Here is a 49,166-nt window from a genome sequence, read left to right on the forward strand (position 1 = left end):
AGTCCTATCGTCCTACATACTATTTGTTGCTGGCCAGTAACGCCCGCATGCGCAACAGACCTGGGGAATCATTGTACTACTATGAAAAAATGGACAAGGAGCAGCAAAAACAGGGCGGGAACAAACCTCTTAATGCGGTCATGCAGATATGTAATGTCCACGCCGGCAACAGGGCTTACAGAAAAACACTGGAAATCTATGAAAGAGAGCGCGGGTATTTGGAAGGTTTTCCCGATGGAATCAGTAAGGGAACAATATCGAGCAAAGAGGCCATCAACGCGATATATATTTTGACTCCAGTGCTTTTTTCCTGCGTTTACCTTAAGGACACTGCCAGGACCGGGCAAGTAATCAAACTGGCTTCGGCTATTACCCATGAGTTGTTCATAAAAATCTCGCCCCAGTCAGAAGATGGGACCATCGTGCGTTTTTTTATGGCCGGCATGCATTTAAGTAAAAATCAAGTGTTGCTGCGGGATTTTGACAAGGCAAAGCATGATCTTGCACAAATACATGACGTTATCAACGGACCTTCCCGATTAACAAAAGAGTGGAGAAGTCTGTTGAATACCTATTACATCGATTGGGCCTGCGATTATTACCTAAAAACCCATAACAATGATAGCGCTTCCTACTATATTAACCAATACGCAAAGACTCCCAATATCAGTTTTGACCAAAAACTAAGGGTAGACGCATTTAGGGCATCCCTCTTCGCAAATTCTGGGAAGTACGCCCAGGTATATCCTGCCATGGAAAAAGTTGTCAGTGCCAAAGATAGCCTTTCGGGCGTACTGATGCAGGAAATGGATGAGCTGCTATATGCCCATACTCAGGCGGAAAATGACCGGAACGAGCTCGCTTTGGCAGAACAGGAAAAAAAGCAAAAAAACAACATTATTGTGGCTATTTCTGTACTATCGATTTTGGTAGTCGGGCTGCTCTTTTATTGGAGCCAGCAAAGGCAGCGGACCACGAAGCGAAGGATTGAGCAGTTGAACCGGATGGCTCAAATGCAGGTGGCCGAGCTGGAAGAAATAAAGCAAAATGAACGCAGTCAGGAGCAGCAAAGGTTGGGACGCGAACTTCATGATCAGCTTTCGTCTTCGGTCGCCTCGGTTAAATACCGGTTGGAGCGGATTTCCAATCAGCCGGCCCTGGCATCTAGGGAGGAAATTACAGCCATCAATGTTCAGATTAACGACATTTATACCGCTGTTCGCGACAAAAGCCACGAGTGGGCCAGCCAGCCATTGGGCATGGCAGAGAAGTCTTTTGAAGAGCGTATTAAAGCGCTTGCTTCGGTAACGCTTCCAGAAAGTGCCTACCGGAAAACGATCGAAATTGACGATTATGTGCTCTCCGGTTTTAGCATATCAGATAAGATCCAGATCCTGTATATCATCCAGGAGGCAGTGACCAACATTCTCAAGCATGCAAAAGCATCATTGGTAAACATAATGTTGTACAACGAAGGGGGGCAGAAAATCCTGATCATCGAAGACAATGGCAGGGGGTTTAAAGCCAATGCCCCAGATACAGGCGGAAAGCGCCTTGGATTGAAATCTATTAAAATCCGGGCTAGTCAGCTGAACGGGGTTTTCCAGATTGAATCCTCGGAGGATTTCGGCACAAGGCTAAGAATCATCATGTCATAGTTGATTATGGTTTAGGGCATTTATGACCAAAAGACGAGTCGGCTTGAAATTTTCATGATCTTTTGTGTTTGACACCTTGGCTCACATATGGAATGGAGCGGTTTGGATCGTATTTTTAGTTAAATGAAAAACCATAGAACAAGGGGGCGCAAGCTGATCTGTGAAAGTTCTTGGTTTGTACAAACAGACGCGACTTTTTGTAAATTGCTTTTGAGAGGGGCGTAGCACAGATGTTCAACCTTGGTGGGTTATTCAATGATTGCGATCCCTTTTAATTTTGCTTAAAGGGGACGCTGATGGGATATTTCTTGTCGTTCTAGTAGGATAACCCATGCGTGAATGAGAGATGACACCGATTTTCAAACAGAGATTGACAGGTTACTAACCCGTTACATCCAGGAAGTAGATATGTCTAACTTGACGGCACTATCAGCCCATACCTACCGGGTGCAGGCCGTTAATTTTGTACGGTGGATAAAAAGGGATTTTAAGCCAGGAAGCCGGAAACAGAGAGATATTAAACCAGGCACTTCATTAAGAATCATTCCCTGAATTTCAGGGAATGATTGCAAATTTTACTCAACGTTAAACCGGCAAGCCGGTCTACTTGGGGCAATTTTAATGATTAACAGGCTATTGCCTGGTTATTTAGGTTAAATAGGCCGTTTTTTCGACGAATACCCGGGTACCTGATGATGAATGACTTAGAAAAAAGCAAAAAGAGCCCTTACAGCCCTTCTTTCGACGAAAAGCTCAAGGAGGCTAGATCCAGTAAGGCCAAAGGGGAGTTGATCACAGTCAACCCGGAGAATGTATGGGAAAGTATTGAATCCGGATTGGAGCAAGATCGGTTGGAATCTGATCCAGGCTTTCGCGCGCATAGCTAATCTTTGTGGCCCGACGTATAAAACCTGTTTTTCCAAAGTATTCTCTAAACTGTAAAACAAGATCGGCGTGGAAATTGAGATAAAAGCTATTTGGTTTCAGGATGATAGCATCTTTATCCAAACGGCATCCGGAGAGGAGCCAGCCGCTAAAATGGTTCCCCAGACTCTTCAACGCTTCTCTGGCAGAGCGGCAGAAGTTCGAACTTTCTGCTTTTGGGATCCACTGGCCAAAACTGGACGAAGACTTGGGTTTTGAAGGATTCTTCACTTATCAGGGGCCTAAACTATGTCTGGGACAAAAGTAGATTTCGAAATTTATAGTATGGCTAGAAAATCGATTAAAATTAACAATCACTTTTCTATCGGGTATGTAAGTATTTCTGCGAGGAGCGTAGAACGGCTATAAAAGCTTCAACCCAAGGAAAAAGCAGCTTTCATTTCTTGCCAAATATGCTGGGGATAGTTTCATCAGTGACACACTTTGTCTAAAAGTTATAGCTGTTTTCTAACCTTCTTTAGACAGTAAGCTGTCTTTTCCTCTATTTGCTTGGAACTTGGCGACCAAAATTCTCATTTTCTTTGGCGTTTGGTGGGGCGAAGGAGAAAACTGTCAATCTATGACTAATTAGAAATTTACCAGTTGCGAAAGAAAGGTTAGCAATGTTGTCGACCGAGTCAACAAGCCATCTGGGATATGGCCGAACCTGGGAGGGGCAACTTAGCGGGGTGGTAGGGATGCGAGCGTGCCGGTCCAAAGGCCCTTATTTGACAAGCACCCTTATGTGGTACGCCTTACAAAGAGGATTTAAAAGCAGCCGGTAGGGGACAGATGGATCAGATCGGCCCTTTTCCGCACAAGGCATTTCAAGCCGGCGCATTCGTAAAAAATGTAGTTGCTGAAAAAAGGCAGGAGCCCAGAGTCGTCGGATAGGCAAGAGTTCGAACCTCTTATGGACCGGCGGTAATATGTAACTTTTGGTGGTTTTTGGGTTGCTAGGTTGGTGGTGGTCGAGCGAGAATATTGCCAGTCTGTGCCAAAACCTAAAAAAAATATATCATCCCTTGTTATTCTGATTGATTGTTGTATTTTTCAGAAAAAAGAGAAATTACGCTCATTTTTGCCATGATAGTGATATCTTTGCAAAATTTTTTTCTGGTGTGTCTATGCCGTTACCTGTTGAAGTAACTCCCAATCCACTATTTTCATCCGCAGTAGAAGTTCGATTTACCTCTAAGATTGAACGAGAACAACTATTAAGTAAGATATATCCTGCTTTTGCCGATGTACTACCTGAGATTCAGAACCACAATTCTTTTTATGGTGAGCCGGGGAATTTAAATGACTCTCAATCTCCTGATTTTACTTTGGTTAATGATGACTACTCTTTGAGTGTTGGCCCGGATTTTGTGACATTTGAAAATATTGGCGAGTATAAATTGTGGAAAAATTATTTTCCTTTTATGCAGGCTCAATTAAAGCGACTGTTTGAGATCGATCTGGTAGATCAGATAGAGCGAGTTGGGTTGCGATATATAAGCATCTTACCTGATTCTGAAAAGCCAGAAGATGTATTAAGTTGGTTGCCGAAATTGCCGTTGCCTAAATTTGAAAATTCGGCAACTCGTGCCATACATACTAACATTTCTGTCGAAGATGTCTCAATAAATCTTCTCATCGCGTCTAGGGCGAAAGCTGAAAAAAAAGATATAGAGAAGATTGGGTTAGTAATTGATATTGATTGCTTTATTCGTAAGGGCGTCGCTAATAATTTAGCTGATTTATTTAAGCAAATAGATCAGCTACATAAAGTAGAAAAGGAGTTGTTTTTTGGTTTGTTGAAAGATGATTATTTGAATAGATATTTAAATCCAATTTATCCATAATAGTTATGACACCTACCGTAAATAATGTGGATGACAATTGCGAAACTCGCTTACTCAATCCAAGGATTACAATTGTCGCGCCGGATATAACTGGCGGGAGTCAGATGCATACTTGGGAAAATATTGAAGATCGAGACTTGTTTAAAAAAGTCTATCAAAACTACTCGAATGAGACAACAACTGTAAGTACTAAGGTAAAAGCAGTAGAGCTTATAGATAAAACCAAGGCCCAGGGAACCAAAGTGTCGCTTGGGAATTTGGTAAGTGCTTTATCGTCATTACATCCAATAATTACTGCATTTAGCTCGGAAATTAAAAAGTTTGGTGCTCCAAAGGGGTTTGACAAGCAATTTGTTCTTAAGGAGTTTATGAGGACATCTTTGAAATTGGCCCAATTGAGCTTTGAGAAAGTTGCCGTTGAGAGTATTAGTGGAAAGGGGCTTCGATTCACTTTGGGGTTCTCCGATGATCGGATGTTGTTGATTGATAAGAACTTAGATTATAAAGTGTTTGGTGAAAATGAAATAGTATTTAGTTTATTTGCAAATAGAGAGCTTATAGCAAGCAATGCTGCGGATATTGATGAGTTTGTACCCTCTTTTAAAGAATATTTATTATTATAATCTGCGGAGAATTAAGAAGTTGTCATGTTACCCACTTCGGCTTCTTCCTAAAATATACTACCGTCGAGAAATAGACATCAATCGAGTTAGCGATGACTTGACATGTTCTGTCGTTAGAAGGGCTGAGGGTTCTTATGGTGACACTTTTAACGAATTCGACAACGCGCGGCAGAGTTTTATTTCTATCGAGCGTATTCCTGAGTTATCCATGAATTTACTCGGAGGGAATTTTGTAAAGGATGACATCAAGTTTAGGACGCGTCACGACGGGAATGATGATTGGGAGGGAGAGCCAGTCCTATTGTCGGAATATAACAACCTTTATGAGGTCTTAGCGGAAGATAATCCCCCTATCTATTTTGGCCTTAGCCGTATTCATAACAGAACTGTTCCTTATCAAATGGATGTTTCTGGAAATAAGGAAGCGAAAAAGTTTGCGCAGGCTTGTGGAAAGTTGATGGCAAATAATAGGTCAGATTTAATGGCGACTACGGTTGTTAAACATGCGCCCACAAAGATGAACTACTGGCATGTAATTCTCGATATAAAGACCACGAACACATCCGAAGGAGAAAGATCAGTGAGAGCTGCCAAGTCGACTTGGCAGAAAGAGGTATGTTCGTCTGTTCTGGGCCAAATACTTGTTGTAGAGGCATCCCCAATACTTAGGCTTAATTCAAATATTACGAAACAGTACTACTATAAGCTATTTGCTTAAGATAGTTCTCGGAATAAAGAGTTGCTAGTATTCGTTTTGTGTGATATTGCCAAATACAAAAGATTATGGGAACGATGTGTGGGTTTGGCAATAAGCTATCAATTACACTATTCCAAATGGATTGAAGGTGGCTTGCGGAGAAATTTCAAATTTCTCCACAGCACATGTAACAAATTTTATTTCAAGCTTCTTCCGTTAAACTGCTGATATCTTCGTAGTCCTCAGGCGATGCATCGGAGTATTCAGCATCAGTCAGGCTTTCAGCAGTCCCTGCCAGGTCTTCATCGTTCTCTTTGGCAAAACTATCATCAAAGCTTTTGTCAAATGTAATCACCGGGATTTTACCTGTGCCCCAGTTTGTACCACGCCCCTGGTTGGTACTTATTTCACCGCTTCCGCAACTTCCGTATTGATGATGTGCAGGAGCTGAACAAGTCCACAAGTTTGTGTTTGAGTCAAATCTACATTCTTTTTCTTTTGAAGGAGTATAGCAAACTCCTTTTTTGTACGCTTTCGCATAGTTGTTAGCCATGCGCATCGCTGTCAGTTTGTCAGCGTGCGAAGCATAAAATCTTTTTCCCATTAGATTGAAGATTGAGTTATAAGTGAGCCGGGAATGTATAGAAAAATTATGGGCAGAAGATTACCGCATAATAAGAACAGATAATTTTTACTTCTGAACCAAGGATGCTTCATTGGGGCAAATAACGTCATATAACCATTCCACTCCTGATGCCGCTTTATTATCCCAACAATGGTGTATATGGTTATAAATTCTCATCATCTTTTGTAGATTCTCATCATCTTTTGTATTTGACAATGAGTGTGTGCTTTGAGTAAATAGAAAAATTTTTGGTAAAAATAGCAGGAAAAAGGCGAAAGCAGGGAAACCGCATGGAAGGCTTGCGCAACCGCCTGATCATTCCTAATTTATGATTCCATTAAACTAAACCCATGAATCGCATCTTTCTAACCCTGTTATTTTTCATAGGTATCATATCGTTTACCATAGGGCAATCGAAACGAAAGCCTTTGAAAGGAAAAACCATTTGCATAGACCCCGGGCACGGGGGTACCGCGGCAACTGACAGTTATCGTGTGGGCCCGGGTGGCGAGCGCGAGGAGTGGGTAAACCTGCGGGTAGGGCTGCTTCTGCAAAAAATGCTCGAAAAGAAGGGGGCGAAAGTGGTGATGACAAGAATTGCGGATGTAGAAGTGCCGCTTGCTGACCGGGCGAAACTTGCCAAAGACCGCAAAGCCGATCTTTTCGTCTCGATCCATCACAATGCGACCGCCGATTCGTCGGTCAACTTCCCGATCATTTATTTCCATGGAAATATGTCCGAGAATGTAGCCAGTGTGGATTTTGGCAAAGAACTGGCTGAGGCGTTGTTGAAATACCTGCATAAGCCCCAGACCCCTGTTTCGCTCGTTTCCGACTACACTATATTCGCTGATGCCGGGGCTTCCGTACTCCGGAATACTTACGGAATACCTGCGCTTCTTGCGGAGGCGTCGTTTTTTACAAATCCTTCCGAAGAGCAGCGATTGAAACAACCAGAACATAACCAGAATGAGGCCATTGCCTATTCCGAGGCTATTATCGCGTTTTTTGCGAAGCCTGTCGCGCCCATTGTCGCTAAAAACTCGAAAGTGCCGGTAATACCCGCATTCAAAGTTTTTCAGGAGGCCGAACGTATGACCCCCATTGCAAAACGTTGGCGCCAGGACTTCGACGAGGGAAAAGTATTTATGACAAAACGCGATACTGCATTGCTGCGCGAATCGTACGAACTTTTCACCCGCTCCGCTCGCTCCTTTCCCGACTCCTGGCTGGCCGGACAATGCCACCAGAACCGCGCCGTACTTTTACGCAAATTAGGCAAGGGCGTCGAAGCCGCACAGGAAGATCAACGGTTTAGAGAGTATTATGTGCAGTTAAAGAGGAAATAAGCGGTCTTTTTTACGTGCCATTTACTTGAACAATATCCGCAAATCTATCTTAATGTCCGTAATGGGATCAGTAAACATGCATTCGGTAAAATTCTGCACAGCCTGGTCAGGGAGAAATAGCTGAACAGTTTGAATGGAAGGCATTACTATCCACGCAGACCGTACATGCGACGGAAAGTAAATTTTCCAGATCTTGCTCGTCAGTGCGTCGTATGCCTGTGTAGGGGAAAGGATCTCAATCGCGGTAATGGGAGCCTCGGTGTAACGGAGAACGTCCTCTTTCCAGTTGAAAGAGAGGTTTTGGAAAATCGACAGATCGGGCTTGCTGCGTCCCGCCGAAAGCTCCAGTTCCAGCTCAGGCATAATGTCAAACCTCGCATCATATTGCGAGAGCAGGATACTCAGACGGTAAATCAGGCGTGAATGGTTCAACGACATAGTTTCCTCGAGAGGAGTTTCTGTTTCGGTGATTTCAATTGCCTGGATTGCCATAACCATCGTCGTTTTACCAAAAATAACAAAAAATCCGCACCATATTCCGGCGCGGACGGGAGTAATGTGCAAGCGATTGTGATCAATTATTCAACCACGGCCGACACGCAAATGTAGGTCGGAATGATACCGGTCGCGCGGATACGTACTTCAGCGTCTTCCGCCTGCGTATTACCTGTGAGCACGAGGGCAGTGTCCAGACCGAATTTGTTTCCGCCGAGAATATCGGTATTCAAAGTGTCGCCTACCATCAGAATGTCTTTTTTACTCACATTAGGGTAGTTTTTAATGTGTTGATAGGCAAATATGAACATCTGCGGGTCGGGTTTACCGAAGCGGATAAACTCCCGCCCGATGGTGTTTTCGATCATCTTTGCCAACGCGCCGATCGCGAACGATACACGACTCTTGGATGCGGGGTAAGTCTTGTCAGTATTGGCCACGATCACCGGAATATTCCGTTTGCGCAGCAGATTGAGTGTTTTAGTCAGATCGGTATTCCAGTCGAAGCCTTCATCATCCAGAAACACCAATGCATTGATATCGCCCACATTGTTCAAATCCAGCTGGCGGATGGAGAGTGTCTTTAAATCCGAAGTTTCAATATAATGCGCCGAGTTCTCAGTCCCGAGATAAGCAACAGTCCCCTTTCTCACTTTCAAATCCAGGTACTCGCGGGCGAGCATGCCCGATGAAATAATGCGGTCGGGCGTTACATCGTTGATGCCCAGGTTTACATAGCTCTGCGCGAGCTGCTCCGGACTGCGCGAGGCATCATTGGTAACCACGTAAAAGTCCTTGCCGCGCTCACGCAGGTAGGCAAACGTGTTTTCAATGCCGGGGATCAACCCGTTGTACGTTTTGAGCACGCCAAATGCGTCAAAGAAAATAACGTCGTATTTGGAGATGACGGATTTAAAATTATCGAGTACCATGCAGTTGTGTCTTGGGAGTGAATGGGGAGTAAAAGGAGGTTGCTAGATTTTCAGGGCACGGAGGATCTTGTCGGGATCGAATCCGTCGATCGATGGGAAATACAGCTCATAGGCCTCGCGCTGCAACTTGGTGCAGTACGAGCGGTGGAAAAAGTATTTACCATATTTGATTACATAGTTCAATATAAAAAAGCGGTAGGCTTCCTTCATGAAGCGCACCTCGTTCTCGGTCAGCGGGTAAACCTTGTGATATTCCTGTAAAAACATGATAAACCGCTCTTCCATCAGCGGCCCGATGAGGTAGCTGAATACCGTACGGTCGCCGACATTGGAACACACTCTGCTGAAAAAATAGAAATCCATTACCCGCGACGACACGCGAAACCAGTCATAATCCCAGCGTGAAAATAGCTTCATATCGTCGGTCACCGAGAAATTTCCGATGTTCCAGTCCACGAAAACGGGCATGAGGTCGAACGAGCTGACATTCAGGCGCTGGATATTCTTCATGAAAACATCGCATTGCCTTTTGAGAATATGGATGTAGCCCCGGTGCTCGTACTGGCCGGTATCGGTTTCCAGGATTTCAAGCAAATGGTGAATGTCGGTACGGAGGTTTTTAGACGATTTCGGAATAGACCGGCTTGCCCGGAAACACGCCTGATGGAATTTGGCGGCTTCGGCACCCAGCTTGCGGATATGCTCCTCGTCCAGTCGCCGGGGCAACCGGTTCATGGCGCGGATGGGGTTGTAAAAAACCACCCAAGTGTCCACGAAGTCTTCCTGGTAACGATAGGTATAAACCTGGTTATTCTTCACCAGCGACTTTGCAAGCACATTCTCAAAAGGATAAAGCAGGTTATTGGAAAGGGCCTGGATAATCCGGTGGTCCTCCTTGAAATGTTCGTATTTACCAAAATAGGAAAGCTTGGCAACCACTTTATCGTCGTTGTCGAGCGTAACGCGGAACACGTGGTTGGTCGAAACTTTGGCACTAATATCTTCTACAAATTTGACCCCGATCGAACTATCGAACCCTGCCCAGGCTTTCCGGATAATTTCGGGATAATCTTTTAAACGCATTCCAATCTCGCATTAGGCTTTACAAATGGCACCAAAGGTAGCAAACTCGTGGGAGCAGAATACCCTGGCTGTTGGGATTGAATAAAAAAATAATCCCATAATTTTGCAAAAACTTACTTTTTGAACATTGTTTTACTATTTCTCGCGTTTTCTGGTCCGCCTGGCTTTGCCTATTTATCTGAGAAAGCTTTGTGTAGTCAATTTCGATAAATTACCCAAAGGGGCACCGTTGCTGCTGGCCTCCAACCATCCCGATTCTTTTTTCGACGCCGTAGTGATCGGTTCCGTGCTCGAACAGCCCATTCATACGCTCACCCGCGGCGACGTGTTTCGCAAAAAAGCGGCTGCATTCTGGCTGCGGCAGATTAACCTGATCCCTGTTTTTCGCGGATCGGAAGGTCGCCAATATGTTAAAAATCATGATATTACTGCGCAGGAAAGTCACGATGCGCTGAAAAAGGGCGACGCCGTAGTTGTATTTTCAGAGGGTATTTGTGTAAATGAATGGCGCCTTCGTCCCCTCGGCAAAGGTACCGCACGGATGGCCTATAAAATCTGGTACGGCGACGACGCGCTGCAAAGCATGAAGGTGATCCCGACCGGCCTGAACTACGAAAACTTCCGTGGGCCGGGCAAGCGTGTCTCATTGAATTTCGGCGAGGCCATTGCCGCAGACGACATTCAAACCAGTCCGCAGGAGTACGAAAAGTGGCTCCGGGAATTCAATGAAATCCTCGATCGGAAGATGAATGCTGAAATCCTAACCGTCCCCGCTGATCTGCCCAAAGCCGAGCAGCAACGACAACTCAGCGCATTCTTCGATCAATGTGCAGCACCGAAGGCTAAAAGTAATGCGCTGTTGAGTGTGATTGGCTGGATCGGTCGTACCATTCACTCGCCATTATATTCTTTCTTCGAAGGCAAAGCCGCCAAACTCACCGCGCGGTCGGTTTTTTATGATTCCGTACTTTTTGGTATGCTGCTGTATTTGTATCCGGTGATCGTTGGGCTGCTTTCGATCATTGGGGGTGCATTCGCAGGCTGGCAGGTGGGATTGGGCGTGTTTGTGGGATTGCCATTGCTGGCCTGGGTGGGGAGTAAATGGTAACATTTTAATATTGGGCGATCATATTGAGTGTTTTTAAGTGCTGAATAAGCTCATTAATATTACAATGCATCCATTTCGGACGTACGGCAATATTTCCTCCATTGGGGGTCACGACGAAATTGTGTTCAGTTTGCAGGTCATTTGCAGATTCTGTCGAACCTCTTTTTAAAGCTGGGGCAAGCGAGAGTTTTATTTCAATAGAAACCACTGGTGTAATGCCGTCGACTAATATCAAATCCATTTCCGCACCATTGGAAGTCCGGTAGAAGTACGGTCGTATGCCAGGGTCAAGCAACGGAATAATTTGTTCTATCACATATCCTTCCCACGACGCACCTGCAATCGGGTGCATGATCAGATCTTCATAATGACGAATATTGGAGAGGAAATGCAGGTTCCCGGAGTCCCTGATATAAATTTTGGGACTTTTTACGATCCGTTTGCTCATATTGACGAACCACGGTTCCAGTCTCCGGATAAGGTAGGCCTGCTCCAATATTTCGACGTAACGGCGAACGGTGTTAGTAGCCATTCCAAGCGAGTTGCTTAACGTTGAATAGTTGAGCAGCGAGCCATGAATGTGCGATATCATGCGCAGAAAGTTGTTAAGCAACGGAATCGTAGTGGAGATTCCCATGGCGGACAGGTCCTGCTCAACGTATGTTTTGATAAAATTCTGCTGCCATTGGTACCAATAGCCGTTATCAGGAGCGAGTAGAGCATCCGGAAAGCCGCCGCGGTGCCAGTGGGTAGGTTGTGGTATAAATGCAGATTCGGCCTCTGACTTTAAGATTGGTGAAAGCTCGTGATATGCAATGCGGCCAGCGAGCGACTCGGAGCTTTTTTGCAGGAAATCGGGAGATGCAGAACCGAGTAATATGAAGCGCCCGGCTTCACGTTTGCGATCGACGAGCGCACGCAACTGCGGAAACAAAGGCAATAGGCGTTGAACCTCGTCAATTACAATGGTTTTATCGATATTGTTTTCAAGGACCCAGGTTGTGTTTTGGGAGATTGTTTCGAAGTCTTCGACCAATTCGAGGTCGTAATAGACGGCGGGTTTGCTCAGTTCATGAATAAGTTTTCGGGCCAAAGTCGTTTTGCCGACCTGCCGAGGGCCTAGTATGCCAACAACCGGGAAGAAATTCAGCGACCGAAGTACGGTGGCTTCAATGGCTCTGTTGATCATTAACCATGTAAATTAGCACTTGATTTGCAAATTTACATGGTTAATTTCTAATAATTGTACTAAAAGAAGAGAAAATTAGTACTATTTGTCTTTCACTTTATTCAGCCCCATCGCCTTCAACATCCAGTTCGGCAGTGGCTTTCTCAACCCTCTTTTTTGCAAATCTAAAAACCAGCCCAGTTTTTTCAGAATAGGTACCTTGTGCGTTTCCACGAGTTCGATCAGCGTGCCGTCCGGGTCTTCCAGGTAGGCGAACCGACCCGCCGCGTTTTCCATGCCGAATGAGCTTTCGCTGTCAACGGTGAATGGGTAGCCCTGCGCTTGCAGTTTGGTTTTCAAAGCATCCATATCCAGCGTGTCGAAACACAGGTGAATGTAACCGCAATCGCCCCAGTAGCGGTTTTCGAATATCTTTTTAGGCGTGCGGTCGAGCGCTTGCACGAGCTCGACCTGCACGTCACCGAGCAGGCGGCTGAACGCGCCGTCGGGCGTGAAGCTCTTGCGGAGGAGCATTCTGCGGAAGCGCTGGCCGGGAATGGACGTCGGCAGGTCTTCGAAAATGCCCGTTTTGTCGTAAACTACATTTAGGGGTTGAAGCAGGTTTTGGTAGAAAACAGCTGCCTTATCTATGTCGGAAACACCGACCACGACACCCGCTACGCCGCCCACGTTTTTGCCTTTGGCCTGAAACCAGGTAGCGTCGCTGGTGATCTGGAACAGGTTACCATAAGGGTCGGTGCCCCAGAAACCTTCTCCTTCGGGCAGCTTTGTGAGCGGGCCTGTGGCTTCTTTCGAATGGCTTTTCACCCATTCGTGCGCCTTTTTCACGTCGGGTGCTTTGAAACGGATCGCATTGATGCCCAGGTCGCCAAGTTCTACCTTGAAATTCGCAGGTTGTGAAACGCGGCTGGTGAACGACCATATTTCCAGTCCGCCTCCGCCGGCCATATTGATCACCAGCGCCGCCTGCCGCGATTGCACTTTACCGCCGGTGTAGGGGGTCATGAGCGGGGCATCGGCTTTTTCATCGAATATGGGCACATCGAAACCGAGTACCTGCCGGTACCATTTCCAGGTTTCGGGCACGTTCTGGCAACCAATTCCTACCTGTTGAATTCCAGAGATCAGCGGAGCACTCATTTGTCGAGGTATATGAAGATAAAGGTGGATAATCTTAACGAAGCGGCAATTTTACGAAATAAAAAGCAAACGAGCCGTGGCACAGGCATTTGAACCGGGAATGCGACCTGGGAAAAAATTTCTCGGGATACAAAAACTAAATGATTATTTGATAAGCATAATAATTGCTATCTTTAAAATGGTTTTCCAAAATTTTATTTTAAAAACCTGGAAATCAACGCATCCATTTGGTTGCACTCATCGTATCTGTGATGAGCCCGTCTCAATGATAGTTTAGAATGAACCAGTCAGTAGTAATTGCACCGATAGGCGAGAGCTTACCGGATTTTTTGAGTTCCAAACAGTATTCAAAAATTGTAGTAATAGCCGATAACAACACCAAAAGGTATTGTTATCCGATTTTGAAGGTGTTTTTGCCGAAACATAGTGTTGTTACCGTTCCCAGCGGCGAGGCGCACAAGACACTGGCGACTTGCGAGAAAATCTGGGAGGCCATGACCAAGGAAGAGCTCGACCGCCACGCATTGGTGATCAATGTGGGCGGCGGGGTGATCGGCGACATGGGTGGTTTTTGTGCCGCGGTGTACAAGCGTGGAATAGATTTTATCCAGGTTCCGACGACCTTGCTTTCGCAGGTGGATGCGAGTGTCGGAGGGAAATTAGGAATTGACTTCCAGGGTTTTAAAAACCATTTGGGTGTTTTCAATATCCCGAAAAGCGTGCTCATTGATCCGGTATTTTTAAAGACCTTGCCGGAACGCGAGATACGGTCGGGATTTGCAGAGATTATCAAGCATTGCCTGATCGCCGATGGTACGAAATGGGAGGAAATCCGGGCGAAGGATTTTGAAGAGCAAAACTGGCCGGACCTGATCGCCCATTCGGTGAAGATTAAGCAGCAGGTAGTGGACCAGGACCCGACGGAGAAAGGTTTGCGGAAGATCCTGAATTTCGGGCATACGCTCGGCCACGCGGTGGAGACATGCTTTTTGAATAAAAGCCCGAAAGAGCGGCTTTTCCACGGGGAAGCGATTGCGGTGGGGATGATCATGGAAGCGTACCTGTCGTTCGAACGGAAAATGATCGATCAGCAGACGCTGACGGACATTGAGGAGTTCCTGTTCGCGACGTACGGCAAGGTGAAGATTTCGCCGGAGGATATTGAAGAAATCATCGCGCTTACGCGCCAGGATAAGAAGAATAGAGGAAAGGAAATCAGGTTTTCATTGCTGAAAGGGGCCGGGCAATGTGCCTTTGACATCGTAGTAACGGCAACAGAAATGCGCAGATCAATAGCTTATTATTTGGGATAGATTTACAGGCTCGGCATAAGCTATTGGTAACGTGAGAGGAGTATTCAAAATACATTCTTGATATATCTTAATTCACAACCTGACAAATTTAAATGCTTATGCTGAGGTCTATTTCTATTTATGCCGCTTTACTGCTCGTAGTCGTGATTGCAGGGTGTTCCAGTGGCCGGAAAGTGTTTGTGGAGCATGATTACAGCTACGAAACCAATTTTAAAGATTACTCTTCTTATACGTTTCTGGAATGTGAGAGGGATACCAATAATCTTTGCACCGAAATTTATGAGGCGATCCGTCGTCAGATGCAGGTAAGGGGCTACAAGCTCACTGCCGAAAAGCCCACGCTGCTGGTGAATTATGGTATTTTCTACGATAACCTGCGTTACCAGGGCTATATGCAGCCGGTGATTAAGAACTGGGTGGATACGGAGAACGAGGGATTCCGCTACGAACCGATCAAATACGCACTGGACAAAGGTACATTGATCGTTTCACTTATTGATGCGGAGAGCGACCAGGTGGTGTGGAGGGGTTATGCTTCGGGCATATTCAAAGGGACGGAAGGTTCCAATAACCATTACCGAAGCGTTGTAAGGCGCATTTTTGACCAATATCCGCTGTTTGCCAAAGGTTACGACCCGCGGCGTTACAGCGAGCAGGTAGGACGATAACGACATGGCATGGCCGATCAGAGATCGGCGACATAGGTGGTGCCGACCCGGAGGTTGGCACGATCATATCACTAACGAAACGGCTCAAAATTGTCCGATATGGATGATTCTGAGCCGTTTCGTTGGCGTAAAATTAATCTCCCTGCTTTGTAAGTCCGGCGTCGTCGGACGCGCCCAGTGCCAATGCACCCCAGTCGAGGTTTTCACGGCCTTTGGCAAGGCCGGAAATGAAGCGGTTTTTGATAATGTCTGCGAAAGGCATCGGTGCATTTACGTCCGAGGCCGTTTGCAGTGTCAGGTTAATGTCCTTCAAACCGAGTGGAAAGCGGAATGCGACCGGCTCATAAGTATTACTCGCGACGAGCTTGCCGTAATTCTGGAAAATAGGCGCCGCGAACAAGGTCGATGTCAGCATTTCGTAAATGGCTTGTCTTGAAATGCCATTCTTTTCGGCCATAGTGAATGCTTCGCCCATCATTTCTAGGCTGCACGCGATCATGAAGTTGCCCGCTAGTTTGATCACATTCGCCGCTCCGGGATCATCACCAAAGTCGAAAACACCTTTTACAAAGCTCTGCACAATCGGCTTAATGCGCTCCTTGGCGGCCGCATTACCCGAAAGACAGATGTTCCCCACCTTCGCACGCACGGCTTCCGGACGGGCAAATATAGGCGCGCCCACGTAATGCGCGCCGTACCACTCGTGTACCTGCGCGAGTTGGCGCGAGGTTTCTGGTGAAATAGTGCTCATCGAGATGTGTACACCGTCTTTTCCGAGCTTTTCGACGAGTTCCATGGAAAACAGTTCCTCCACAGCCGCATCGTCGGCTAATACCGAAAATACCAACCCTCCGGGTGTAATGGCGTCGATTGCTTCCTCAACTACTGTCGCGCCAAGTTTGGTCAGCGGTTCTGCTTTGGAGGCCGTTCTGTTCCAGACGACCAGTTCATAACCTGCTGCAAGCAGGCTTTCAGCGATAGGAGTACCGAGGTTCCCGAGCCCGAGAAACGCTATTTTTTCAGACATAATGATTGGTTTGGATAGTATGCAAAATTAAACCTGTATGACGCCTACATTGAATGGCCTCTCAATGGGTGCCTGGTCGGCGGCGGTAATGCCCGCCGAGATAATGCGCCGCGTCTCGACCGGATCGATAATGCCGTCGACCCAAAGGCGCGCGGCGGCGTAGTACGGGGATAGTTCCTGGTTGTAACGGTCGGTAATCTGATTTAACAATTCCTTCTCCGCCTCGGGTGTGATGGTTTCGCCTTTGGCTTTCAAGGTGGCTGTTTGTACTTGCAGCAAAGTCCGTGCCGCGGTAGCGCCGCTCATAACGGCCATTTGGGCCGTCGGCCAGGCAAATATCAGCCGAGGATCGTAGGCTTTGCCGCACATGGCATAGTTACCGGCACCATAGGAGTTCCCGATAATGAATGTAAACTTCGGTACCACCGAGTTCGCGACCGCATTCACCATTTTAGCGCCATCTTTAATAATCCCCCCTTGCTCCGCCCGGCTGCCGACCATAAAACCGGTGACATCGTGGAAGAAAACAAGCGGGATCTTTTTCTGGTTGCAATTCATGATAAAACGCGCTGCTTTGTCAGCTGCTTCGGCGTAGATCACCCCGCCCATTTGCATTTCGCCTTTGCCGGAGCGTACCATTTTGCGTTGGTTTGCGACGATACCTACCGCCCACCCGTCCACGCGCGCGTAGGCGCATATGAGGGTCTTGCCGTAATCGGGTTTATACTCATCGAGCTCCGAGTTATCCACCATGCATTCCAGAATGGGCAGCACGTCGTAAGGTTTCAGGCGGTCGGTGGGGAGCAGGTTATAAATTTCCTCAGGTTTGCGTGACGGCGCTTCCGCGTTTTTGCGGTCGAAACCGGCGGATAATGGCTTGCCTATTTTATCAATATGCCTTTTAATAGCATCCAGGCATGATTTGTCGTCGGGGAACTTGTTGTCGGTTACGCCGGAGATCTCGCAATGCATGGCTGCGCCTCCTAGCGACTCCGCATCGATATCTTCGCCGATAGATGATTTTACCAGATAGGGTCCTGCCAGAAACACCGAACCGGTACCTTCTACGATGAAAGCCTCGTCGGACATGATCGGCAAATAAGCCCCGCCTGCGACACAGGCACCCATGATGGCCGAAATCTGCACAATGCCCATGGCCGACATTTGCGCATTGTTCCTGAAAATGCGGCCGAAATGCTCCTTGTCCGCGAACACCTCCGCTTGCATGGGCAGGTACACGCCCGCGCTATCGACGAGGTAAATGACCGGCAGTCGGTTCTCCATGGCGATTTCCTGCGCACGCAGGTTCTTTTTCGCAGCGATCGGAAACCACGCACCGGCTTTTACCGTGGCGTCGTTGGCGATGACCATACATTGCCTGCCCGAAACATAGCCAATGCCCACCACCACGCCGCCCGCCGGGCAGCCACCTTCTTCCTCATACATGCCATCGCCGACGAATGCGCCTATTTCGAGGAAATCAGAGCCTTCGTCGATCAGATAGTCGATCCTTTCCCTGGCCGTTAGTTTACCTTTCTGATGCTGTGCTTCAATTTTCTTCTTACCTCCGCCGAGCTTTACCTGCTCGTATTTCTGGTTCAGGATTTCGATGAGGTGTGGTAGGCTTTCCTGGCTGGTCATGATGATGAAGAATGGTGTGAGTAATGGAAATGGGCTTATTTCAAATGTAAAAAGTCGTTCACCGGTAAGCAAACGACTTTCATATTTATTTAAAAATGAGGAACCCTATTTAATGGTCGTGGCAGTGTCCAGCGGCGATTCGGCCGGCCCTTTGTCTTTTTTACCAAACACCGAAACATTGATATACCGTTTCGGATGCTCGCGGAAGTTGGTGAGCAGCTTGTTCATGCTGATCATCGTGCGATTCAGGTTGTTATACAATGTTTCATCCTTCACGAGCTTACCAGCCGTTCCTTTGCCCGATTCAACGCTCGCGAGCAGGGTATGCAGTTCTTCAATGGTCTTACGGGCACTTGTTACGGTTTCACCCAATCGCAATGCATTCAGCGAATCGGCTAGCGTGCCGGTTTTGGCGAGCAATGGCTTCAATTCTTTTTCCGTCTCGACGAGCGATGTCGTGAGCTTGTTCAGGTTCGAGGTCATAGCCAACAGGTTTGCCCGGTTTTCGGCCAAAAGACCTTGCAGGCTGGTTCCTGTCTGGTTATAGTTTTTCAAAACCTGATTGAGGATCAAACCTGTTTCCTGGAAACCGCCTACAACGAGATCGAGGTTTTTGATGAGTGAGTCGGCGTGGGAAACGAGGGGCAATGCTTTTTCCTGTAAAACAGCGGAAATGCCCGATTCCTTTTTAGCAATAAGCGTGTCGCCGTTTTTCATCGGGGCGCCGGTACCCATAGCGAGGTGAATTACCTTGCCGCCGAGAAGGCCCCCGTCGGCCAGCACCGCACCGGTTCCCTGGGGTACAACAATGCCCTTTTGCACGTCGATCGTCACCAACAGCTGGTTCCCGCGGTTTTGGAGCAACTTGATCTCCTGCACACGACCTACATTCAAACCATTGAGCAGAACGGGATTGGATGCGGTGAGTCCATCGATATTGTCGTAAACGACGTGGTATTTATATGTTCTGGAAAAAACGTCGGAGCCTTTGAGGATGTGAAAGCCGAAATACAGCATGATAATGGCGAAGAGTGCCATAATTCCGACTTTTGCTTCTCTTGATATTTTCATGGACTATTGGTTTGTCCTGCTTACAGCAGCGGCAGGTTAAGCGGTATTAACACCAAAGTATCAAAAATTGTTTTGACAAATCAAAGCAATATGTGACCGTTGAGCTACCGGTCCATATCTTTTTTGTACGCCATAAATGCCGAATGAATGCATTTGGCAACTTCTTCCTGGCCTTCTTCTGAGCTCAGGTATTCTTCTTCATCGGGGGAGGAGAGAAAGCCGGTTTCGATCAGCACGCTGGGCATGGCACAACGCCAAAGCACGAGGAAACCCGCCTGTTTCACCCCACGGCTGTCACGCTCGGAGATCGACTGGAATTTCTTTTCGATCAAATCAGCCAGTTTCAAGCTGCTGGAAATGAATGCGCTCTGGTAATTCGCGAGCATGATGTGCGCGAGCGGCGAATCGGGGTCGAAGCCTTTATATTTTTGCTTATAATTGGTTTCCTGCAAGATTACCGAGTTCTCGCGTTTCGCTACTTCGAGGTTACCTTCGGTTTTGTGCAAACCCATGACGAACGTTTCAGTACCTCTCACAGATCTGGAACGGGGTGTGGCATTGCAATGGATGGAAATGAAAAGGTCGGCATTGTTGCGGTTGGCGAATGCGGAACGCTCGCCGAGTTCGATGAATACGTCGGTAGAGCGTGTGTAGAGCACTTTGACGTCCGGCGTTTCTTCCTTGATCTTCTTGCCGAGCTCCAATGCTACGGCCAATGCTACATCTTTTTCCTTGGTGTATTTGCCCCTGGTGCCGGGGTCTTTGCCGCCGTGCCCGGCGTCGATTACAACTGTATTAACCTTGCTTCCCGACTTCGTAGTAACCGGTTCTTGCTGAAAAACAAAGGCGACGCTCGCCAGCAGAAAACTTGCTACAATTACTAATTTAAGAAGTTTTAACATTATTTTTTAGTTGGGGCCTTACGCGAAAGGGGTTTCTCTGCTAATTTTGAAATTCGTTATGCAAAAATACGCTAATTGTTAGAACTGAAAAGAAAGGCGATTATTATATCGTCGGTAGTTGCGGCGTTTCTCCTGTTCAGCACTGTGGCATGTGTGCAGCAACGCTCCAAGGGTTCCGGGAAAAATCAGGGTAAGCTTAAAAGTTCGGCTTCTGCAAAGCAATCAGCGGATTCCCTTCTTACAGTGCAAAAGCAAGCAGGTGCGGACACGTCCCGCGCCGGTCAATCCGGTGCGTCCATCCCAAGAGGAGGTGTTGGGGTCGATAGTACCTTGACGGGCAAAGGGTTAGCAACCGATTCGACGGCCGCGGACACCCTCAAAAACCCCGACGATCTCGAAAACACCGTGGAATATACAGCCGAAGATTCCACGATCATGGACGCTGTTTTGAAGCAGGTGCATTTGTATGGAAACGCGGAAGTGAATTACGGGACCATTAATCTTAAAGCGAATTACATCCGCCTTAACTGGATTACCAACGAAGTTTACGCGATCGGGACTTATGATTCTACGGCAAAAAAAATGGCCGGCGAGCCGATCTTTCAGGATGGACCGGAGACGTATAATACCAAAGAGATACGCTACAATTTCAAATCCAAAAAGGCACTGATCCAGGGAATTGTAACCCAGGAAGGTGATGGAAACATCCGGGGCGAGAAGGTGAAAAAGGATACGGAGGGCAACTTTTACATCAGGCATTCGATCTATACTACTTGTAATCTCACCCACCCGCACTACTTCATCAATGCGCCCAAGATCAAGATGGTGAACAAGAAGCAGGTCATTTCGGGGCCATTCAACCTCGTCATCAGCGATGTACCATTGCCGATAGGCTTGCCGTTCGGCTTTTTTCCATTCCCGAAGAAGAAAGAGAACGGAACGAGTGGGGTAATCATTCCGACCTACGGGGAGGAACCGAATGGTCGCGGTTTTTACCTGCGCGACGGCGGTTACTACTTCGCGATCAGCGAATATGTCAATGCGATTGTTACAGGCCAGATTTACTCCAATACCAGCTGGGGACTCGGGCTTACATCGAGCTATATCAAGCGTTACCAGTATTCGGGTAATCTTTCGCTGCGTTACAACAGAAACAAGTCCAGTGATGAGGTCCAGAGGTCTTTTGGTCTCGGGGTCACAAACGATTTCAGTATTGTATGGTCACATGCGCCAAAACCTCGCGGGAACTCACAGTTTTCTGCGAATGTGAATGTAAGCAGTAATACGTATAACCAGCAGCAAGAGGCCAATATAAATAAGTATACATCCAACGTGGCCAGTTCCTCGGTGCAATACAACCGCACCTTTGGCCAGTATATGCGTGCGGCGGGTTCGTTACGTGTGAACCAGAACTTTGGGCAGGTCGATCCGACGAAAAACGGACGACGCACAGGCGGCAAGACCAACGTTTCTACCGATTTCAGTTTCGGGGTGAACCAGATCGCCCCATTCGCATTAAAAGGGGGGCGCGGACGCTGGTATGAAAGTTTTCGTTTAGGCCTGGACTTTAACGGAAACTATGCCTTAGCCAATGCACTGACGGCCATCGACACCTCTTACAGCAGCCTGGGTTTTGTAGTAACCGATGCGAAGATCGACACGACCCGTCTCAATAAAACAAAAATTGTCGCATTCAACCTGGACAACTTGCCGGATATGCTCAAAGATGCCCAGTTTACAGGCCGGTACAGTCTCCCGATCTCGCTGCCAAACTTCAAGGTATTGCGTTTTGTGAATATCACGCCGAGTATGTCGCTATCGGGGGAAATTTTCACTAAACAGTATAAGTACACTAAAACCGGCCGCGATTCGATCCGCATTGATACATTGAGAAAGGTCGGTACCGAGTATTCCTACAACTTTGGAGCGGGAATGAACACGCGTTTTTACGGGACGTTCTTCTTTGGCGGGAAGCGCCTGGAAGCCATTCGCCATACGGTAATTCCGTCGGTATCATTTACGTACACACCTGATTTTACCGGGGAATCGTTCGGGTTCTACGAAAGGATTCAGGTAGAAGATAGGAAAGGTAATGTACGGGACCTTTCCTTGTCCAAGTTCCGCGGCGTTGGTTCAGGTGTAGGTAACGGGCGTGCGTCCAGCGTCATTTCATTCAGTTTGAATAACTCGTTTGAGATGAAGCTTAAAACGAAGAGTGATACGGCAGCACAGCAGTTCGAGAAGGTTTCGCTGCTGGATAACCTGAGTTTGGGAGGTAGCTATAACCTGTTGGCCGACTCATTGAATTTATCGAACATTACCGTCAATGCCAACGCGCGGATCGGACGGAACCTGAACTTGAACTTCAATATGAACCTGGACCCGTACACCTATGTGGCGAACCCTAATATTGTGGGTAATCAGATCGGGACGAAGGTTAATAAGTACGCAGTTACTTCCGGTCAAGGCCTGGCGAACTTGCAAAGCCTCGGGTTTACATTGGGAACCAGTTTCTCACCTAAAAGCAGCTCTTCCAACACGAACACCAAAAACCCGCAGAACACCGCCAATCCAAACGATCCTAATGCTGCGGCCAAGGAGGAGGCAAAGGAGTTTATTGCGCAAAACCCCGATTTATATGTAGATTTCAATATCCCCTGGAATGTCTCGCTGAACTATAACTTCGGGCTTACCAAGCCAGGCTTGTCGAAGGCGACAATCATCCAGGCGATCCAGGCTACGGGCGATCTGAGCCTATCCAAAAACCTGAAAGTAACCCTTAGCACCGGTTTTGACTTCGTGGCGTTCGAGCCAACTATCACGCAGATAGGTCTTATGCGTGATCTGCATTGCTGGGATATGAGCTTCAACTGGACGCCATTTGCAGGAAGCGCAGCCCGTGCAAGCAACTATACCTTCACCCTGAAAGTGAAGTCGGCTATTCTGCAAGATCTGAAAGTGACCCGCCGCCGGTCGTTCTACGATAGAGCGGCTTATTAATCTGTCATTGGTGTGGAAATAAAAATGGCCGTCCCATCGGAACGGCCACTGCAATGCTTGCGGATAGTGCTTATTTGGACGCGGGCTTAGCTGCCTTCGGAACCACTTCGCCGTTCAGGTAAAGGGTAATGGAACCACCTTCTGTGTTGCTGAAAACGGTTACAGGCTTGTTGAAAGGACCTGCCGCAGCAGCGTTAAAAGTAGCTTTTACCGAACCGGTTTTACCTGGAAGTACAGGATCTTTCGACCATACGGGTGTAGTACATCCGCATGAAACAGTTACGTTAGAAAGGATCACGGGATCGGTACCTGTGTTGGTGAATACAAACTCATGCGTAACAGGAGTGCCTTGTGGTACTTTACCGAATTTGTGTGTCTCTTCTTTGAATTTCAAAACACCTTTCTGTGCAAAACTTACGGTGGTCAGCCCGAGGATTAAAACCAGCGCTGAAAAGAATACTTTCATAGTTGTAACTATACTTTAAGTGGTGGAAAACTTACTGTTAAACAAGATTAACGCTTAAAAAGCTAAATATAATAATCATTAACCAATATTAACAATGCCCCAAAAGTAGGCGTTCCCGTGCCGCGGTTATTATTTTCCTGCCTAATTTTGGCTTGCATTCAAAAAAACGTAATTTAACTTACGGATTAAAACCCGTGATTTTTGCTTATGCTTCAAAATGATAGTTTGACCGGTTCCAGTGTTTTGACAAAGGAAGAGATTATCGACGATTACCGCCTCGCGTGCGAGAGTCGTCAGGTAAGTTTGCTGGGGAGGAAGGATACAATGGGCGGCCGTTCTAAATTCGGGATTTTTGGAGATGGGAAGGAAGTGGCACAAATTGCACTTTCCAAAGTTTTTCAGCCGGGAGATTTTCGCTCGGGATATTATCGGGACCAGACCATCGAAGCGGCTGTCGGGAATCTTACCTGGCAGCAATTTTTTGCCCAAATGTACGCCCATGCCAATCTCGAACACGAGCCGAATACCGGCGGACGCTCCATGAACGGCCACTTCTCGACACGATGGGTGGATGAGAATGGCGACTGGCTGGATCAAACCAAATTGCACAATTCCGTTTGCGATATTTCATCCACGGCCGGGCAGATTCCACGCTCGGTAGGTCTTGGATACGCTTCCAAATTATACCGCGAGAATGCAGAGCTGCACGATATGACCACGTTTTCCCGTAATGGAAATGAGGTGATTTTCTCGACGATCGGTGATGCTTCTACTTCCCAGGGAATGTTTTGGGAGGCGATGAACGCAGCCGGTGTTTTGCAGATTCCGCTCGTTGTTTCGGTGTGGGACGATGGTTATGGAATATCGGTTCCGGTAGAATATCAGACTACTAAGGGTAGTATATCAAAGGCATTGGCTGGCTTGCAGCGGAATGAGGACGGCGAAGGTATCGAAATACTGACGGTGAATGGATGGGATTATCCTGCGTTGGTAGAGGCTTATCAGAAGGCATCGAAAATCAGCAGAGAGCAACACGTGCCGGTGCTGGTGCACGTTACCGAACTCACTCAGCCACAAGGGCATTCCACTTCCGGCTCGCATGAGCGGTATAAATCAAAACAACGGCTCGCCTGGGAGCGTGAGCACGATTGCAATGTGCGTTTCCGCGACTGGATATTGAAGAACGGCTACGCGACAGACGACGAACTGGAAGAGATTGAGCGGGAAGCTAAAGAAAAGGCCCTGCACGAGCGCAACGCGGCGTGGCAGGCGTATCGAAAAGAGTTGGATGCGGAATTTAGTGATACCATTCAGCTTTTGCAGGCGGTTGCGGCCGCAAGCTGCTTTGCGGCGGAAGTAAACAATGCCATTCTCGAATTGCAAAAGACCTACCTGCCCGTGCGCAGGGACATGATCGCGACCGTGCGTAAGGTTTTGAGGGTTATTGGAAAGGAAGAGAACCCGGAGAAATATGCATTGCAGCTGTTTTTGAAGGATAATCTCAAAGCCAATAAAGAACGTTTCAATACACATTTATACAGCGAAACGCCCTACTCGCCCATGCTCGTTGAGCCGGTGAGCCCTACATTCTCGGACAATAGCCCGACAGTCGACGGGCGAGAGGTGATACGGACCTATTTCGACGCGCTGTTCAAAAAAGACCCGCGTGTGGTGGCATTGGGCGAGGACATTGGCTTTATCGGAGACGTCAATCAGGGGTTTGCCGGTTTGCAGGAAAAGTACGGCGAAGTCCGCATTACCGACACCGGTATCCGTGAGACGACAATCATTGGCCAGGGAATAGGCATGGCCATGCGCGGCCTGAGGCCGATCGTTGAAATCCAGTATTTTGATTATATCTACTATGCATTGGCGACGCTTACGGACGACCTTGCTTCACTTCGATACAGAACAGCCGGCGGGCAGCGCGCCCCGCTGATTATCCGCACACGAGGACACCGTCTGGAAGGCATCTGGCATTCTGGTTCGCCAATGGGCACGATGCTGAGCAGCTTGCGTGGCTTGCACGTGATAGTTCCGAGGAATTTTACACAGGCAGCAGGTTTTTACAATACATTAATGAAAGGGGATGACCCTGCATTGATTGTGGAACCGCTGAATTCTTATCGTCAGAAAGAAATTTTGCCTGATAATGTGGGCGATTATTATATTCCGCTAGGCCAGCCTGAAATTTTAAGAGAAGGAAATGACCTCACTATTGTTACCTATGGCTCGATGTGTCGTATAGTAATGGAGGCCGCTTCTCAATTGCAGAGTTCAGGAATTGAAGTTGAAGTCATCGACGTGCAGACTTTGCTGCCATTCGATGTCGACAACCGGATAGTGGAGTCCATTAGAAAGACGAACCGGGTGATTTTCGCGGATGAGGATTTGCCCGGAAGTGCGTCAGGTTTTATGATGCAGCAGGTTTTGGAAAGGCAGCACGCTTATCGCTGGCTCGATTCGGCACCGGTAACCATCACAGCGAAAGACCACCGCCCGCCTTATGGCTCGGACGGCGATTATTTCTCGAAGCCTAATATGGACGACATTTTTGAAACTGTTTACGAAATCATGCGCGAAGCGGCCCCAGATAAATATCCGGAGCTGTTTAACGTATGATCTTATGTATCGTTCAAAAGGAAAGAGAGTCTTAGACATTTTACTGGCGGCAATGGGGTTGATTACCTCGTTGCCGTTTTTTGTTGTGTTGCTGCCGGTGTTGTGGGTTCATTTTAGAGGTAACCCATTCTTTGTGCAAGCCAGGCCGGGGCTGAATGCGCGGTTATTCACAATTCTGAAGTTAAGGACTATGCATGGCGATGGGAGACCGGCTACCGGGCTAGGTAAATTGCTCCGAAAAGCGTCGATCGACGAGTTACCGCAGTTCTGGAACGTGCTCTTGGGCGATATGAGCATTGTGGGGCCAAGACCTCTGTTGCAGGAGTACTTGCCGCTTTACAATGCGGAGCAGCGATTGCGGCACACAGTGAAACCTGGTATGACCGGCCTGGCGCAAATCAACGGTAAAAACAGGCTGACCTGGGACGAGAAGTTTGAATTTGACGTGCACTATGTGGACAACCTTTCACTGTCGCTCGACATCAGGATTATCTTTGAGACGGCCGCGGGATTTCTGCTAATAAAGGAAACCGCCGGTTCAGTGGGCGACGTTACACCATTCAAAGGTAATGCGGCATGTTAATCTACGGTGCAGGCGGGCAGGCGAAGGTGGTGGCAAGTATACTTTCGGCACGCGGGGAACGGGTTATTGGCGTGTTCGACGACCATTGGCAAGATGTGGAATGGTCTGGTCCGTGCGTTCCGGCAACTTACAGCCCATTGCTGATGCGGAATGAACAGCTGATTATTGCCATCGGTAACAACTTTACACGGCGGCAGATAGCCGGGAAGATCGTGCATTCTTTTGGAACAGCCATTCACCCCACAGCAACAATCGATCGCTCGGTACGCCTGGGAGAAGGACTCGTGGTAGTGCATCGAGCGGTTATACAAGTCGATTCTTGTATAGGAGATCACGTGATTGTCAATACCGCCGCTATCGTCGATCATGAATGCGTTGTTGGCAACTTTGCACACGTAGGTCCGGGAGCTATCTTGTGCGGAGGCGTGCAAGTAAGCGAATGCACGCTGATAGGTGCGGGGAGTGTGGTATTGCCGGGCGTGAAGGTGGGCAAGGAATGTGTGGTCGGTGCGGGCTCCGTGGTGCTGTGGGATGTCCCCGATTATACGAAGGTGGCGGGTAACCCCGCGAAGATTATTCATTAATATAGACATACTATGCATTACAAAATACACTTGTCGCCGCCGCATATGAGCGGGCGTGAGCTGAAATACATTCAGGAGGCATTCGAAAGTAACTGGATCGCGCCTGTCGGGCCGAATATCGATGCATTTGAAGTGGAGTTATGCCAATACACCGGCAGTAGATATGCACTGGCCCTGTCGTCGGGTACAGCAGCCATACACCTTGCATTGCTTACTTTGGGCGTTGGCAAGGGCGATATCGTTCTCTGCCAGTCATTGACATTCGTGGCCACCGCAAATCCGATCATGTACGTGGGCGCGACGCCGGTTTTCATCGACAGCGAGCCCATTACCTGGAATATGTGCCCTAATGCGCTGGAAGATGCGATTGTGCACTATTTAAGTATTGGCAAAAAACCGAAGGCGGTGATCGTCGTGCATTTGTACGGTATGCCGGCGATGCTCGATGAGATTTTGTATTTGTGCAGAAAATATGAAATCCCGCTGATTGAGGATGCGGCGGAGGCACTGGGTTCTGAATATCAGGGCCGAAAGGCGGGGACTATTGGGGATATCGGGGTTTTGTCGTTCAATGGAAACAAAATCATTACTACTTCGGGCGGCGGTGCAATGCTGTCGGATAATGCCAAATACATTGAAAAGGCCCGGTTTCTGGCAACGCAGGCACGAGAGCCGGTAACGCATTACGAGCATGCGGAAATTGGCTATAACTATCGGATGAGCAATGTATGCGCGGGGATTGGGCGTGGGCAATTGGAAGTTATAGCTGAAAGGGTTGCAAGGCGGAGGGGCAACTTTCAGTTTTACCAGACTTCCCTGAGCGGAATGTCTGGCATAAGCTTTCAGGATGGCTTTACTGATATGCTATCAAACCGTTGGTTGACAACAGTGATCATTGAAGGCCGGGGGATAGGCCCTTTTTACATTCAAAATGTGCTTGCAGAACACGCCATCGAATCGCGGTCGGTGTGGAAGCCGATGCATTGTCAGGCAATATACAAAACGCTACCCCGTTTCGGAGGTAGCGTTTCGGAAAGGTTGTTTGACCGTGGGCTTTGCTTGCCGTCCGGGTCGAATCTTAGCGATGACGACAAGAAGCTTATAGCCCGGATCACCTGCGATGGCTTCGAAACTTAGTTTTGAATCTCAACCTCAAACTGAAGCGGAGAATATGGAAGGATCGAGTTGCTTCCATTTTTGCCATATGCAAGTGAGGAAGGGAATACAATAATTGCTTTTTCGCCCTTTCTCATCTTCCTGATAGCCCGGTCAAATCCGGGGATGGTGTTGGGGCTACCGGTAATGAAGCTGCTCGTGCGTTCATCGAACTTGGTATCATCCAGAAGTCTTCCTACATACTTGACATTCACGGATTTTCCTACACCGATCGTATCGCCGGTCACGGTATTGGCTCTTACGATAACCAGGTTATCTGCACTTCTTTCCGATACTGTGTAACCCTTTTTGGCAATGAAATCATCGATTTGTTGAGGTTCTGTGCGGGTTTTGATAAATTCAACTTCCAGTCGGATAGGGGAATATGCAGGAATATTAACGCGGTCAACTGCGCCGGAAGCCAGGTAATAGGGCAAAAAGAACGTAGTTTTCTCGCCGACCCTCATTTTGAAAATGCCGATTTCAATACCGCCCCAGTATACATTTCCACCAGCTGGGAAAGAAAATTCCGTTTTGTTATCTTCAACAGAAGAAATCACCTTTGTTCCGTTCAGCAAATAGCCGGTGTATTTGATCGTTGCCGCATCGCCGGGTTGCGCTTTCAGACCAGCCGGATTAGACTTTCTGACAATATAATAAAGTCCGGTAGAGTCCCTCACCGCCTTTGAGCCCAGGCTGTCGGCCTGCAATGCTGCTTGGATAGCTGCCTCATTTTCGGCGATTTTCTCTTCGTCCCTGCTCGATACATCTTTCATACAAGATGAGACCCCGATCGCCATCGTCAGTAGTACACACCATACCAAATTGATACGCTTCATTTCTTTTCTAAGTAATTAATGGGATTGTTTTAGTTTTCAGGGAGACCCTGGTATGTAGGAATTGGTTGTAATCATGAGTGAAAAACGTCGATTTTGACATTTTTCTCAAAGTATTTGCAAAATGGCGATAGCGGGCACTGAAAGCATTGCGGGTTGCGCGCGGTACACACGTAGCGCCCGTGCAGAATCAACCAGTGATGCGCTTTGTGAATCAAATGCTTAGGGATATGGCTCACCAGTTCCTTCTCGACAGCCAGTGGCGTCTTTGCCGTAAGCGGTACCAGCCCAAGCCGGCGCGACACCCTGAAAACGTGCGTATCCACCGCCATTGCCGGCATGCTGAAAATCACCGAGGCAATCACGTTGGCCGTTTTGCGGCCCACACCGGGTAGCTTTTGCAGTTCCTCTACAGCGGAAGGGACCTCCGAGTGAAACTGCTCGACCAGCATCCTTGCCAGGCCTACCAGGTGTTTGGCTTTGTTGTTGGGGTAAGAAATGGACCTGATATAAGTGAATACTTCCTCCGAATTCGAAGCGGCGAGCGACTCCGGATCAGGGAAACGTTCGAAAAGCTTCGGTGTGACCATGTTCACACGTTTGTCGGTACATTGCGCAGACAGCACCACCGCCACTAACAGCTCATACGGATTGGAATAATGCAGTTCGGTTTCGGGCTCCGGGAAGTTCTGGGTAAAATAATCCAGGAAGTGTTTATAACGTTCTTTTTTTTGCATAATACGGTCATGGTCCTATGAAGGAAGAGACTCCAACACAGAAATCTACTGAGAACAGGAGCCGACTAACGGGGTTCCGTTCTGAATCTTAAAAATAATGACAATTTCCAGCTACCGCACCGGTAGCTGGAAACAAAAAATCTGCCGACTCGTCCTAGTACAGGAGTGCAGCAGATCTTTTAGAAGAGAATTGTCGCGAATATCTGAAAACTTCTGAAATCACGTTCTCGGAAGGAGTCCGAGTGATCCTGTTCATCTGATTCTGGATTTCCAGAGAATCAAGATAAAAGTTCATCAAGTTATCGTCAAGAGCGAGCGCCTCAACAATCTGTTCATTTTCATTCTCAGTTGTTTCGGCATATAAATACCTTACAACGTCATCGTAAGTAAAGGTTTTTGTCATACTGTGGGGCACGTTGGTTAAATTGCTTACGCAGGTTTATCAACGCGTAACGCATTCTACCCAATGCCGTATTAATACTCACACCCGTGGCGTCTGCAATTTCCTGAAAACTCATGTCCTCATAGTGGCGCATGATCAGAACTTGCTTCTGCACGTCGGGCAACCGCTGGATCATCTCCCGCAGCTGCTCATGTGTTTCCTGACGAATCTGGATCGACTCAACGGAATCTTCCGAAAAATCCAGCGTGTTGAAAACACTGCTCCCATCTTCGAACACTACATTGGGGTAGCGTTTATCGCGTCTGAAATAATCAATGGCGAGGTTGTGTGCGATTCGTATAATCCATGGTAGGAACTTACCTTCGTCGTTATATCTCCCACCTTTAATTGTGTCAACAGCTTTAATAAATGTATCCTGTAATAAATCTTCGGCTACATATTGATCCTTGACAATCAGATAAATAGTGGTGTATATTCTCGACTTATGGCGTTGAACAAGCTTCTCGAAAGCCTTCTCATTGCCCCGGATATACAATGTTACCAACTCACTGTCGCTAACTTGGACTTTCTCCATTTTACTATTCGATTTAGTTAACGTAGAGCAGTTCGTCGATATTGTTTCTCCTTTCTGGTTTGGTGAAAAATTAGATGTGACTTTTCGGCATTTCGAATTATACGAATCAAAGAAATGGATTTGGAAAATAATTTGCAAATGTTTGAGTTGCTTTTTGCAGAAAAATTATTTCCCGTTAACAGATGTTAACAAGTTGTGCATGTTTTAGATGCATCACGTTCGTTGTCACCAGGTCGTAGACATATTAGAATAAATAATAGTATTTAATAAATAATTTATGATGCTAGTGTCGAGTTAGATCGATTTTCGTATGCCGGACCCTATATTTTTCGGTCGGGCATTGTAATTTCACTTTTCTTATAAAAATTGAATTTTTACCAGATATGAAATATAAGCATATCTTCTTCGATTTGGATCACACACTTTGGGATTTTGAAAGAAATTCGTCCGAATCCCTCGAAGAAATTTTTCATCATCACCAGCTTACCCGCTATGGGATCCCGTCACTGGAAGCATTTATATGCTCTTTTCTTAAAATTAATACGGCATTGTGGGACGCATTTGACCGGGGCCAGCTGCACCATAGCTATATACGTGAGAATCGTTTCAGAATGGTTTTTGAGGAACTCGGCGCGGAATGCCCGCCCGAGCATGCAGAAATCGGGGAGCTGTACCTTAGTTCGCTGCCTACCAAAAAGCATCTGTTGGAAGGAGCGCTCGATTTGTTGAACTACGTTTCGGCGGCGGGCTACGGAATGCACATTATCACAAACGGATTCAATGAAATCCAGGCGAGAAAAATTGCCAGTTCAGAAATCGGCCATTTTTTCAATCACGTAGTCACTTTCGAAACAGCCAGCGCCAAAAAGCCCGATCGCCGTATTTTCGAATTTGCATTGGACCTCGCACAAACGACGGCGAACGAAAGCCTGATGGTAGGCGACAACTGGATCGCGGATATTCTGGGGGCAAAACAGGTTGGTATGGATACGGTGTATCTCAATCCGGCGGGTCTGGAATTCGATGAATCGCCTACCTATAATATCAAAAGGCTGGAAGAGCTTATGCTTGTCCTGTAATGATGCAGCTGTCAGGCTGGATCGGCTTCGTAATAGCGGATGTGTTTTTCTTTTAAAAACTGTTTGATCACGTCCACGTGCACGCATTGCCCGACGTTCAGGAACGGGTAATTGGATACCCGCTTGCGGTGCCCGTCAATAGTCACCTCGCGGTTGACCTGGTCGAAGCCGAGGTGCAGGTGGCGTGTGGAGCTCTGCATTCCATAAATAATGCCGTTTTGGTCAAACAACGGTCCGCCACTCTGGCCGCGCAGCCCCGGTGTGCTCATTTCTATGCCGACAACCTCACTGTTGTCGCCGATATGGCGGGTAATTATGCCGTCGATTGGAAAACTGGGAGTCTTGATTTTTCCTTCAGTTGTCCATTCGATATCTCCCGTGTGTTTATTGTATCTGTAATTGGTGAACTCGGGAAACGGATAGCCCAGCCGGCACAAATAGCGGCCCTGCTTCACCATCCTGGAATCTTTCAGGAATTGGGCATGAGACTGGTATTGCTTCGATTCGTAATTCCGGAATTGGATGATGGCCAGATCTTGTGTCGGGTGCAGATGGACGGTGAGCCCTTTGTACGCCGATACGCAATGGATAAAATTGAAAAGTATGCGGATCGGGCTGTCCGGCGCGATTTTGTATTTCGTTTCCAGCAAACTGCGCTGTGCGCCGAGGCCGGGATCTTTCTCGAATTTCCGCAGTTCGCCCTTGAATTTCAAGTAGTTTTCATAAATGCTGTTGGCATGCAGAATTTGCCGTGCTACATGCCTGCACGTGACCGCGAAACCGTCTTCATTTACAAAAAACAATGTGGCAGTACCCGGAACAATGTCGCTCCCTGCGTAATAACGGATGATAAAGTGAACCGGACGGGTAAACTGATCTATTTTTTCAATAGCATCAACAAACATAAAAAACTGGCCGGAGCCGTATCGAACTAAGGGTGGGTAAAGGGAACAAGTGCCTCCGTCTGGTCCCAGCTCAGGACCATATTGGCACCATTGGGGATTTCTTCAAAATAGATTTGGAATACCTCTTGGACCGATGGACGAATCCGGATAGGGACTTCCACGTTCATGACATTCCTGCCATCGTTGTAATCGGTTCCCCATTGTCCGGTTTCGGAGTTCAGGATGATTTTCCAGGTGCTTTGCCCGGGGACTGAAAAAAGCGAATAAATGCCGGCCTTTATCGGTTTTCCGCCCATTAAGATATCTTTTTCGAATTCAATCAATGTCGCTTCGTTGGCACCGGTACGCCATACTTTGCCATAAGGCAGCAATGCTTTATCCTGCTCCCTGCCGAAAATCAGGCGACCTTTTTTACTGGGTTGTCCGTAGGAAACTTTGATCTTTATTCCATTCAGACTGGTTTCCGCCACTGCCTCTGGGCTGAATGACTTGGTATATTTCCTGACTCCCCAAAAGCCTGCGAATGCGACGATGATCAAGGCAAAGACAATCAGTAGAACTCTTTTCATAAATCAAGGACAGAAGATTTTATAGAAGGTATAGCTAACAGAAAGGCGCACATAAAAATAGGTATCTTTTACAGAAGGATCGCCCTGCTGGAATTTGTCGGTGGAGGTAGGATCGCCACCGAGGTTATCGAGGTAATCCGTGAAAGTTTTCCGCGTGCCGTATTCCAGTCCTATATTCCACGGGCGACGGATCTGGTATTTGATTCCGACACCATAGGGCAGCACCAGGCCGGAAGTTTTGTATGAGCCGGTCTGGATATTGGGATTAAACTTGTTGAAACCGAGCCCTCCGAACACGTACGGGCTCCAGTTGACGGCGAACCGGCGATCCTGGAAATTAAGGAAGTTGTATTCTGCCACGGCGCTGCCCTCGATTATCGTGGTGCGGAAGGACATATTCCTGATCTGTTGAAACGGATCGTCGCTTTTTTTGTCATCGGCGCCAATGAGTCCTCCGGCAACTTCGGCGCGAAGCGACAGCGCCTGGTTCGGGTTGAAGCGGAAGAAAAGGCTTCCGGCAGGTTTGAAAAAGCGGAACTTAAAAGTAGGCGAGATATCTCCCCGGTAGTTGAAACCTCCTATACCTGCCCCGAGCTCGATCCGTTGTGCATGTACCTGTGCGACAGCCAGAAAAAAACAAATACCTGCCAGCATCATAGCCGGCAAGTATCTCCGCAAGGGCGGCTGCTCATTCAAATGTCTGAAAATGTATTTCAACGGGTAACGCTATTATCTCAGTGGAGGACATTTAACCTGCGAAGGCAGCATGTAATGGACAGTGATCATACCAAAAAGATATGCATCCTTTTGAGTTGGACTATTCCCACGTTCTGTACCGGGAGCTCCGAATCCTGTACTGGGTAATTTTGCAAAAGGATCTTCCCCACTACCTAAAACACCAGGATAATTGACGTCCATGAATTTTCTCATATCGTTGGTCCTGTCTGTCCCCTTGCGGGCGGCGAATTGCTCGGTAGTGCGGTTTGCGACTAATGCCGCTGTCGGATTATCTGCGAAAAGCGCCGGGTCGGCGTAGGCGCCGTGCGCATCGTCCAGATAATCTGTGAACGTTTTGCGGTAACCTAGCTCAGCCGAAATGTCGAATTTGGAATTGATTTTATAGCGGACGCCGATACCAAGAGGAATCGCAAATTGAACCAGTGAATAAGGCTTGGCGTATCCTTCATTACCCTGGCCTTCGGTTCCAAGCGGCTGCAATTTCACCCAGTCGCCGTTGAGTGAATCGAGTGCCTTCGGATTGTGCGCAGTAAGCGCGACACCCGCGAACAGGTACCACCCCAATTGCGGGCGGCGATCGTAGCTGCGGTTATCCGGCGTCAGCTTATAAATACCCTGAATTGAAAATTCTTTCAGGTCGTTGCGGAAATGCAGGTTCCGTGCATAGAAAATGCTGGTGACGTGTTTAGAATCGCGGTTCATGATGTAATCGTCACCAGCTATTCTGGCGTAAATGAAGCTAGCGCGTGCCGCAAGCCGCGGTGTAAAGTGGCGTGTGTAGTTTCCGCCGACGCTCCAGCGGATCATTTTGAAGGTAGAAGCCAGCGGGCGACGATATGGCGCAAGATCGCCATAGTAGTTCGAAGTGCCAATACCAAAACCTGCCGTAGAATAGGGAACGAAGAACCCTCTGTTCTGCGCTTTTACGTCTCTGCCAGACAGTAATAGCCCTAAGATCAGGGTTAAAGCCAACGCTCCGGATACTCTTCTCAAGTCGAAATTTCTACGCATTTTCAAATCGATTTTTTTGCAAAAATAGAATAGTTGTTGGTTTTCTTCAGGATGCAACACCATTTCAACGATTTTAGCAATGTTTTATTTGTGTGGATATGATTTTTTAGAAACGCCGCAAATCTTCCTTATCATTGTGTACTCAAAAAGCGCCACAGAAAATGATTTCGAGTAACCAGCTACGGTTTTCTTATTCCGCTCAGAAAAAATTCAGCTTCCCCGATATTCATTGCAATGACAAAGAAACACTCCTGATCCTTGGTCAGTCGGGGAAAGGAAAAACTACATTGTTGCATTTGCTGGCGCTGCTGCTGACGCCGGAATCGGGCGATGTGGTCATCGCGGGTAAATCCGTTAAAAACCTGACTCCTCAGGAAGTCACCGTCACCCGCGCTAAAAACATCGGTATTATCTATCAGCGGCCGCATTTCGTGAGCTCGCTTTCGGTGCTGGATAACATTTTGTTGTCCAATTACCTGGCGAATCAGAGAGAAGACCGGCAAAAGGCCCGGCATCTGGCCGAGCAGCTGGGTTTTGCGGATCATTTGTCCAAAAAAACGAATCAGCTCAGCCAGGGTGAGCAGCAGCGGGTGAGCATTGCGCGGTCGTTGATGAATAACCCCAATATCATCCTCGCCGACGAGCCCACATCCAACCTTGACGACGACAACTGTCACCGGGTGATCCAGCTTTTGAAAAAGCAGTCCGCGCAAATTGGGGCCAGCTTGTTGGTGGTTACACACGACCAACGCCTTAAAGACGAGTTCTCTAACCAGATTTTCCTGTAAACAATCCCAATGAACCTCTTCAAGATCAGCATCGCCAATCTCAGGGAAAAAAAGCTCAACAGCTTTTTGAGCGCATTGCTATTGACCCTTGGCATTGGCATGATCTCTCTGCTTCTACTCCTGAATAAACAGCTCGACGAGCAGTTCAAGCGCAATCTGAAAGGCATCGACATGGTGGTAGGCGCCAAAGGCAGCCCATTGCAGGTGATCCTTTCGAGCATTTACCAGATCGACGCACCTACCGGCAACATCCCGCTGGCCGAAGTGAATGCATTGCGTAAAAATCCTTTTGTGAAAACCGTTATTCCGCTTTCGATGGGCGACAATTACCAGGGTTTCCGCATTGTAGGCACGACGCCGAAATATGTTGAGCACTTTAATGCAAAACTCGCCGAAGGACATTTATATAATGCATCCATGGAAGTGACGATCGGCAGCAAGGTTGCGCGCGACTCGAAGCTGAAAATAGGTGACCAGTTTTCCGGCTCGCATGGCCTGGACTCGGAAGGAGAGAAGCATGAAGACAAAAAATATAAGGTAGTAGGTATATTCCAGCCCAGCGGAACAGTGATAGATCAGCTAATCGTCACGCGCCTTTCGAGTGTATGGGACATTCATGAGCATTCCGAAGGAGCAGAAACACCGACGGTCGCGGAAGTTGAGCACACCGGCGGGCAGGCGCATGCAGACCCCGAACCGGACGAGGAAGGGAAGGACGTAACCAGCGCATTGATCCAGTTTCGTAATCCGATGGGATTGATGACCATTCCCCGGCAGATCAATGAAAATACGTCCATGCAAGCCGCATTGCCCAGCATCGAGATTAACCGGCTGTTCTCGCTTTTGGGCGTTGGCATCGAAACACTTCGGACCCTGGCGCTGATCATTATTTCCATTGCGGGAGTAAGCGTTTTTATCTCTCTGTATAATTCACTAAAAGACAGGAAATATGAAATGGCTCTCATGCTATCCATGGGCGCGACGCGCACGAGGCTGTTTTTGATGCTGCTGATAGAAGGGCTGTCGCTGGCTGTAATCGGATTTTTTGTCGGTATCATTGCCAGCCGCATTGGTTTGTGGGTGTTTTCCAAATCGGCAGAGCAGGATTTCCACTACTCGCTAGGCAAATTTGCGTTGCTGCCGGAAGAGATTTACCTCTTTTTCGGTGCGCTAGCAATCGGTGTAGTAGCGGCTGCATTGCCGTCGCTCGGCATTTACCGGCTGAATATCTCGCGGACATTGGCGGAGGAATAATAATGTGTGTAAATTTGTAAACCGGTACTAATCATTGTAATACAAAATTGGAATACTGATGAAATCTGTCAAAATCAGCATATTGTTCTTCTGCATCGTTTCATTGTTCGCTTTCAAACCGGCGGTCGAACCGGTGAAGCTGACCTGGGAAACCCTGCGGGATGTTACTTTCAAAAAGAAATGGTATGCCGAAGAGTCGATCTACATGCTGCACCCGACATTCGGGCCGAGCGTGCAGAAGCTGAAAAACCAGCAGGTTTCAATCACTGGTTACATTCTGCCGGTGGATCTGGAAGCTAATTTGTATGTGCTTTCTGCATTCCCGTTCAGTGCGTGCTTTTTCTGCGGCGGCGCCGGCCCGGAAACAGTAATGACTTTGAATTTTAAGAAAAAGGACGGAAAGAAGTTCAAAACCGACGAGCGCCTTACCTTCACAGGCACATTGAAACTGAATGCCGATGATATTTACCAGATGAATTACATTCTGGATGGAGCGGAGATCGTCAAATGATCAGACGCCGATGAGGCGCCAAACTCCTGAAATAAAGAATAATATGAGGCCTACGGGTGTTAGCACTTTCCAGCCCAGGTACATGAGTTGGTCCACGCGCAGGCGTGGGAGCGTCCAGCGCGCCCACATCTGAATGAGGATGCCGAACAATGCTTTTGATAGCAGCCAGAAAATACCGGTAGCATAGCCAAAGAACGTCCCTGGCGCCCCGCTGGTCCAGTCGGCCAGCTTCACGGGCCCGATATTCGGCAGCGGGGTGTTCCAGCTTCCCAGGAAAAGAATAGCCCCCAGCAGCGACACCAGCAGCATCATACCATATTCGGAGAGCATAAACAATGCCCAGCGCATTCCGGAATATTCGGTGTGAAAGCCTGCTACAAGCTCCGATTCGCCTTCGGGCAAGTCGAACGGCGCGCGGTTACATTCGGCCAATGAGGCAATAAAAAAAACCACATAGGCGATCAGCAGGAACGGGTTGCGGACGATGTTCCAGGATAGAAACCCGCCTACACCGCTTACATCGATTCCGAGTTCGCGGATACCGAAAAGGTAAATCGTTTCGGGTGTGTAAATGCCTTGCTGATAGCTGATTACCTGTAAATCGAGTGTTTGGGTAAGCATGATCACGCAAAGGATAGAGAGTCCGAGCGGAATTTCGTAAGATACGATTTGAGCTACCGCACGCATGGCACCGTACAATGCAAACTTGTTGTTGGAGCCCCAGCCAGCCATCAGCAGCCCGATTACATCTACAGAAACAATCGTGAGCAGGAAAAATACCCCCACGGCCGCGCCCGATCCCGCGAGTTCCGGTGCGAGTGGTACCACAGCAAATCCAGCAAAAACAGATATAAATATGACAAATGGGGCAATGAGAAACAGTTTCCGGTCGGCGGCTTTCGGTACAATGTCCTCTTTTTGAAGCAGTTTGAGCAAGTCAGCGAAGAGCTGCAATAACCCCCATTTCCCCACTTCCATAGGTCCCAGGCGGTCCTGAATAAAGGCAGAAACCTTCCGTTCCAGATAGACGCCGATCACGACAAAGCCGGGGACGAGCAGGAGGAAAATGATGAGCGTAAAAGGCATTAAATGCTATCTGAACAATGGTTTGACGCAAAAGTAAGTAAAAAACTTACTCATCTTCGTCTGTCTGCCCCTTATATCCCGATTCCTGCAAAATTCGGCCGGCGTTGTCAATCGCCATCAAATCGGTGAGCTTCGTGTCTGGATTTTCGGCCAAAAACCGGCTCACGATCCGCCAGCCGACCCACCGGCCGATGGCACCCGGCACCTTGTTACCGATTTCGGTGGTAAACGGGCGATCGTCGATGAACTTGCGCTTTTTCAGATCGCTTTTTTCGTATAGCAGCTTGCTGGAAATAAAGTAAGCCCAAATGTCCGTCTGGCTGTTGTAGGTTTTTCTCAAATCCTCCTCAGAATAACCAATAATGAGGCTGTCGGGGGTTTGTGGCATGATCTGCTTTACAAACTCATAACCTTTACCATAACCAATCATGTCGGATAGCAACGTCTGGTCGCCGACATTCATAAAATTGAACTGATTGGATTCGAAAAAAACGATCGACGGGACAATGTACTCGCGCTGGTAACGGCGGAGCTGGTAGTCATATACGTTGGGACGGTAACGCGCGGCCGGTCCGCCGAAATAATCAAGGCCGATCACGATCAGCGAATCGGAAATATACAGGTCGTTGCCGGTGAAGCCTGTCACAATAAAATCGACCTCAGGAATCCTGAATTGAGGATAATGGTATTTAATTTGCTTGAATGCATCCGCAAGCGGGTTCAGAATGCGTGTTTTGCGATCGCCGATGATTGAATCGAGCTGTGCGCGAAATGCCCGTAAATCGGGGTTTTGCAGGATGGTAAACAAATGCGCGGCGAGTTTAGCCGGCTCTGTGGGCGCGTCTACAAAATAGCCTTTGGCAAGATGAGGATGGCTGTCGAGGAACTTTTGCACATCTTCCACCGATTTGCAGGAGAACAGCTCCTCGTCGAGATTTTTGGAAACCAGTTCGAACCGGATATTGCTGGTATCGGCCTCCCTGCGCTGGTCGGTTTTACAAGAAAATTGGAGGATAGCTACGAACAGAATGCATAATAAGGACCTGAAATAAACCATTTGGCGGAGAGAATATATGTCGGAACAAGTTTCAAAAGTAGGAAAAAAACGCATAAGCATCCTGGGCTGCGGTTGGCTGGGGTTTCCATTAGCTAAACGGTTACTGGGCAGCGGTATTACATCGCAGGTAAAAGGCAGTACCACATCGGAGCATAAACTTGACCAATTTGCCGCCGCCGGAATCGACGGTTACCTTCTCCTATTGAACCCGGAAGCGGGCTTGGACGTAAGCATTTCGGAGTCGTTTTTTGACTCGGACCTAATCGTGATCTCGATTCCACCGCGCATGTCGCAGAATGTGGCTGGTAACTACTCCGCGCAAATGCGGATGGTAGCCGAGGCAATCCGCCAGTCGCCTGCAAAAGACGTGGTTTTTGTAAGCTCAACCGGCGTTTATCGCGACCTTAGCCAAACCGCAGTAGAATCCGATGTGCAATTGCCTGAGCATTCCGCCCAGCCGGAAATGGTGGCCGCGGAGAATGCAATCGCCGCATTAAGGCATGAAAAAACGGTTACTATCTTGCGACTAAGCGGCTTGCTTGGCTACAACCGCATTCCAGGAAAGTATGTGCAGGGTCAAAAAGAAATGACTACCGGCGATATTCCCGTAAATTACATTCATCGCGACGATGCCACAGCCATTATCAAATCGATTATTGAGCAAGGCATTCAAAACGAAACGTTCAATATCACGGCCCCGTTTCATCCGACACGCAGCGAGGTGTACGTCGATTCCTGCGCACAATTCGGATGGGAAGCTCCTACATTCAAGAAGCCGGAGGTACAGCCTCCATTTAAAGTGATTTCAGGAGATAAATTTTCCAAAACTTATCAATACGAATTCAGGTACCCGGACCCGCTGCTGTTTCATTACGAGGTGAGTCTATAAGTTGAGAGTTTATGAGTGTAAAAAACGCTCTAAACTCATGAACTCTCAACTTATGAGCTTCTAAAAACGCAAAAAATCCGCAGGATCAACTCTGCGGATTTTATTATTTATAAACCAAAAAGTGTATTACTGAGCTCCAAGCAGCTCGGTCAGCTTGGTTTCAAGCGCCGCACCACGGAGGTTTTTTGCAATGATCTTTCCTTCTTTATCGAGCAGGAATGTAGCCGGGATGGCGTTCACACCATAAGTCTGCGCCACGCCGGAGTTCCATTTCTTCAGTTCAGAACCGTGCAGCCAGGTCAGCTTATCGCGTTCGATGGCCGTTTTCCAGGCTTTTTCGTTATCATCCAGCGACACACCGAAAATATCGAAGCCTTTGTCCTTGAACTTGCCGTACATGCGCACAACGTTCGGGTTTTCCATCCGGCAGGGACCGCACCATGATGCCCAGAAGTCGATCAACACATATTTGCCGCGCAACGACGACAATGCGATCTGTTTGCCCTCGGGGCTGTTGAGGGTGAAATCGGGAGCTATTTCTCCAACAGCTAGTCCAGCCATTCTTTTAACAGAACCAATAAAGCCTTTTGCCAGTGTAGGCACGGGTTCTACTTTGGAATAATCATCGGCCAGCTTTTTCAGAACATCGAGGTCGTTTTCAGGCGTGAGGAAGTTGTTGGCCGAAAAAAGCGCGATCAGCGATGTTCCCATTTCCGGGATCATCTGGCGCAGCGTGGTTACCCTTTCCTTCTCTGCTGCCTGGTAGGCCTGTTGTATTTCCTGGATTTTTTTAGTGTCTTTCTTTTCTTCCGCTGCGGCATAAGCTTCGTTCCAGCCGGTTACTTTCGCAGAGAATGCCTGCATCAGTTGATCGACTTTGGCATAGTACTCCATATTCTTGGAGCCGGTAATGGATACCTTCCCGCCATTGCCTTTATCGTCGCGTTGTGTGCCGTCGGCGATAATATTGAAGGTTTCACCGCCTTCCACGAGTAAGGGGAATTTCTGCCGGTCAGCGATATTGACGGTAAAAAAGCTGCCGCGGTCTTTGTCCACGCCTTTTAGCGTAAAGCTGCCGTCGGCACCTAACAATGCGGAATCGAGTTTAACAGAAGATCCGGCTGCGGTGGATTGCGACAGAATGACTTTCTCGCCTTTAGAACCGTTTTTGACCTTGCCATTGATGGTAAAGTCTTTTGGTTCGATCTGCGCCAGGACCTGGAAGCTCAGCAACGCGCCGCCCAAAACCAATGCACTCTGTTTGATAAATGCCTTCATAATCTTCTTTAACTGATTATCGAATGTGTGATCTATAACTTTTGCGCCAGCAGCTGGTTCACAAGTTTGGGATCGGCAGCTCCGTTCGATTTTTTCATTACTTCGCCGACGAACAATCCCATCAATCCCTTTTTACCTTTTCTATAAGCGGCAACCTTGTCAGGCATTGCGCCGATTACCTCATCTACCAACGTTTCAAGCTCGTTTGTATTGCTGTTTTGCAGCCAGTTATTTGAAGACGCGATCTCCGAGGGCTCGCGATTGGGTTCTTCCAGCATGACCGGGAAAATCTTCTGCGCGGCTACCGAGTGGCTCACAGCACCCGATTCGTTCAACTCGATCAGATCTGCGAGATTTCCGGCGCTGATCGGGAAATGCGCAATGTCGCCGTGATGATCGTTCAGGTACGATTTCACAGGGCCCATCAGCCAGTTCGATGCAGCTTTGAAATGTGTTGTTTTGGAGCAAACAGCCTCGAAGTACTCGGCTAACTCACGGGTATCGGTAAGTACCGCAGCATCGTAGGCCGGGATGCCATATTGATTTACAAATTTCTCACGTAGCTCGTGTGGCAATGCGGGCATGGTAGACTTAATGCTTTCCAGCCATTCGTCCGAAATTACCACCGGGCTCAGGTCGGGATCGGGGAAATAGCGGTAATCGTTCATTGTTTCTTTTACGCGCATTCCGTAAGTCTGCCCGGTTTCCACGTCAAACATCCGTGTTTCCTGCTGGATCACCTCGCCGTTTTCGAGCATGGCTGCCTGGCGACGTTCCTCATAGGCAATGGCCCGCATCATGTTGCGGATCGAGTTCATGTTTTTGATCTCGACTTTCGTGCCATATTCCGCTGCGCCCTTCTTGCGCAGGGACACATTCACATCCGCACGCAGCGATCCTTCTTCCATGTTGCCATCGCTGATGCCCAGGTAGCGTACCAGGCGGCGGATCTCAGTCACAAATGCGCCTGTTTCCTCGGCCGAGCGCAGATCCGGCTCCGATACCATCTCCACGAGCGGCGTTCCGGCGCGGTTGTAATCGAGCATTGTCTCGGTATGGCTACCGTCGTGCACCGATTTTCCTGCATCTTCCTCCAAATGGATATGGTGGAAGCGGATCGTTTTCTCGGTGAATTTACCGTCGTGCTTAAAGGAAATATGCACACCGCCTTGCTCGCAGATCGGTTTTTTGTCCTGCGAGATCTGGTAACCTTTCGGAAGATCGGGGTAGAAGTAATTTTTGCGGTCGAAAATGGTTCTTTTACTGATCGAGCATCCGCAGGCAATGCCGAGGCGGACGGCGTATTCGACGGCTTTTTTATTGACTTTGGGCAGCGTACCAGGCAATGCGATCGTCAGCGGACCGATATTGGTGTTGGGTTCTGTGCCAAAAATGTTGAAATCGCGGGTAAACAGCTTGGATTCCGTCAGAAGCTGGCAATGTACTTCGAGCCCGATTACGGTTTCATAAGTGGCCAAAAGTTCATCGGTAACGTCAGCGGGGTGAATTGCGGTTTGACTCATATTATATTACTAATGCTTTCGCAAAGATACAAATACGGGCCGTCCATAGCATGAACGACCCGTATTTTATGGAATATAGCCGGTTTTGCCAGGAATCAGAGTGAGTTGATCCAGTTGGCGATAACGATAATGTCAGCTTTGGGAACGTGTGCCAGCGGCGCCATCGGAGGGTAGCCAGGCCAGTGTTCCGGTTTGGGGTTGTGAACCAGCTCTACGATCTGGTCGGCAGTATATTTTTTCTTGGCCACTTCCGAATATGCAGGGCCGATTACCTTATCGTAAGCCTGGTGGCAAGCGAAGCAGGTGTGTTTGTTCAGCAATGCGGAAACTTCGGCAGGAACAGGTTTGCGTTTAGGTGCGGCATCTGCTGCCGGAGCTGCTGCCGCTGTGGAATCACCGGCTGCCGGTTTCGCCGCGGTTTCTGCCGGTTTTGCGGCTGCTTCGGCTTCTGCTTTCTCTGCTGCGGCCTTTCTGTCGCTTTGCAGTTTTACCAGGGCCGCTTCTTCGCGCGATTTGCTTCCTGAGCCATACCATTGATCATATTTTTCACGGTCTTCCTTAGACGAACAACCGATGAAGAAAGAAACTGCCAGGGCCATCAGGGCCAAAGAAGCGCTTTTTTTGAGTGTCATTGTGTTAATTTTTAAGAATTTTCGCCAGATTAAGGTTGCGATACCAAATCGACCACGAAGAAAGCAAGTTTGTCTTAGATTTCCGTCATGCTCCGGACATAAATTCGGACAATTCTTGAAAACGCCGAATTGTATTCGCTTGTCCGACAACCGCTTATCCGCAAGCGGCTTTTAGCAAATTCAGGAAAATTTCTTGTTTATTTGTCTGTAATTGTTGCGATTAATGCAAAATGTCTTTACTTTTGCACTCCTATTTGTAAAACGATGTAAAGCAATGGCTAAGAAAGGTAATAGAGTACAGGTCATTTTGGAATGCACTGAACAAAAAGAAAGCGGTGTTCCAGGCATGTCACGTTACGTGACCACAAAAAATCGGAAGAATACGCCAGGCCGTATGGAATTGAAGAAATTCAACTCTTTCCTGAGACGTTACACAGTCCACAAAGAAATTAAGTAAGTTCGTCTTGTTACCCGTTAACTGTCACGTGAAGCTGAACAATAACTGGGTAAGCGCGGAACAGTTAATCATTAACAAAATAACTTCTAACTGATATACAGACATGGCAAAGAAAGTAGTTGCTACCCTGAAAAAAGAAGGCGGTAAAGCATTCGCGAAAGTGATCAAGGCCGTAAAATCTCCTAAAACAGGAGCTTATACCTTCAAAGAAGAAATCGTTCCCCTGGACGGTGTACAGGGCGCATTGAAAAACTAGTCTTCGACCGCCCGGTTCGCTCGGACTGTCTTCGACTGCGCTCAGACTGACATCAAGCGCAATATTTTTGTCACCCTGAGCGAAGTCGAAGGGTTGAATTTGTAAAAAGTCCCTTTCCGGGACTTTTTTGTTTTATTTTTGAGCCATCAATGTAATCAGCACTATGGGTTTATTTGGCTTTTTTTCAAAGGAGAAAAAAGAAACATTAGATAAGGGCCTCGAAAAAAGCAAGGACAGCTTCTTTGGCAAGCTCTCACGGGCCATCGTGGGAAAAACGACCATCGACGAGGACGTTCTCGATGAACTGGAAGACATACTGGTAAGCTCCGATGTGGGCGTTGAAACGACCGTGAAGGTGATCAAACGCATCGAGGAACGCGTAGCCAGGGATAAATATGCCTCGACAGCCGAGCTCGATAGCATCCTGCGCGAAGAAATTGCCGCATTGCTGACCGAGAATAAATCGGTCGACATTACCGACAGCTTCGAAACCGAGCATTTGCCCAAGCCTTATGTGATTATGGTTGTAGGCGTGAACGGGGTAGGTAAAACAACGACAATCGGCAAACTGGCGCACCAGTTTCATCAACGCGGCCACAAAGTGGTACTCGGCGCCGCGGATACTTTCCGCGCCGCAGCCGTAGATCAACTGAAACTCTGGGGCCAGCGCGTAAATGTGCCGGTGATCGACCACGGGATGAACACCGACCCGTCGGCCGTGGCGTTCGACGCATTGAAAAAAGGTACCGAAACCGGAGCGGACGTGATCATCATCGACACCGCCGGCCGCCTGCATACGAAAGTGAACCTGATGAACGAGCTTTCGAAGATTAAGCGCGTAATGCAGAAGATCATCCCTGACGCACCGCACGAAGTGTTGCTCGTCCTCGACGGCAGTACCGGCCAAAATGCCGTGATCCAGGCCCGCGAGTTTACCAAAGTAACGGACATTACCGCACTAGCCATTACCAAACTCGACGGTACCGCGAAAGGCGGCGTCGTGATCGGCATTTCGGATGAATTTAAAATTCCGGTCAAATACATCGGCGTAGGTGAGAAGATGGACGATTTGCAGGTCTTCGACCGGGCAGAGTTTGTGGATTCGCTGTTCAAGAAAATAGGATAAATGGCGCTGGTCAGCGACGGTAACCGCTCGTAGATTAAACCACTCAGGTCTGATATAAGAAGGTATCTTGGAGTTTAATTCCAGGATACCTTTTTTATGGATACGCTGCTGGTCTTTTTAATTGTTTTCGCGCCATTTGTATGGTATATCTGGCGGATGCTGCGATTTACGAAAGACACGATCGGAGGGAATTCACCCCTGAAAGTGTCGCGGACATTTATTACTACACCCTGGAACTACTTTTTGCAATTCGAAGGTCTGTTCACTTATTACTTCATTCTGGTAGGTAGCTTTTTCTTCAAATTGGCGCTTTTCATGCATATTTCTTACACCGAGGACCACCCGCTATTGGTGAGGCTTTGGTTTCTGGTGGTTGGTTTGGTGGCCATGGGATTCGGCCTTTTGGTCGTGGCGCTCGATATCAATCACTGGCAATACGTTGAAGGACTTGTTATAGAGACATTTCCCGAGCATCACGAGTTGGAACTCACATTCACAGATAAAGTGCTCCGTTTGGGGAAAGGTGATATTGAAAAGGTGCGTATTTATCATAACAATAGCATCAAATTTCCACTCGCTTACATGCATTATTTTCTCAGGACGGGTGACGAGTTCATTATTTCACCCAAAACGGAAGGGTATTGGGTGATAGACCAGTATTTTCAAAACCTTCCGACAGAATACATACATCGCCGTTTTCCTTTCATCCGATAGTACTTCCTATTCATTTTTTCACGAACTTTGCACCCCATTTCGCCGTTCATTATCAGTCACTTTGATGTGAACGCAGCTTCAAAACATTTAAAGCCGATAGCTGACAGCCGATAGCCGACAGCCAATTTCAATGAAAACCAAAGGAATAGTTAAGAATAAAGTCAATATCGTGACGCTGGGTTGCTCTAAGAACCTGGTCGACTCGGAGGTACTGTACACGCAGCTCAAAGGCAACGGGTTCGCGGTGGATCATGAGTCGAAGAAAGATGATTCACAGATCGTCGTGATCAATACCTGCGGGTTTATCGACAATGCGAAGGAGGAATCGATCAACACGATTTTGCGCTATGCCGATGCCAAAGCGGCTGGTATGGTAGATAAAGTATATGTTACAGGCTGCCTGTCGCATCGGTACAAGGATGAACTGGCGGTTGAAATACCCACAGTGGACGCCTGGTTCGGTACCAACGAGTTGCCCCGCCTGCTCAAAACCCTCAAAGCCGATTACAAACACGAGCTTGTAGGAGAGCGCCTGCTCACCACGCCTGCACATTACGCGTACCTGAAAATCGCCGAAGGTTGCGACCGCCCGTGCTCGTTCTGCGCAATCCCGCTCATGCGCGGGGGACACGTTTCGAGGCCGATCGACGAACTGGTAAAAGAAGCTAAATCGCTTGCGAAACGTGGTACCAAGGAGCTCATCCTCATTGCCCAGGACCTGACTTACTATGGCCTGGATATTTATAAAAAACGCAACCTTTCCGACCTGCTCCGTAACCTCTCCGATGTGGAAGGCATCGACTGGATTCGCCTGCAATATGCCTATCCAGCGGGTTTCCCGATGGATATTCTCGACGTGATGAACGAGCGCAGCAACATCGCTAAATACCTCGATATGCCGCTGCAATCGGGCTCGACGGAAATGCTGAAACTCATGCGTCGTGGCATTACCCGCGAAAAAACGGAAACATTGATCCACTCGATCCGCGACAAAGTGCCTGATATCGCATTGCGTACGACGCTGATCGTCGGTCACCCGGGAGAAACCGAAGAACTGTTCGATGAAACTTACGAGTTCGTCGAAAAAATGCGTTTCGACCGTTTGGGCGCATTCCAGTACTCGCACGAGGATAATACGCATTCATTCACGATGGAGGACGACATCGATCCGGAAGTGAAACAGGAGCGCGCCGACGCCATTATGGAGTTGCAGCAAGGCATTTCAGCGGAGCTTAATCAGGAAAAAATCGGTAAGACGTTCAAAGTGCTGTTCGATCGGAAGGAAGGCGGCTATTTCATCGGTCGTACCGAGTACGATTCGCCTGAAGTTGATAATGAGGTGCTTGTCCCAGCGAGCCAGTATGTCCGTCTGGGTGATTTTGCACAGGTGAAAGTGACTTCCGCCGAGGAATTTGACCTTTATGGTGAAGTGATTTCCTGATGCGGTTTCCGGCAAATGGCGTCTTTACCTAAATTTGCCCATCATTTGAAAAAGAATAATTCTTAAAAAAGCATGTTACAACGTATTCAAACTATCTTCCTGGCTATGGTCGTCATCGGAATGGGCATTTTCCTAGCCTTCCCGATCTGGTCGAAAGTAGCATTAACAGGAGGACAAAGTGCCGATCTGACAGCCCTGAGGCTGCATCACCAGATCAACGAAGTGCAATCTAATGTTCAGCCGGTATACTACCTTGTTGCACTGGCCATTCTCACAGCCGGTGTGGCTGCCTACGCGATTTTCCAGTTCAAAAATCGCATTCTGCAATCGGCATTGTGCGCGGTGAACTCGATATTGATGACTGTGACGATGGGTCTGGTGATCTATTTCACTTTTTACAAAACAGCCAAGCTTTTCGATCCTGAACTGACGGGCAAATACGATATCGGTTTCTATGGACTCGTAGGCGCCATGCTCGCGAATGTGTTCGCCAACCGCTTCATCCGCAAGGACGAGCGCGAGGTGCAGCAATCCAAGCGCTTCAGATAATATAGTTTGTCACGGTGAGGGGGGGGGGGGGGGGGGGGGGGGGGGGGGGGG

At 48.0% G+C, this 49,166-nt stretch carries 49 protein-coding genes; 26 read left to right on the forward strand and 23 right to left on the reverse strand.

Going from position 1 to position 49,166, the window contains the following annotated elements; genetic code table 11:
* The first annotated feature begins 89 nt into the window (after nucleotides 1-89).
* From ACQ4MZ_RS30555 to ACQ4MZ_RS30580, 6 genes are all read left to right on the forward strand, one after another.
* Complete coding sequence (locus tag ACQ4MZ_RS30555) at nucleotides 90-1,658, forward strand: sensor histidine kinase (RefSeq protein WP_430851714.1); 1,569 nt, start codon at nucleotides 90-92, stop codon at nucleotides 1,656-1,658.
* A 695-nt stretch (nucleotides 1,659-2,353) separates the two neighbouring features.
* Nucleotides 2,354-2,545 carry a DUF2683 family protein gene (locus ACQ4MZ_RS30560; protein ID WP_430851795.1) on the forward strand — a complete coding sequence of 64 codons (192 nt, stop codon included), beginning with the start codon at nucleotides 2,354-2,356 and terminating at the stop codon, nucleotides 2,543-2,545.
* Between the two features lie 101 nt (nucleotides 2,546-2,646).
* The gene (locus tag ACQ4MZ_RS30565; RefSeq protein WP_430851716.1) at nucleotides 2,647-2,850 is read left to right on the forward strand and encodes a DUF2442 domain-containing protein; all 204 of its coding nucleotides are present in this window, start codon (nucleotides 2,647-2,649) and stop codon (nucleotides 2,848-2,850) included.
* A 769-nt stretch (nucleotides 2,851-3,619) separates the two neighbouring features.
* Nucleotides 3,620-4,429, forward strand: coding sequence for a TIGR04255 family protein (locus tag ACQ4MZ_RS30570; protein WP_430851718.1), 810 nt, complete (start codon nucleotides 3,620-3,622; stop codon nucleotides 4,427-4,429).
* Nucleotides 4,430-4,434: 5 nt separating this feature from the next.
* Nucleotides 4,435-5,052 carry a hypothetical protein gene (locus tag ACQ4MZ_RS30575; RefSeq protein ID WP_430851720.1) on the forward strand — a complete coding sequence of 206 codons (618 nt, stop codon included), beginning with the start codon at nucleotides 4,435-4,437 and terminating at the stop codon, nucleotides 5,050-5,052.
* 208 nt (nucleotides 5,053-5,260) lie between these two features.
* Entirely contained in the window at nucleotides 5,261-5,770 is a 510-nt protein-coding gene (locus ACQ4MZ_RS30580; protein ID WP_430851722.1) for a hypothetical protein, read from the forward strand.
* A 181-nt stretch (nucleotides 5,771-5,951) separates the two neighbouring features.
* Here the strand turns inward: ACQ4MZ_RS30580 and ACQ4MZ_RS30585 are convergent, their stop codons facing one another.
* Nucleotides 5,952-6,353 carry a hypothetical protein gene (locus ACQ4MZ_RS30585; protein ID WP_430851724.1) on the reverse strand — a complete coding sequence of 134 codons (402 nt, stop codon included), beginning with the start codon at nucleotides 6,351-6,353 and terminating at the stop codon, nucleotides 5,952-5,954.
* Nucleotides 6,354-6,724: 371 nt separating this feature from the next.
* Here ACQ4MZ_RS30585 and ACQ4MZ_RS30590 point away from each other — a divergent pair, with 371 nt between their 5' ends.
* The gene (locus tag ACQ4MZ_RS30590) at nucleotides 6,725-7,723 is read left to right on the forward strand and encodes an N-acetylmuramoyl-L-alanine amidase family protein (RefSeq protein WP_430851726.1); all 999 of its coding nucleotides are present in this window, start codon (nucleotides 6,725-6,727) and stop codon (nucleotides 7,721-7,723) included.
* A 21-nt stretch (nucleotides 7,724-7,744) separates the two neighbouring features.
* On the opposite strand, the gene ACQ4MZ_RS30595 is transcribed toward ACQ4MZ_RS30590, so the two are convergent.
* The 3 genes from ACQ4MZ_RS30595 to ACQ4MZ_RS30605 form a co-directional block, all read right to left on the reverse strand.
* On the reverse strand, nucleotides 7,745-8,215 hold the full coding sequence (locus ACQ4MZ_RS30595) for a Uma2 family endonuclease (RefSeq protein ID WP_430851728.1): 471 nt from the start codon (nucleotides 8,213-8,215) through the stop codon (nucleotides 7,745-7,747).
* Nucleotides 8,216-8,301: 86 nt separating this feature from the next.
* Complete coding sequence (locus tag ACQ4MZ_RS30600; protein WP_223400860.1) at nucleotides 8,302-9,150, reverse strand: TIGR01459 family HAD-type hydrolase; 849 nt, start codon at nucleotides 9,148-9,150, stop codon at nucleotides 8,302-8,304.
* A 42-nt stretch (nucleotides 9,151-9,192) separates the two neighbouring features.
* Nucleotides 9,193-10,233, reverse strand: coding sequence for a hypothetical protein (locus ACQ4MZ_RS30605; RefSeq protein ID WP_430851730.1), 1,041 nt, complete (start codon nucleotides 10,231-10,233; stop codon nucleotides 9,193-9,195).
* Between the two features lie 127 nt (nucleotides 10,234-10,360).
* Between ACQ4MZ_RS30605 and ACQ4MZ_RS30610 the strand changes: the two genes are divergently transcribed.
* On the forward strand, nucleotides 10,361-11,341 hold the full coding sequence (locus ACQ4MZ_RS30610; protein WP_430851732.1) for a 1-acyl-sn-glycerol-3-phosphate acyltransferase: 981 nt from the start codon (nucleotides 10,361-10,363) through the stop codon (nucleotides 11,339-11,341).
* A 4-nt stretch (nucleotides 11,342-11,345) separates the two neighbouring features.
* Here ACQ4MZ_RS30610 and ACQ4MZ_RS30615 read toward each other — a convergent pair whose 3' ends face one another.
* Entirely contained in the window at nucleotides 11,346-12,530 is a 1,185-nt protein-coding gene (locus ACQ4MZ_RS30615) for an ATP-binding protein (protein ID WP_430851734.1), read from the reverse strand.
* Between the two features lie 81 nt (nucleotides 12,531-12,611).
* Nucleotides 12,612-13,670 (reverse strand): VOC family protein, encoded by a 1,059-nt coding sequence (locus ACQ4MZ_RS30620; protein ID WP_430851736.1) that lies wholly within the window; start codon nucleotides 13,668-13,670, stop codon nucleotides 12,612-12,614.
* Between the two features lie 278 nt (nucleotides 13,671-13,948).
* On the opposite strand from ACQ4MZ_RS30620, the gene aroB reads away from it, so the two are divergent.
* The gene (gene aroB, locus ACQ4MZ_RS30625) at nucleotides 13,949-14,983 is read left to right on the forward strand and encodes a 3-dehydroquinate synthase (RefSeq protein WP_430851738.1); all 1,035 of its coding nucleotides are present in this window, start codon (nucleotides 13,949-13,951) and stop codon (nucleotides 14,981-14,983) included.
* A 92-nt stretch (nucleotides 14,984-15,075) separates the two neighbouring features.
* Nucleotides 15,076-15,651, forward strand: coding sequence for a DUF4136 domain-containing protein (locus ACQ4MZ_RS30630; protein ID WP_106595747.1), 576 nt, complete (start codon nucleotides 15,076-15,078; stop codon nucleotides 15,649-15,651).
* A 133-nt stretch (nucleotides 15,652-15,784) separates the two neighbouring features.
* Here the strand turns inward: ACQ4MZ_RS30630 and ACQ4MZ_RS30635 are convergent, their stop codons facing one another.
* The 4 genes from ACQ4MZ_RS30635 to ACQ4MZ_RS30650 all read right to left on the reverse strand — a co-directional run bounded on the left by ACQ4MZ_RS30635 (nucleotide 15,785) and on the right by ACQ4MZ_RS30650 (nucleotide 20,292).
* Nucleotides 15,785-16,678: an NAD(P)-dependent oxidoreductase gene (locus ACQ4MZ_RS30635; RefSeq protein WP_430851740.1), complete on the reverse strand. Its 894-nt coding sequence runs from the start codon at nucleotides 16,676-16,678 to the stop codon at nucleotides 15,785-15,787.
* A 27-nt stretch (nucleotides 16,679-16,705) separates the two neighbouring features.
* The gene (locus ACQ4MZ_RS30640; protein ID WP_430851742.1) at nucleotides 16,706-18,319 is read right to left on the reverse strand and encodes an acyl-CoA carboxylase subunit beta; all 1,614 of its coding nucleotides are present in this window, start codon (nucleotides 18,317-18,319) and stop codon (nucleotides 16,706-16,708) included.
* A 105-nt stretch (nucleotides 18,320-18,424) separates the two neighbouring features.
* On the reverse strand, nucleotides 18,425-19,390 hold the full coding sequence (locus tag ACQ4MZ_RS30645; RefSeq protein WP_430851744.1) for an MlaD family protein: 966 nt from the start codon (nucleotides 19,388-19,390) through the stop codon (nucleotides 18,425-18,427).
* A gap of 104 nt (nucleotides 19,391-19,494) precedes the next feature.
* Nucleotides 19,495-20,292: an N-acetylmuramoyl-L-alanine amidase family protein gene (locus ACQ4MZ_RS30650; protein WP_430851746.1), complete on the reverse strand. Its 798-nt coding sequence runs from the start codon at nucleotides 20,290-20,292 to the stop codon at nucleotides 19,495-19,497.
* Nucleotides 20,293-20,367: 75 nt separating this feature from the next.
* Here ACQ4MZ_RS30650 and ACQ4MZ_RS30655 point away from each other — a divergent pair, with 75 nt between their 5' ends.
* Nucleotides 20,368-23,292 (forward strand): putative LPS assembly protein LptD, encoded by a 2,925-nt coding sequence (locus ACQ4MZ_RS30655; RefSeq protein WP_430851748.1) that lies wholly within the window; start codon nucleotides 20,368-20,370, stop codon nucleotides 23,290-23,292.
* 70 nt (nucleotides 23,293-23,362) lie between these two features.
* On the opposite strand, the gene ACQ4MZ_RS30660 is transcribed toward ACQ4MZ_RS30655, so the two are convergent.
* Nucleotides 23,363-23,758, reverse strand: coding sequence for a DUF1573 domain-containing protein (locus ACQ4MZ_RS30660; RefSeq protein ID WP_430851750.1), 396 nt, complete (start codon nucleotides 23,756-23,758; stop codon nucleotides 23,363-23,365).
* A gap of 207 nt (nucleotides 23,759-23,965) precedes the next feature.
* On the opposite strand from ACQ4MZ_RS30660, the gene ACQ4MZ_RS30665 reads away from it, so the two are divergent.
* The 4 genes from ACQ4MZ_RS30665 to ACQ4MZ_RS30680 are packed head-to-tail and all read left to right on the forward strand — an operon-like array spanning nucleotide 23,966 to nucleotide 28,684.
* A complete protein-coding gene (locus ACQ4MZ_RS30665; protein ID WP_430851752.1) occupies nucleotides 23,966-26,380 on the forward strand; it encodes an alpha-ketoacid dehydrogenase subunit alpha/beta in 2,415 nt (804 codons plus the stop codon).
* Between the two features lie 4 nt (nucleotides 26,381-26,384).
* Nucleotides 26,385-26,963 (forward strand): sugar transferase, encoded by a 579-nt coding sequence (locus ACQ4MZ_RS30670; protein WP_430851754.1) that lies wholly within the window; start codon nucleotides 26,385-26,387, stop codon nucleotides 26,961-26,963.
* Entirely contained in the window at nucleotides 26,957-27,547 is a 591-nt protein-coding gene (locus ACQ4MZ_RS30675; protein WP_430851756.1) for an acetyltransferase, read from the forward strand. Before ACQ4MZ_RS30670 ends, ACQ4MZ_RS30675 begins: the two co-directional genes overlap by 7 nt.
* A gap of 12 nt (nucleotides 27,548-27,559) precedes the next feature.
* Nucleotides 27,560-28,684: a DegT/DnrJ/EryC1/StrS family aminotransferase gene (locus tag ACQ4MZ_RS30680; RefSeq protein WP_430851758.1), complete on the forward strand. Its 1,125-nt coding sequence runs from the start codon at nucleotides 27,560-27,562 to the stop codon at nucleotides 28,682-28,684.
* Here ACQ4MZ_RS30680 and ACQ4MZ_RS30685 read toward each other — a convergent pair.
* From ACQ4MZ_RS30685 to ACQ4MZ_RS30695, 3 genes are all read right to left on the reverse strand, one after another.
* Nucleotides 28,681-29,541, reverse strand: a complete 861-nt coding sequence (locus tag ACQ4MZ_RS30685) for an FKBP-type peptidyl-prolyl cis-trans isomerase (RefSeq protein WP_430851760.1) — start codon at nucleotides 29,539-29,541, stop codon at nucleotides 28,681-28,683. The genes ACQ4MZ_RS30680 and ACQ4MZ_RS30685 overlap by 4 nt on opposite strands.
* Before the next feature lie 71 nt (nucleotides 29,542-29,612).
* Nucleotides 29,613-30,275 carry an endonuclease III gene (gene nth, locus ACQ4MZ_RS30690; protein ID WP_430851762.1) on the reverse strand — a complete coding sequence of 221 codons (663 nt, stop codon included), beginning with the start codon at nucleotides 30,273-30,275 and terminating at the stop codon, nucleotides 29,613-29,615.
* Nucleotides 30,276-30,652: 377 nt separating this feature from the next.
* Nucleotides 30,653-31,252, reverse strand: coding sequence for an RNA polymerase sigma factor (locus ACQ4MZ_RS30695; RefSeq protein ID WP_015813074.1), 600 nt, complete (start codon nucleotides 31,250-31,252; stop codon nucleotides 30,653-30,655).
* Nucleotides 31,253-31,635: 383 nt separating this feature from the next.
* On the opposite strand from ACQ4MZ_RS30695, the gene ACQ4MZ_RS30700 reads away from it, so the two are divergent.
* A complete protein-coding gene (locus ACQ4MZ_RS30700) occupies nucleotides 31,636-32,331 on the forward strand; it encodes a YjjG family noncanonical pyrimidine nucleotidase (protein WP_430851764.1) in 696 nt (231 codons plus the stop codon).
* Between the two features lie 11 nt (nucleotides 32,332-32,342).
* On the opposite strand, the gene ACQ4MZ_RS30705 is transcribed toward ACQ4MZ_RS30700, so the two are convergent.
* From ACQ4MZ_RS30705 to ACQ4MZ_RS30720, 4 genes are read right to left on the reverse strand one after another with little or no spacing between them, the layout of a single operon-like run.
* On the reverse strand, nucleotides 32,343-33,236 hold the full coding sequence (locus tag ACQ4MZ_RS30705; RefSeq protein ID WP_430851766.1) for a S1 family peptidase: 894 nt from the start codon (nucleotides 33,234-33,236) through the stop codon (nucleotides 32,343-32,345).
* A gap of 26 nt (nucleotides 33,237-33,262) precedes the next feature.
* The gene (locus ACQ4MZ_RS30710) at nucleotides 33,263-33,805 is read right to left on the reverse strand and encodes a DUF2911 domain-containing protein (RefSeq protein WP_430851768.1); all 543 of its coding nucleotides are present in this window, start codon (nucleotides 33,803-33,805) and stop codon (nucleotides 33,263-33,265) included.
* Nucleotides 33,806-33,808: 3 nt separating this feature from the next.
* Nucleotides 33,809-34,522 carry a DUF6089 family protein gene (locus ACQ4MZ_RS30715; RefSeq protein ID WP_430851770.1) on the reverse strand — a complete coding sequence of 238 codons (714 nt, stop codon included), beginning with the start codon at nucleotides 34,520-34,522 and terminating at the stop codon, nucleotides 33,809-33,811.
* Between the two features lie 12 nt (nucleotides 34,523-34,534).
* Nucleotides 34,535-35,554 carry a DUF6089 family protein gene (locus ACQ4MZ_RS30720; protein ID WP_430851772.1) on the reverse strand — a complete coding sequence of 340 codons (1,020 nt, stop codon included), beginning with the start codon at nucleotides 35,552-35,554 and terminating at the stop codon, nucleotides 34,535-34,537.
* Nucleotides 35,555-35,715: 161 nt separating this feature from the next.
* Here ACQ4MZ_RS30720 and ACQ4MZ_RS30725 point away from each other — a divergent pair, with 161 nt between their 5' ends.
* The 3 genes from ACQ4MZ_RS30725 to ACQ4MZ_RS30735 are packed head-to-tail and all read left to right on the forward strand — an operon-like array spanning nucleotide 35,716 to nucleotide 38,107.
* On the forward strand, nucleotides 35,716-36,342 hold the full coding sequence (locus ACQ4MZ_RS30725) for an ABC transporter ATP-binding protein (protein ID WP_430851774.1): 627 nt from the start codon (nucleotides 35,716-35,718) through the stop codon (nucleotides 36,340-36,342).
* Nucleotides 36,343-36,351: 9 nt separating this feature from the next.
* The gene (locus ACQ4MZ_RS30730) at nucleotides 36,352-37,596 is read left to right on the forward strand and encodes an ABC transporter permease (protein ID WP_430851776.1); all 1,245 of its coding nucleotides are present in this window, start codon (nucleotides 36,352-36,354) and stop codon (nucleotides 37,594-37,596) included.
* Nucleotides 37,597-37,654: 58 nt separating this feature from the next.
* Nucleotides 37,655-38,107, forward strand: a complete 453-nt coding sequence (locus ACQ4MZ_RS30735; RefSeq protein WP_106595729.1) for a DUF3299 domain-containing protein — start codon at nucleotides 37,655-37,657, stop codon at nucleotides 38,105-38,107.
* Here ACQ4MZ_RS30735 and ACQ4MZ_RS30740 read toward each other — a convergent pair whose 3' ends face one another.
* A complete protein-coding gene (locus tag ACQ4MZ_RS30740) occupies nucleotides 38,108-39,193 on the reverse strand; it encodes a complex I subunit 1/NuoH family protein (protein ID WP_430851778.1) in 1,086 nt (361 codons plus the stop codon).
* 46 nt (nucleotides 39,194-39,239) lie between these two features.
* Nucleotides 39,240-40,250: a gliding motility protein gene (locus ACQ4MZ_RS30745; RefSeq protein ID WP_430851780.1), complete on the reverse strand. Its 1,011-nt coding sequence runs from the start codon at nucleotides 40,248-40,250 to the stop codon at nucleotides 39,240-39,242.
* A gap of 16 nt (nucleotides 40,251-40,266) precedes the next feature.
* Between ACQ4MZ_RS30745 and ACQ4MZ_RS30750 the strand changes: the two genes are divergently transcribed.
* Nucleotides 40,267-41,139 carry an NAD(P)-binding domain-containing protein gene (locus ACQ4MZ_RS30750; protein WP_430851782.1) on the forward strand — a complete coding sequence of 291 codons (873 nt, stop codon included), beginning with the start codon at nucleotides 40,267-40,269 and terminating at the stop codon, nucleotides 41,137-41,139.
* Nucleotides 41,140-41,265: 126 nt separating this feature from the next.
* On the opposite strand, the gene ACQ4MZ_RS30755 is transcribed toward ACQ4MZ_RS30750, so the two are convergent.
* The 3 genes from ACQ4MZ_RS30755 to ACQ4MZ_RS30765 form a co-directional block, all read right to left on the reverse strand.
* Entirely contained in the window at nucleotides 41,266-42,417 is a 1,152-nt protein-coding gene (locus ACQ4MZ_RS30755) for a redoxin domain-containing protein (protein WP_430851784.1), read from the reverse strand.
* Between the two features lie 32 nt (nucleotides 42,418-42,449).
* The gene (gene gatB, locus ACQ4MZ_RS30760) at nucleotides 42,450-43,940 is read right to left on the reverse strand and encodes an Asp-tRNA(Asn)/Glu-tRNA(Gln) amidotransferase subunit GatB (protein WP_430851786.1); all 1,491 of its coding nucleotides are present in this window, start codon (nucleotides 43,938-43,940) and stop codon (nucleotides 42,450-42,452) included.
* A gap of 95 nt (nucleotides 43,941-44,035) precedes the next feature.
* Nucleotides 44,036-44,572 (reverse strand): c-type cytochrome, encoded by a 537-nt coding sequence (locus ACQ4MZ_RS30765; RefSeq protein ID WP_430851788.1) that lies wholly within the window; start codon nucleotides 44,570-44,572, stop codon nucleotides 44,036-44,038.
* A 274-nt stretch (nucleotides 44,573-44,846) separates the two neighbouring features.
* Here ACQ4MZ_RS30765 and rpmG point away from each other — a divergent pair, with 274 nt between their 5' ends.
* From rpmG to ACQ4MZ_RS30795, 6 genes are all read left to right on the forward strand, one after another.
* Nucleotides 44,847-45,029, forward strand: a complete 183-nt coding sequence (rpmG, locus tag ACQ4MZ_RS30770; protein ID WP_019944752.1) for a 50S ribosomal protein L33 — start codon at nucleotides 44,847-44,849, stop codon at nucleotides 45,027-45,029.
* Between the two features lie 103 nt (nucleotides 45,030-45,132).
* On the forward strand, nucleotides 45,133-45,285 hold the full coding sequence (locus tag ACQ4MZ_RS30775; protein WP_015813059.1) for a DUF4295 domain-containing protein: 153 nt from the start codon (nucleotides 45,133-45,135) through the stop codon (nucleotides 45,283-45,285).
* 163 nt (nucleotides 45,286-45,448) lie between these two features.
* The gene (gene ftsY, locus ACQ4MZ_RS30780; protein WP_291201125.1) at nucleotides 45,449-46,411 is read left to right on the forward strand and encodes a signal recognition particle-docking protein FtsY; all 963 of its coding nucleotides are present in this window, start codon (nucleotides 45,449-45,451) and stop codon (nucleotides 46,409-46,411) included.
* 96 nt (nucleotides 46,412-46,507) lie between these two features.
* On the forward strand, nucleotides 46,508-47,125 hold the full coding sequence (locus ACQ4MZ_RS30785) for a hypothetical protein (RefSeq protein ID WP_430851791.1): 618 nt from the start codon (nucleotides 46,508-46,510) through the stop codon (nucleotides 47,123-47,125).
* Between the two features lie 130 nt (nucleotides 47,126-47,255).
* On the forward strand, nucleotides 47,256-48,566 hold the full coding sequence (gene rimO, locus ACQ4MZ_RS30790) for a 30S ribosomal protein S12 methylthiotransferase RimO (protein WP_430851793.1): 1,311 nt from the start codon (nucleotides 47,256-47,258) through the stop codon (nucleotides 48,564-48,566).
* A 72-nt stretch (nucleotides 48,567-48,638) separates the two neighbouring features.
* Nucleotides 48,639-49,115: a DUF4293 domain-containing protein gene (locus ACQ4MZ_RS30795; protein ID WP_223400813.1), complete on the forward strand. Its 477-nt coding sequence runs from the start codon at nucleotides 48,639-48,641 to the stop codon at nucleotides 49,113-49,115.
* Nucleotides 49,116-49,166 lie beyond the last annotated feature (51 nt).

Source organism: Dyadobacter sp. BHUBP1, assembly GCF_050587785.1.
GTDB lineage: Bacteria > Bacteroidota > Bacteroidia > Cytophagales > Spirosomataceae > Dyadobacter.

Coding starts and splice junctions, on each gene's coding strand:
- ACQ4MZ_RS30670 (WP_430851754.1), top strand. CDS start 26,385: ATGTATCGTTCAAAAGGAAAGAGAGTCTTAGACATTTTACTGGCGGCA.
- ACQ4MZ_RS30580 (WP_430851722.1), top strand. CDS start 5,261: ATGAATTTACTCGGAGGGAATTTTGTAAAGGATGACATCAAGTTTAGG.
- ACQ4MZ_RS30590 (WP_430851726.1), top strand. CDS start 6,725: ATGAATCGCATCTTTCTAACCCTGTTATTTTTCATAGGTATCATATCG.
- ACQ4MZ_RS30650 (WP_430851746.1), bottom strand. CDS start 20,292: ATGTTAAAACTTCTTAAATTAGTAATTGTAGCAAGTTTTCTGCTGGCG.
- ACQ4MZ_RS30730 (WP_430851776.1), top strand. CDS start 36,352: ATGAACCTCTTCAAGATCAGCATCGCCAATCTCAGGGAAAAAAAGCTC.
- rimO (WP_430851793.1), top strand. CDS start 47,256: ATGAAAACCAAAGGAATAGTTAAGAATAAAGTCAATATCGTGACGCTG.
- ACQ4MZ_RS30710 (WP_430851768.1), bottom strand. CDS start 33,805: ATGAAAAGAGTTCTACTGATTGTCTTTGCCTTGATCATCGTCGCATTC.
- ACQ4MZ_RS30565 (WP_430851716.1), top strand. CDS start 2,647: ATGATAGCATCTTTATCCAAACGGCATCCGGAGAGGAGCCAGCCGCTA.
- ACQ4MZ_RS30555 (WP_430851714.1), top strand. CDS start 90: ATGGACAAGGAGCAGCAAAAACAGGGCGGGAACAAACCTCTTAATGCG.
- ACQ4MZ_RS30725 (WP_430851774.1), top strand. CDS start 35,716: ATGATTTCGAGTAACCAGCTACGGTTTTCTTATTCCGCTCAGAAAAAA.
- ACQ4MZ_RS30745 (WP_430851780.1), bottom strand. CDS start 40,250: ATGGTTTATTTCAGGTCCTTATTATGCATTCTGTTCGTAGCTATCCTC.
- ACQ4MZ_RS30560 (WP_430851795.1), top strand. CDS start 2,354: ATGAATGACTTAGAAAAAAGCAAAAAGAGCCCTTACAGCCCTTCTTTC.
- ACQ4MZ_RS30600 (WP_223400860.1), bottom strand. CDS start 9,150: ATGGTACTCGATAATTTTAAATCCGTCATCTCCAAATACGACGTTATT.
- ACQ4MZ_RS30660 (WP_430851750.1), bottom strand. CDS start 23,758: ATGAAAGTATTCTTTTCAGCGCTGGTTTTAATCCTCGGGCTGACCACC.
- ACQ4MZ_RS30640 (WP_430851742.1), bottom strand. CDS start 18,319: ATGACCAGCCAGGAAAGCCTACCACACCTCATCGAAATCCTGAACCAG.
- aroB (WP_430851738.1), top strand. CDS start 13,949: ATGAACCAGTCAGTAGTAATTGCACCGATAGGCGAGAGCTTACCGGAT.
- ACQ4MZ_RS30675 (WP_430851756.1), top strand. CDS start 26,957: ATGTTAATCTACGGTGCAGGCGGGCAGGCGAAGGTGGTGGCAAGTATA.
- ACQ4MZ_RS30740 (WP_430851778.1), bottom strand. CDS start 39,193: ATGCCTTTTACGCTCATCATTTTCCTCCTGCTCGTCCCCGGCTTTGTC.
- ftsY (WP_291201125.1), top strand. CDS start 45,449: ATGGGTTTATTTGGCTTTTTTTCAAAGGAGAAAAAAGAAACATTAGAT.
- ACQ4MZ_RS30765 (WP_430851788.1), bottom strand. CDS start 44,572: ATGACACTCAAAAAAAGCGCTTCTTTGGCCCTGATGGCCCTGGCAGTT.
- gatB (WP_430851786.1), bottom strand. CDS start 43,940: ATGAGTCAAACCGCAATTCACCCCGCTGACGTTACCGATGAACTTTTG.
- ACQ4MZ_RS30720 (WP_430851772.1), bottom strand. CDS start 35,554: ATGCGTAGAAATTTCGACTTGAGAAGAGTATCCGGAGCGTTGGCTTTA.
- ACQ4MZ_RS30735 (WP_106595729.1), top strand. CDS start 37,655: ATGAAATCTGTCAAAATCAGCATATTGTTCTTCTGCATCGTTTCATTG.
- ACQ4MZ_RS30585 (WP_430851724.1), bottom strand. CDS start 6,353: ATGGGAAAAAGATTTTATGCTTCGCACGCTGACAAACTGACAGCGATG.
- ACQ4MZ_RS30615 (WP_430851734.1), bottom strand. CDS start 12,530: ATGATCAACAGAGCCATTGAAGCCACCGTACTTCGGTCGCTGAATTTC.
- ACQ4MZ_RS30755 (WP_430851784.1), bottom strand. CDS start 42,417: ATGAAGGCATTTATCAAACAGAGTGCATTGGTTTTGGGCGGCGCGTTG.
- ACQ4MZ_RS30680 (WP_430851758.1), top strand. CDS start 27,560: ATGCATTACAAAATACACTTGTCGCCGCCGCATATGAGCGGGCGTGAG.
- nth (WP_430851762.1), bottom strand. CDS start 30,275: ATGCAAAAAAAAGAACGTTATAAACACTTCCTGGATTATTTTACCCAG.
- ACQ4MZ_RS30795 (WP_223400813.1), top strand. CDS start 48,639: ATGTTACAACGTATTCAAACTATCTTCCTGGCTATGGTCGTCATCGGA.
- ACQ4MZ_RS30785 (WP_430851791.1), top strand. CDS start 46,508: ATGGATACGCTGCTGGTCTTTTTAATTGTTTTCGCGCCATTTGTATGG.
- rpmG (WP_019944752.1), top strand. CDS start 44,847: ATGGCTAAGAAAGGTAATAGAGTACAGGTCATTTTGGAATGCACTGAA.
- ACQ4MZ_RS30595 (WP_430851728.1), bottom strand. CDS start 8,215: ATGGCAATCCAGGCAATTGAAATCACCGAAACAGAAACTCCTCTCGAG.
- ACQ4MZ_RS30665 (WP_430851752.1), top strand. CDS start 23,966: ATGCTTCAAAATGATAGTTTGACCGGTTCCAGTGTTTTGACAAAGGAA.
- ACQ4MZ_RS30630 (WP_106595747.1), top strand. CDS start 15,076: ATGCTTATGCTGAGGTCTATTTCTATTTATGCCGCTTTACTGCTCGTA.
- ACQ4MZ_RS30635 (WP_430851740.1), bottom strand. CDS start 16,678: ATGTCTGAAAAAATAGCGTTTCTCGGGCTCGGGAACCTCGGTACTCCT.
- ACQ4MZ_RS30685 (WP_430851760.1), bottom strand. CDS start 29,541: ATGAAGCGTATCAATTTGGTATGGTGTGTACTACTGACGATGGCGATC.
- ACQ4MZ_RS30750 (WP_430851782.1), top strand. CDS start 40,267: ATGTCGGAACAAGTTTCAAAAGTAGGAAAAAAACGCATAAGCATCCTG.
- ACQ4MZ_RS30695 (WP_015813074.1), bottom strand. CDS start 31,252: ATGGAGAAAGTCCAAGTTAGCGACAGTGAGTTGGTAACATTGTATATC.
- ACQ4MZ_RS30705 (WP_430851766.1), bottom strand. CDS start 33,236: ATGTTTGTTGATGCTATTGAAAAAATAGATCAGTTTACCCGTCCGGTT.
- ACQ4MZ_RS30700 (WP_430851764.1), top strand. CDS start 31,636: ATGAAATATAAGCATATCTTCTTCGATTTGGATCACACACTTTGGGAT.
- ACQ4MZ_RS30645 (WP_430851744.1), bottom strand. CDS start 19,390: ATGAAAATATCAAGAGAAGCAAAAGTCGGAATTATGGCACTCTTCGCC.
- ACQ4MZ_RS30775 (WP_015813059.1), top strand. CDS start 45,133: ATGGCAAAGAAAGTAGTTGCTACCCTGAAAAAAGAAGGCGGTAAAGCA.
- ACQ4MZ_RS30605 (WP_430851730.1), bottom strand. CDS start 10,233: ATGCGTTTAAAAGATTATCCCGAAATTATCCGGAAAGCCTGGGCAGGG.
- ACQ4MZ_RS30620 (WP_430851736.1), bottom strand. CDS start 13,670: ATGAGTGCTCCGCTGATCTCTGGAATTCAACAGGTAGGAATTGGTTGC.
- ACQ4MZ_RS30575 (WP_430851720.1), top strand. CDS start 4,435: ATGACACCTACCGTAAATAATGTGGATGACAATTGCGAAACTCGCTTA.